This is a genomic window from Pseudomonas sp. GW821-FHT11D10, from assembly GCF_058808435.1.
Map to the genome: position 1 here is coordinate 168294 of NZ_JBXARR010000011.1, position 56142 is coordinate 224435.

General features: G+C 60.4%; 54 protein-coding genes (2 of these 54 running past the window's edge). 33 read left to right on the plus strand and 21 right to left on the minus strand.

What is annotated here, in order from left to right; translation table 11 throughout:
* A protein-coding gene (locus tag AC1RT4_RS26605; RefSeq protein ID WP_064599583.1) for an NCS2 family permease crosses the window boundary here: on the minus strand, nt 1–566 show its start. It extends 730 nt beyond the left edge of the window; only the first 566 of its 1296 coding nucleotides appear in the window; it begins with the start codon at nt 564–566; the stop codon falls past the left edge of the window.
* Between the two features lie 220 nt (nt 567–786).
* Here AC1RT4_RS26605 and AC1RT4_RS26610 point away from each other — a divergent pair, with 220 nt between their 5' ends.
* Nucleotides 787–1236 (plus strand): DUF4879 domain-containing protein, encoded by a 450-nt coding sequence (locus tag AC1RT4_RS26610; RefSeq protein WP_493089024.1) that lies wholly within the window; start codon nt 787–789, stop codon nt 1234–1236.
* A 67-nt stretch (nt 1237–1303) separates the two neighbouring features.
* Complete coding sequence (locus tag AC1RT4_RS26615) at nt 1304–1855, plus strand: DJ-1 family glyoxalase III (protein WP_493089026.1); 552 nt, start codon at nt 1304–1306, stop codon at nt 1853–1855.
* A gap of 5 nt (nt 1856–1860) precedes the next feature.
* Here AC1RT4_RS26615 and AC1RT4_RS26620 read toward each other — a convergent pair whose 3' ends face one another.
* Nucleotides 1861–3099 carry an MFS transporter gene (locus AC1RT4_RS26620; RefSeq protein ID WP_230733630.1) on the minus strand — a complete coding sequence of 413 codons (1239 nt, stop codon included), beginning with the start codon at nt 3097–3099 and terminating at the stop codon, nt 1861–1863.
* Nucleotides 3100–3499: 400 nt separating this feature from the next.
* Here AC1RT4_RS26620 and AC1RT4_RS26625 point away from each other — a divergent pair, with 400 nt between their 5' ends.
* The 3 genes from AC1RT4_RS26625 to AC1RT4_RS26635 are packed head-to-tail and all read left to right on the plus strand — an operon-like array spanning nt 3500 to nt 6172.
* Nucleotides 3500–4936, plus strand: coding sequence for a cytochrome ubiquinol oxidase subunit I (locus AC1RT4_RS26625; protein WP_262193910.1), 1437 nt, complete (start codon nt 3500–3502; stop codon nt 4934–4936).
* Between the two features lie 3 nt (nt 4937–4939).
* Nucleotides 4940–5947, plus strand: coding sequence for a cytochrome d ubiquinol oxidase subunit II (cydB, locus tag AC1RT4_RS26630; protein WP_085608716.1), 1008 nt, complete (start codon nt 4940–4942; stop codon nt 5945–5947).
* A gap of 57 nt (nt 5948–6004) precedes the next feature.
* On the plus strand, nt 6005–6172 hold the full coding sequence (locus tag AC1RT4_RS26635) for a DUF2474 domain-containing protein (RefSeq protein ID WP_007950992.1): 168 nt from the start codon (nt 6005–6007) through the stop codon (nt 6170–6172).
* A 69-nt stretch (nt 6173–6241) separates the two neighbouring features.
* Here the strand turns inward: AC1RT4_RS26635 and AC1RT4_RS26640 are convergent, their stop codons facing one another.
* Both AC1RT4_RS26640 and AC1RT4_RS26645 read right to left on the minus strand, forming a co-directional pair.
* A complete protein-coding gene (locus tag AC1RT4_RS26640) occupies nt 6242–7366 on the minus strand; it encodes a methyltransferase (protein WP_493089029.1) in 1125 nt (374 codons plus the stop codon).
* 169 nt (nt 7367–7535) lie between these two features.
* Entirely contained in the window at nt 7536–8243 is a 708-nt protein-coding gene (locus tag AC1RT4_RS26645; protein WP_493089031.1) for a LuxR C-terminal-related transcriptional regulator, read from the minus strand.
* Nucleotides 8244–8548: 305 nt separating this feature from the next.
* Here AC1RT4_RS26645 and AC1RT4_RS26650 point away from each other — a divergent pair, with 305 nt between their 5' ends.
* Nucleotides 8549–9325 carry a ferredoxin--NADP reductase gene (locus AC1RT4_RS26650; RefSeq protein WP_493089033.1) on the plus strand — a complete coding sequence of 259 codons (777 nt, stop codon included), beginning with the start codon at nt 8549–8551 and terminating at the stop codon, nt 9323–9325.
* A 32-nt stretch (nt 9326–9357) separates the two neighbouring features.
* Here AC1RT4_RS26650 and mscL read toward each other — a convergent pair whose 3' ends face one another.
* Nucleotides 9358–9771: a large-conductance mechanosensitive channel protein MscL gene (mscL, locus tag AC1RT4_RS26655; RefSeq protein ID WP_045121628.1), complete on the minus strand. Its 414-nt coding sequence runs from the start codon at nt 9769–9771 to the stop codon at nt 9358–9360.
* Nucleotides 9772–10055: 284 nt separating this feature from the next.
* Here mscL and katB point away from each other — a divergent pair, with 284 nt between their 5' ends.
* Both katB and radA read left to right on the plus strand, forming a co-directional pair.
* Nucleotides 10056–11594 (plus strand): catalase KatB, encoded by a 1539-nt coding sequence (gene katB / locus AC1RT4_RS26660; RefSeq protein WP_493089035.1) that lies wholly within the window; start codon nt 10056–10058, stop codon nt 11592–11594.
* Between the two features lie 143 nt (nt 11595–11737).
* Complete coding sequence (radA, locus tag AC1RT4_RS26665; RefSeq protein ID WP_007950985.1) at nt 11738–13105, plus strand: DNA repair protein RadA; 1368 nt, start codon at nt 11738–11740, stop codon at nt 13103–13105.
* Here the strand turns inward: radA and AC1RT4_RS26670 are convergent, their stop codons facing one another.
* Nucleotides 13106–13474 (minus strand): PilZ domain-containing protein, encoded by a 369-nt coding sequence (locus tag AC1RT4_RS26670; RefSeq protein WP_493089037.1) that lies wholly within the window; start codon nt 13472–13474, stop codon nt 13106–13108.
* 159 nt (nt 13475–13633) lie between these two features.
* Here AC1RT4_RS26670 and AC1RT4_RS26675 point away from each other — a divergent pair, with 159 nt between their 5' ends.
* The 3 genes from AC1RT4_RS26675 (at nt 13634) to yjiA (ending at nt 16973) form a co-directional block, all read left to right on the plus strand.
* Entirely contained in the window at nt 13634–15700 is a 2067-nt protein-coding gene (locus AC1RT4_RS26675; protein ID WP_007950983.1) for a carbon starvation CstA family protein, read from the plus strand.
* Between the two features lie 15 nt (nt 15701–15715).
* Nucleotides 15716–15913, plus strand: a complete 198-nt coding sequence (locus AC1RT4_RS26680) for a YbdD/YjiX family protein (RefSeq protein WP_003228401.1) — start codon at nt 15716–15718, stop codon at nt 15911–15913.
* Nucleotides 15914–16001: 88 nt separating this feature from the next.
* Nucleotides 16002–16973 carry a GTPase gene (yjiA, locus tag AC1RT4_RS26685; protein WP_493089040.1) on the plus strand — a complete coding sequence of 324 codons (972 nt, stop codon included), beginning with the start codon at nt 16002–16004 and terminating at the stop codon, nt 16971–16973.
* A gap of 13 nt (nt 16974–16986) precedes the next feature.
* On the opposite strand, the gene AC1RT4_RS26690 is transcribed toward yjiA, so the two are convergent.
* The 5 genes from AC1RT4_RS26690 to morA all read right to left on the minus strand — a co-directional run bounded on the left by AC1RT4_RS26690 (nt 16987) and on the right by morA (nt 25391).
* A complete protein-coding gene (locus tag AC1RT4_RS26690; protein ID WP_493089042.1) occupies nt 16987–17682 on the minus strand; it encodes a GntR family transcriptional regulator in 696 nt (231 codons plus the stop codon).
* Between the two features lie 24 nt (nt 17683–17706).
* On the minus strand, nt 17707–18411 hold the full coding sequence (locus AC1RT4_RS26695; RefSeq protein WP_007950980.1) for a FadR/GntR family transcriptional regulator: 705 nt from the start codon (nt 18409–18411) through the stop codon (nt 17707–17709).
* Between the two features lie 49 nt (nt 18412–18460).
* On the minus strand, nt 18461–19774 hold the full coding sequence (locus AC1RT4_RS26700) for a C4-dicarboxylate transporter DctA (RefSeq protein ID WP_085608708.1): 1314 nt from the start codon (nt 19772–19774) through the stop codon (nt 18461–18463).
* A 276-nt stretch (nt 19775–20050) separates the two neighbouring features.
* The gene (glyA, locus tag AC1RT4_RS26705) at nt 20051–21304 is read right to left on the minus strand and encodes a serine hydroxymethyltransferase (RefSeq protein WP_007950978.1); all 1254 of its coding nucleotides are present in this window, start codon (nt 21302–21304) and stop codon (nt 20051–20053) included.
* Nucleotides 21305–21542: 238 nt separating this feature from the next.
* Entirely contained in the window at nt 21543–25391 is a 3849-nt protein-coding gene (morA, locus tag AC1RT4_RS26710; RefSeq protein ID WP_493089044.1) for a cyclic di-GMP receptor MorA, read from the minus strand.
* Nucleotides 25392–25677: 286 nt separating this feature from the next.
* Here morA and ettA point away from each other — a divergent pair, with 286 nt between their 5' ends.
* Together ettA and gdhA are read left to right on the plus strand one after the other, a co-directional pair.
* On the plus strand, nt 25678–27342 hold the full coding sequence (gene ettA, locus AC1RT4_RS26715) for an energy-dependent translational throttle protein EttA (RefSeq protein ID WP_007950976.1): 1665 nt from the start codon (nt 25678–25680) through the stop codon (nt 27340–27342).
* 193 nt (nt 27343–27535) lie between these two features.
* Complete coding sequence (gene gdhA, locus AC1RT4_RS26720; RefSeq protein WP_493089047.1) at nt 27536–28873, plus strand: NADP-specific glutamate dehydrogenase; 1338 nt, start codon at nt 27536–27538, stop codon at nt 28871–28873.
* Between the two features lie 10 nt (nt 28874–28883).
* Here gdhA and AC1RT4_RS26725 read toward each other — a convergent pair whose 3' ends face one another.
* The 4 genes from AC1RT4_RS26725 to AC1RT4_RS26740 form a co-directional block, all read right to left on the minus strand.
* Nucleotides 28884–29378, minus strand: a complete 495-nt coding sequence (locus tag AC1RT4_RS26725) for a GreA/GreB family elongation factor (RefSeq protein ID WP_493089049.1) — start codon at nt 29376–29378, stop codon at nt 28884–28886.
* A gap of 70 nt (nt 29379–29448) precedes the next feature.
* Nucleotides 29449–29805: a hypothetical protein gene (locus AC1RT4_RS26730; protein ID WP_493089051.1), complete on the minus strand. Its 357-nt coding sequence runs from the start codon at nt 29803–29805 to the stop codon at nt 29449–29451.
* A gap of 84 nt (nt 29806–29889) precedes the next feature.
* On the minus strand, nt 29890–31743 hold the full coding sequence (locus AC1RT4_RS26735) for an Lnb N-terminal periplasmic domain-containing protein (protein ID WP_493089053.1): 1854 nt from the start codon (nt 31741–31743) through the stop codon (nt 29890–29892).
* Between the two features lie 92 nt (nt 31744–31835).
* Nucleotides 31836–32324 carry a DUF3015 domain-containing protein gene (locus AC1RT4_RS26740; RefSeq protein WP_007950971.1) on the minus strand — a complete coding sequence of 163 codons (489 nt, stop codon included), beginning with the start codon at nt 32322–32324 and terminating at the stop codon, nt 31836–31838.
* A gap of 416 nt (nt 32325–32740) precedes the next feature.
* Here AC1RT4_RS26740 and AC1RT4_RS26745 point away from each other — a divergent pair, with 416 nt between their 5' ends.
* A complete protein-coding gene (locus AC1RT4_RS26745) occupies nt 32741–35179 on the plus strand; it encodes a Lon protease family protein (protein ID WP_493089055.1) in 2439 nt (812 codons plus the stop codon).
* A 244-nt stretch (nt 35180–35423) separates the two neighbouring features.
* Nucleotides 35424–35753 (plus strand): PA4575 family protein, encoded by a 330-nt coding sequence (locus tag AC1RT4_RS26750; protein ID WP_007950969.1) that lies wholly within the window; start codon nt 35424–35426, stop codon nt 35751–35753.
* 21 nt (nt 35754–35774) lie between these two features.
* On the opposite strand, the gene AC1RT4_RS26755 is transcribed toward AC1RT4_RS26750, so the two are convergent.
* Nucleotides 35775–37604 (minus strand): hypothetical protein, encoded by a 1830-nt coding sequence (locus AC1RT4_RS26755; protein WP_493089058.1) that lies wholly within the window; start codon nt 37602–37604, stop codon nt 35775–35777.
* A gap of 162 nt (nt 37605–37766) precedes the next feature.
* Here AC1RT4_RS26755 and AC1RT4_RS26760 point away from each other — a divergent pair, with 162 nt between their 5' ends.
* From AC1RT4_RS26760 to bamJ, 3 genes are all read left to right on the plus strand, one after another.
* Nucleotides 37767–38255, plus strand: coding sequence for a TIGR00645 family protein (locus tag AC1RT4_RS26760; protein ID WP_007950967.1), 489 nt, complete (start codon nt 37767–37769; stop codon nt 38253–38255).
* 135 nt (nt 38256–38390) lie between these two features.
* Complete coding sequence (locus tag AC1RT4_RS26765; RefSeq protein WP_007950966.1) at nt 38391–38696, plus strand: DUF6482 family protein; 306 nt, start codon at nt 38391–38393, stop codon at nt 38694–38696.
* A gap of 126 nt (nt 38697–38822) precedes the next feature.
* The gene (bamJ, locus tag AC1RT4_RS26770; protein WP_007950965.1) at nt 38823–39440 is read left to right on the plus strand and encodes a BamJ family beta-barrel-assembly machinery protein; all 618 of its coding nucleotides are present in this window, start codon (nt 38823–38825) and stop codon (nt 39438–39440) included.
* Between the two features lie 49 nt (nt 39441–39489).
* On the opposite strand, the gene AC1RT4_RS26775 is transcribed toward bamJ, so the two are convergent.
* From AC1RT4_RS26775 to AC1RT4_RS26785, 3 genes are all read right to left on the minus strand, one after another.
* On the minus strand, nt 39490–39747 hold the full coding sequence (locus AC1RT4_RS26775) for a PA4570 family protein (protein ID WP_007950964.1): 258 nt from the start codon (nt 39745–39747) through the stop codon (nt 39490–39492).
* Between the two features lie 208 nt (nt 39748–39955).
* Entirely contained in the window at nt 39956–40297 is a 342-nt protein-coding gene (locus AC1RT4_RS26780; protein WP_493089061.1) for a zinc ribbon domain-containing protein YjdM, read from the minus strand.
* Between the two features lie 125 nt (nt 40298–40422).
* Entirely contained in the window at nt 40423–41391 is a 969-nt protein-coding gene (locus AC1RT4_RS26785; protein ID WP_007950962.1) for a polyprenyl synthetase family protein, read from the minus strand.
* A 239-nt stretch (nt 41392–41630) separates the two neighbouring features.
* Here AC1RT4_RS26785 and rplU point away from each other — a divergent pair, with 239 nt between their 5' ends.
* The 5 genes from rplU (at nt 41631) to AC1RT4_RS26810 (ending at nt 45385) form a co-directional block, all read left to right on the plus strand.
* Nucleotides 41631–41945 (plus strand): 50S ribosomal protein L21, encoded by a 315-nt coding sequence (gene rplU / locus AC1RT4_RS26790; RefSeq protein ID WP_007950961.1) that lies wholly within the window; start codon nt 41631–41633, stop codon nt 41943–41945.
* A 34-nt stretch (nt 41946–41979) separates the two neighbouring features.
* On the plus strand, nt 41980–42237 hold the full coding sequence (gene rpmA / locus AC1RT4_RS26795; protein ID WP_007950960.1) for a 50S ribosomal protein L27: 258 nt from the start codon (nt 41980–41982) through the stop codon (nt 42235–42237).
* 193 nt (nt 42238–42430) lie between these two features.
* The gene (cgtA, locus tag AC1RT4_RS26800; RefSeq protein WP_127800000.1) at nt 42431–43654 is read left to right on the plus strand and encodes an Obg family GTPase CgtA; all 1224 of its coding nucleotides are present in this window, start codon (nt 42431–42433) and stop codon (nt 43652–43654) included.
* A gap of 137 nt (nt 43655–43791) precedes the next feature.
* Nucleotides 43792–44910: a glutamate 5-kinase gene (gene proB / locus AC1RT4_RS26805; protein ID WP_045121906.1), complete on the plus strand. Its 1119-nt coding sequence runs from the start codon at nt 43792–43794 to the stop codon at nt 44908–44910.
* Between the two features lie 10 nt (nt 44911–44920).
* Nucleotides 44921–45385 (plus strand): CreA family protein, encoded by a 465-nt coding sequence (locus AC1RT4_RS26810; RefSeq protein ID WP_007959533.1) that lies wholly within the window; start codon nt 44921–44923, stop codon nt 45383–45385.
* Nucleotides 45386–45507: 122 nt separating this feature from the next.
* On the opposite strand, the gene rpsT is transcribed toward AC1RT4_RS26810, so the two are convergent.
* Nucleotides 45508–45780 carry a 30S ribosomal protein S20 gene (gene rpsT, locus AC1RT4_RS26815; RefSeq protein WP_003228351.1) on the minus strand — a complete coding sequence of 91 codons (273 nt, stop codon included), beginning with the start codon at nt 45778–45780 and terminating at the stop codon, nt 45508–45510.
* Nucleotides 45781–46032: 252 nt separating this feature from the next.
* Between rpsT and murJ the strand changes: the two genes are divergently transcribed.
* From murJ to ispH, 6 genes are all read left to right on the plus strand, one after another.
* Nucleotides 46033–47571, plus strand: a complete 1539-nt coding sequence (gene murJ / locus AC1RT4_RS26820) for a murein biosynthesis integral membrane protein MurJ (RefSeq protein WP_273897781.1) — start codon at nt 46033–46035, stop codon at nt 47569–47571.
* A 129-nt stretch (nt 47572–47700) separates the two neighbouring features.
* Nucleotides 47701–48639: a bifunctional riboflavin kinase/FAD synthetase gene (ribF, locus tag AC1RT4_RS26825; RefSeq protein WP_007959537.1), complete on the plus strand. Its 939-nt coding sequence runs from the start codon at nt 47701–47703 to the stop codon at nt 48637–48639.
* A gap of 13 nt (nt 48640–48652) precedes the next feature.
* Nucleotides 48653–51484: an isoleucine--tRNA ligase gene (ileS, locus tag AC1RT4_RS26830; protein WP_493089066.1), complete on the plus strand. Its 2832-nt coding sequence runs from the start codon at nt 48653–48655 to the stop codon at nt 51482–51484.
* Nucleotides 51477–51989, plus strand: coding sequence for a signal peptidase II (lspA, locus tag AC1RT4_RS26835; protein ID WP_074691487.1), 513 nt, complete (start codon nt 51477–51479; stop codon nt 51987–51989). Before ileS ends, lspA begins: the two co-directional genes overlap by 8 nt.
* A 7-nt stretch (nt 51990–51996) precedes the next feature.
* Nucleotides 51997–52434 carry an FKBP-type peptidyl-prolyl cis-trans isomerase gene (fkpB, locus tag AC1RT4_RS26840; RefSeq protein ID WP_170928297.1) on the plus strand — a complete coding sequence of 146 codons (438 nt, stop codon included), beginning with the start codon at nt 51997–51999 and terminating at the stop codon, nt 52432–52434.
* 75 nt (nt 52435–52509) lie between these two features.
* Nucleotides 52510–53454: a 4-hydroxy-3-methylbut-2-enyl diphosphate reductase gene (ispH, locus tag AC1RT4_RS26845; protein ID WP_007959549.1), complete on the plus strand. Its 945-nt coding sequence runs from the start codon at nt 52510–52512 to the stop codon at nt 53452–53454.
* Here the strand turns inward: ispH and AC1RT4_RS26850 are convergent.
* Nucleotides 53426–53980, minus strand: coding sequence for a GspH/FimT family pseudopilin (locus AC1RT4_RS26850; protein WP_493089070.1), 555 nt, complete (start codon nt 53978–53980; stop codon nt 53426–53428). The genes ispH and AC1RT4_RS26850 overlap by 29 nt on opposite strands.
* Nucleotides 53981–54107: 127 nt before the next feature.
* Between AC1RT4_RS26850 and AC1RT4_RS26855 the strand changes: the two genes are divergently transcribed.
* The 4 genes in view from AC1RT4_RS26855 to AC1RT4_RS26870 are tightly spaced (at most 10 nt apart) and all read left to right on the plus strand, a layout consistent with a single transcriptional unit that may run on beyond the window.
* Nucleotides 54108–54581: a GspH/FimT family pseudopilin gene (locus tag AC1RT4_RS26855; protein ID WP_192562450.1), complete on the plus strand. Its 474-nt coding sequence runs from the start codon at nt 54108–54110 to the stop codon at nt 54579–54581.
* Complete coding sequence (gene pilV / locus AC1RT4_RS26860) at nt 54578–55027, plus strand: type IV pilus modification protein PilV (protein WP_007959555.1); 450 nt, start codon at nt 54578–54580, stop codon at nt 55025–55027. The genes AC1RT4_RS26855 and pilV overlap by 4 nt, the downstream gene beginning before the upstream one ends.
* The gene (locus AC1RT4_RS26865; protein ID WP_493089073.1) at nt 55024–55737 is read left to right on the plus strand and encodes a PilW family protein; all 714 of its coding nucleotides are present in this window, start codon (nt 55024–55026) and stop codon (nt 55735–55737) included. Before pilV ends, AC1RT4_RS26865 begins: the two co-directional genes overlap by 4 nt.
* Before the next feature lie 10 nt (nt 55738–55747).
* Nucleotides 55748–56142, plus strand: the 5' portion of a protein-coding gene (locus AC1RT4_RS26870) for a pilus assembly PilX family protein (protein ID WP_085747720.1). The gene runs 85 nt beyond the window's last position; the window shows 395 of its 480 coding nt (coding positions 1–395); it begins with the start codon at nt 55748–55750; its stop codon lies off the right edge, out of view.

A 56142-nucleotide genomic window follows, 5' to 3' on the forward strand; every position in this document is an offset into this window, starting at 1 on the left:
TTCAGGGCTTCAAGGGCAACGATCAGGGCGAAACCGAGGGTGGCGAGGATCGGGGCCGGTTGCTTCAGGTCACCGAGGCCGACCATGGTCGCAGGGTTGCTGACCACGATACCGGCGTTGTGCAGGGCGATCAGCGCCAGGAACAGGCCGATACCAGCAGCAATCGCCGAGCGCAGTGGCAGCGGGATGCTGTTGATGATCCATTCACGGATGCGGAAGATCGACAGCAGGAAGAAGCACACGGCTGAAATGAACACCGCGCCCAGCGCCACTTGCCAGGTGTGGCCCATGTGCAGCACGACGGTGTAGGTAAAGAAGGCGTTCAGGCCCATGCCCGGTGCGAGAGCGATCGGGTAGTTGGCGATCAGGCCCATGACCGTGGAGCCGATGGCGGCTGCCAGACACGTGGCGACGAACACCGCGCCTTTGTCCATGCCGGTCTCGCCGAGGATGCTCGGGTTGACGAACAGAATGTAGGCCATGGCCAGGAAGGTCGTGACGCCCGCGAGAATCTCGGTCCGCACGTTGGTGTTGTGTGCCTTGAGTTGAAACAGCCTTTCCAGCATGTCTGCTCCCCGTGGCGCGCGTGGCGCCGTGAATGTATCGACCTCAACAGCAAAGCACAGACCGTCGCAAGCGCCTGGAAAATTGTGGTGGGCCGGAAAAAGCCGCGCATCATACCAGCAGCGTGAGGAAGATGGCGGATGTTGGTGTCGATCGTCGGCGAAGTTTTGCACCACGGCCAAGTACGCCATACTGCGCGCTGTTTTTTCGGGGATGGATCGCATGAACAAGGGTTGGATGAAGAGCGCTGGACTGATGGCCTTGCTGCTGGCCGGTGTACCGGCGGCACTCGCGGCGTCGGCACCGCCATTGAGCGAGGTGAAAGTCATCAAGGTTCAGTCGGCGTCCTGCGGGCTCGAAGACATTACCGATGGCCAGGTGCAGACCCGCTGCGATCACAGCGCGCCGGGCATCAAGGTGTATGTGCTGGAAATCGGCTACGGCCAGAGCCAGCCTCAGGCTGCACTGGATGGCTTTGAAGTGAACGGCACCCGGAGTCCGGTCTGTGCCTTCGATAACGGCAACCTGACCGAATGCACGCCAGGCGCGAAAACCGTCGGTTCGCTGTACACCTTCGATCTGGCGACTCGTCAGGAAGGCACCTTTACTTTCAGCAATACGTCGATCAACGCCCCGCGCAACACGATGTCGACCCAGCTTTACATCAAGTAACGGCTGTCGCCGAACAGGTCAGGGCAAAGCTGACTACGCTTTAAAGATCACCCAGCGGATGGCGCCCATGACCTTTAGAGCCCTGATTACCCTCGCCGAGGGCATCGATGATCTGCAATGCGTGACCCTGATCGACGTGCTGCGCCGCGCCGGCATCGAAGTGGTGGCGGCCAGCATTGAAGGCCGGCGCATGCTGACCTGCGCGCGAGGCACGCGACTGACCGCCGACGGCATGCTCATTGATGTGCTGGCCCAGACTTTCGATCTGATCGTCCTGCCCGGCGGCGCTGTCGGCGCACAACACCTGGCCGCGCACCAGCCCTTGCAGCAATTGCTAAAGGATCAAGCCAGCGCCGGACGACTTTTCGCCGCCATCGCCGAATCTCCGGCGGTCGCCCTCCAAAGCTTCGGTGTATTACGTCAACGCCGCATGACCTGCCTGCCCGCCACCAGCCATAACCTCTCCGGTTGCACGTTTGTCGATCAACCGGTGGTGGTCGACGGCAATTGCATCACCGCCCAGGGTTCCGGTGCCGCGCTGGCATTTGCGTTGACACTGGTCGAGCAACTGGCGGGCAAGGCCGTCAGAGCGAAGGTAGCGGGGGAGTTATTAGCCTGAGAGGGTCAAGCCTTCACCTCTTCCACCGGCACATGCATCCGGTCGCGATTGGCCAGGGTCGGGAACAGTTTGATCCAGGTTCCGGTCACCACCAGCGTGCCGATGCCGCCCATCACTACTGCCGGCACGGTGCCGAACCAGTGGGCGGTGAGACCGGATTCGAATTCACCCAACTGGTTCGAGGCGCCAATGAACAGGCCGTTCACCGCGCTGACCCGGCCGCGCATTTCGTCCGGGGTTTCCAGTTGTACGAACGAGGCGCGGATCACCATGCTGATCATGTCCGCCGCACCGAGCACCACCAGCACCGCCAGCGAGAACCAGAACGAGGTCGACAGACCGAAGGCGATAGTGGCAACACCGAATACGCCGACGGCAGTGAACATCACCCGACCGACGTTTCGCTCAACGGCAAACCGCGCCAGGAACAACGACATCATCAACGCGCCGACCGCCGGTGCCGAACGTAGCAGCCCCAGCCCCCATGGCCCGGTCAGCAGAATGTCCTTGGCGAACACTGGCAACAGCGCCGTGGCGCCGCCGAGCAATACGGCGAACAGATCCAGCGAAATCGCCCCGAGAATATCCGGGCGACTGCGAATGAAGCGAATCCCCGCCAGCAACGAGTCCAGCGTCGCCTTTCCCTTGTTCAGTGGGGTTTGCCGTGCAGGCAGGTTGAGCATCAGCGTGCAGGCGATGACATACAGAATGACCGTCGGGCCATAGACCCACACGCTGCCGAAGGCATAGAGCAGACCGCCGAGCGCCGGGGCGACGATGGTGGCCGATTGCTGCGCCGACTGCGCGGCGGCGACGGCCCGCGGGAACAGTGCGCTGGGCACGATGCTCGGCAGCAGCGCCTGGGTGGTCGGCATCTCGAAGGAGCGCGCAGCGCCCAGCAGGAACGCCAGAATAAAGATCATTTCCCGGGTGACATGCTCGGTGGCGCTGCCGATGGCCAGTGCCAGGGCGATCAAGGCCTGCAACGACTGGCAGATCGCCGCGACCTTGCGCCGGTCGTAGCGATCGGCAACGTGGCCGGTGTGCAGCATGAACAATACGCGTGGAGCGAATTCCACCAGCCCGACCAGACCCAGGTCGAGCACATTGCCGGTCAGTTGATAGAGATTCCAGCCGATCGCCACGGTGAGCATCTGAAAACCGCTGGCGGTGAAGATCCGGGCAAACCAGAACGCAAGAAAGGGGCGGTGGTGACGTAACAGCAAGGGCTCTTGGCTGGGCATTTGCGGGCCGGTCTTGATGGAGGGGAACCGCGAGATTATCACCAGTCTGTAACAGGAAGTTGCTATGACAAAAAATTTAGTTAGCCAGACATCGATTTTTTCGTACCCGGACACCGAACCCGGCCAAGGATGTATTTCAGGGCGTTGCCAAGGCTGTGAGGCAACTTGTCACGCGGCAAAAGACCACGCGGTTCCCCGTCGGAAATGGGACTACTCTTTCAACGTTGATTGATCCAGATCAAGACCCCTCCCGGAACTGATCCGTGACCCGTCGGCAGACTCCCTGCGTCGCGATGCCTGTAAAAAGAAGAACGAATCCGAGTTCGCCGCACTCCATACCCGTGGGGGCAGTGGTCCAAGGCCGCCAGTCTTGGAACCGTTATCTGATAGAGGAAAGCTTATGTTCGGTTTAGAGGCACTAGATCTCGCCCGAATTCAGTTCGCGTTCACCATCTCGTTCCACATCCTGTTCCCGGCGATCACCATCGGTCTTGCGAGTTATCTCGCGGTGCTGGAAGGCCTGTGGCTGAAAACCGGCAACGATACCTACCGTGACCTCTACCATTTCTGGTCGAAGATCTTTGCCGTCAACTTCGGCATGGGCGTGGTTTCGGGCCTGGTCATGGCCTACCAGTTCGGCACCAACTGGAGCCGCTTCTCGGACTTCGCCGGTTCAGTCACCGGCCCGTTGCTGACGTATGAAGTGCTTACGGCGTTCTTCCTCGAGGCCGGTTTCCTCGGTGTGATGCTGTTCGGCTGGAACAAGGTCGGGCGCAAGCTGCACTTTTTCTCCACGGTAATGGTGGCTATCGGCACGCTGATTTCGACCTTCTGGATTCTCGCCTCCAACAGCTGGATGCAGACGCCGCAGGGCTTCGAGATCGTCAACGGCCAAGTGATCCCGACCGACTGGCTGGCAATCATCTTCAACCCGTCGTTCCCGTATCGCCTGATGCACATGGCGACGGCGGCGTTCGTCGCGACGGCGTTCTTCGTCGGCTCCTCGGCGGCCTGGCACTTGCTGCGCGGCAAGGACAACCCGGCGATCCGCACCATGTTGTCGATGGCGATGTGGATGGCGTTGATCGTTGCGCCGATTCAGGCGGTCATCGGTGACTTCCACGGCCTCAACACCCTCAAGCATCAGCCAGCGAAAATCGCTGCGATCGAAGGCCACTGGGAAAACCATGGCGACGAAGCGACCCCGCTGATCCTGTTCGGTTGGCCGGACATGAAGGAAGAGAAAACCAAGTATGCGGTCGAGATCCCGTACCTCGGCAGCCTGATCCTGACGCACTCGCTGGACAAGCAAGTCCCGGCGCTGAAGGAATTCCCACCGGAAGACCGGCCGAATTCGACCATCGTGTTCTGGTCGTTCCGGATCATGGTCGGCCTCGGCTTCCTGATGATCTTCACCGGCCTCTGGAGCCTGTGGCTGCGCAAGCGCGACACGCTCTACACCTCACGGCCGTTCCTGTACCTGGCGCTGTGGATGGGGCCGTCCGGTCTGATCGCGATCCTGGCGGGCTGGTTCACCACTGAAATCGGTCGTCAGCCGTGGGTGGTCTACGGGCTGATGCGCACGGCGGATGCGTCGTCCAACCACAGTTTCATGCAGATGAGCATCACGCTGATCATGTTCGTGGTGGTGTATTTCGCGCTGTTCGGTGCGGGGCTGGGCTACATGATGCGCCTGGTGCGCAAAGGGCCGAAGACCGACGAAGGCAAGGAAACCAACGACGGTGGTCCTGGCCAGAAACGCACGCCGGCCCGTCCGTTGTCCGCTGCCGACGACGATGGCGCCGAACACGACCGCAGCCTGACCAAGGAGATTTGAATCATGGGTATTGATCTTCCGCTGATCTGGGCCGTGATCATCATCTTCGGGATCATGATGTACGTGGTCATGGACGGTTTCGACCTGGGGATCGGGATTCTCTTCCCGTTCATCCCCGGCAAGACCGACCGCGACGTCATGATGAACACCGTCGCCCCGGTGTGGGACGGCAATGAAACCTGGCTGGTACTGGGCGGCGCGGCTTTGTTTGGCGCGTTCCCGCTGGCCTATTCGGTGGTGCTGTCGGCGCTGTACCTGCCACTGATCTTCATGCTGATCGGGTTGATTTTCCGCGGCGTGGCGTTCGAGTTCCGTTTCAAGGCCAAGGACGACAAGCGTCACCTGTGGGACAAGGCGTTCATCGGTGGTTCGGTGGCGGCGACGTTCTTCCAGGGCGTGGCACTGGGTGCGTTCATCGACGGCTTGCCCGTGGTCAACCGGCAATACGCCGGCGGCTCACTGGACTGGCTGACGCCGTTCACGCTGTTCTGCGGTGCCGCGCTGGTGGTGGCGTATGCCTTGCTCGGCTGCACGTGGCTGATCATGAAAACCGAAGGCAAGCTTCAGGAACAGATGCATAACCTGGCGCGCCCTCTGGCCTTCGTGCTGTTGGCGGTGATCGGCGTCGTCAGTCTCTGGACGCCGCTGGCCCACCCGGAAATTGCGACGCGCTGGTTCAGCATGCCGAATCTGTTCTGGTTCATGCCGGTGCCGATTCTGGTGTTGGTGACGATGTACGGTCTGATTCGCGCAGTGGCGCGTAATGCCAACTACATGCCGTTCCTGCTGACGCTGGTGCTGATCTTCCTCGGCTACAGCGGTCTGGGCATCAGCCTGTGGCCGAACATTGTGCCGCCGTCGATCTCGATCTGGGACGCCGCCGCACCGCCGCAAAGTCAGGGCTTCATGCTGGTCGGCACGCTGTTCATCATCCCGTTCATCCTGGGTTACACCTTCTGGAGCTACTACGTGTTCCGCGGCAAGGTCACCCACGAAGACGGTTATCACTAATGGTGATCACGATGGCGCCGACCGCGGCGCCATCTCCCTCAACCGGAGGATGCAAGCATGACCGGCAAACATTCCCTGCACGACATTGAAGAAGCCGAAAAAAAGCCGCTGTGGCAGCGGCTTGGCTGGTTGGCCATGATCTGGGTCGGCAGCGTCGGTGCACTGTTCATCGTCGCCAGCCTGATGCGCATGTTCATGAATGCAGCAGGTCTGACCACGCATTGAGACTTCCCATCCCGCTGCCTTGCGGCACGGATTTTTGACCCTCCGACCGGAGGGTTTTTTTTGCCCGGGTTATTTGCGCGCCTTGAGGATCACGAACTTCGGTGTGGCCGCGACCTGCTCGACACCCCGGAACAGCCGCGCCAGTTTGCTGTGATAACCCAGGTGACGGTTGCCGACCATGTACAGCGCACCACCGACGACCAGCGCTTCGCGGGCCTGCTGGAACATGCGCCAGGCGAGGAAGTCGCCGACCACCTGTTGCTGGTGGAATGGCGGGTTGCACAGCACCACGTCCAGCGATTGCGCTTCCTGACCGGCCAGACCGTCGCCGGCGCGCACGATCACTTCACGCTCACCCAGCGCCGCGCGCCAGTTTTCAGCCGCCGATTGCACGGCCATGAACGATTCGTCCACCAGGGTGTAATGCGCGTCGGGGTTTTGCAGGGCGCTGGCGATGGCCAATACGCCGTTGCCGCAGCCAAGATCGGCGACCCGCGCAGAGCCGAGGTTTTTCGGCAGGTGCGGAAGGAAGGCGCGGGTGCCGATGTCCAGCCCTTCACGGCAGAACACGTTGGCGTGGTTGAGCAGTTCGATGGCCGGCTCGTCGAGGCGATAGCGGGTCGGGTAGGGCGAGACGGCCGGTGCCTTGGCCTCGGGCGTGGCGATCAGCAGTCGGGCCTTTTTCACCGCCAGCGAAGCCTGAACCGGGCCGATATAGCGTTCCAGCAGATCACCGGCGGCGCGGGGCAAATGCTTGACCATCGCCGCTGCTACCACTTGTGCGTCGGGCGCCAATTGGCCTTGCAGGCGAATCAGTTGATCTTCCAGCAATGCCAGAGTTTTCGGGACGCGGATCAGCACTCGGTCGAACGGCCCGACCAACGGCTCGCTGGCAGGAACACCGCGAAGAGCATCAAACGCCTGGCCATTACGCAGCAGGTTTTTTTCCAGCCCCTGAAACGCCAGGAACGAATCGCCGCTGGTGCTGACCTGCACTTTGCCTGACAGGCTGATGGCCAGCGCGCCGAAACTGTCGTTGAGCACCAGAACCCGTGTCTCGATCGGCAGATTCTGTTCGGCCAGATGATTGAGCAGGTATTCGTCGGCCGCATCGAAGGCTTGCAGCGGTTCGTTCTGCTGTTCGGGCTGACGGATCAGATCAAGCTGGGCGAAGGGGGTGTCGAGCAAAGGCATGGGGCGGGGACTCTGGCTAAGCGAAGGGTGTTCTGCGGTCTGGGGGCGGCAGAACCAACCGAGTGCACAGCGACGTGAAGGCTCACGACATCACTCTGGAAGGCTGCGAATGGTACTTTTTTTTTGTTGGCAATACTCGTCTGATTTCAGTGCTGTGATTGAGCACGGTTTAGAGGAAACCAAGCTTGGAAGCCTTGACGATGGCTGACATCTTGTTGCACGCGTTGAACTTAACCATCAGGTTTTTGATGTGATAGTTCACGGTCCGCTCGGCCACATTCAGAATCTGGCCGATTTCCCAGGCAGTCTTGCCATAGGCGCACAGCCTGACAATTTCCAGCTCTCGAGTAGACAACCGCACGGGGGGCGGTTTGGCCGGCATTGGCGGGAGTGCATGGACGAACATTTCACTCAAGTGCTGCGTGATGAAATGCATGATGCCGTATTGATCGTACAGCTCCAGTGCGAAGATTTCGCAGTGGGTACGTGCCAGGCTGATTGTGCAGCACAGGTCGTTTTCCTCACTGATATACGATTGTGACCAGCCATGTTCCCCTCCGTGATTTCGAAGTGCATTCCACATTTGCGGTGCTTTCGAGAAGGCTTTACTGCTCCAGAGAAATGGCAACATGGATTGGTGGCAGTATGATGTTATTGGGTCATCCTTACTGTAGTTGTTCTCATATTCGTCGTTCCACGCTTTAGTGAAGTTATTGATATAGAACGGTTTGAATGACGGGGACTCAGGTCGCGAGACTTGAATGCCGCAAAACTGGAAACCTATGTTATTGGCAAATGTTCTCAATATCGGGAATGCTTTTTCGATTTCCTTCGCGCCCGTCAGCTGTCTTATCTGGTACTCCTTCCACCTTTCCATTTTTAATATTCTCCGAGGAGCAATTTCGCGGGGGTGTCTAACTTGGATCCAGGATCGCAGACACGAAATCCAGTGTAGGACGCTTCCTACAAAGTGTTTAAATTTTTTTGCTCTTGAATAGGGGGTTTATAGGGAATATCCATAATCGGATTTTATATGTAAATGTTCATATAAAGATCTTTAATGCTCACGCTCATTGGTTGATTATTTCAAAGTGATGGCACTGTGAAATGTCATTACAAACTGTCGGTGTTCCCGCAAGGACTAATGCGTAACACTTGAGTCATTGTTGATGGAGTAAATCTATGACCGCCAGCAGCGAAAAATTCAGCCGCCAGACACTGCTCGATGTGCAGCCACTGACTCCGAACCTGTTCACGCTACGTACCACGCGGGATGCTGGTTTCCGCTTCCGTGCCGGACAATTTGCCCGGATCGGCGTGACGCGCGAGGATGGAAGTACGGTGTGGCGCGCCTACTCGATGGTGTCTTCGCCGTTCGACGAGTTTCTTGAATTCTTTTCCATCGTGGTGCCGGGTGGCGAATTCACCAGTGAACTGAGCCGGCTGAAAGCCGGGGATACCTTGCTGATCGAGCGCCAGGCCTTTGGTTATCTGACGCTGGATCGCTTCATCGATGGCCGCGATCTCTGGCTGTTATCCACAGGCACGGGGGTGGCACCGTTTCTGTCGATCCTTCAGGACTTCGAGGTCTGGGAGAAGTTTGAGCGGATCATCCTGGTCTACAGCGTGCGGGAGGCGCGGGAACTGGCCTATCAATCGCTGATCGCCGAGCTCACGCAGCGCGATTACCTGACTGAATATGCGCATAAATTCCAGTTTATTCCGGTGGTCACCCGTGAACTGTATGCCGGCGCCCTCAACGGTCGCATCACTACCCTGATCGAAAATGGCGAGCTGGAGAGAGTGGCAGGCGTCGAGCTGACCCCGGCGCACTCGCGGGTCATGCTCTGCGGTAATCCACAGATGATCGATGACACCCGTGCCTTGCTCAAGCAGCGGGGCATGGCTTTGAGTCTGACCCGGCGACCGGGACAGGTGGCGGTGGAAAACTACTGGTAAGAAAACGGCGCCCTCAGGCGCCGTTTCAGTCTTCAAGGCCGGTTGTTCTGGGCCTTGAGCAGATCGCGGATCTCGCCCAGCAGTTCTTCTTCCTTGGTCGGTACCGGCGGCAAGGTAGGCGCCACGGCTTCTTCGCGCTTCAAGCGGTTGATGGCTTTGACGCCCATGAAAATCGCGAAGGCGACGATCACGAAGTCAAGAATGCTCTGGATGAATTTACCGTACGCCAGCATCACCGCAGGGGCATTGCCCTCGGCGGCTTTCAGCGTAATGGCCAGGTCACTGAAATCCACCCCGCCGATCAGCAGGCCGATTGGGGGCATGATCACGTCGCCGACGAACGACGAAACGATCTTGCCGAAGGCGGCGCCGATGATGATACCGACGGCCATGTCGACCACATTGCCTTTGACCGCGAAGGCCTTGAACTCGCTGAGCACGCCCATAGTTATTTCCTTGTTACAGATGAGTTTGGTGTACGCAGTGTAAATCAGCATAACGCGTCCTGCGCGCAACACCTTCTTACAAAGCCCGTTTTTATCGACACACCAACCCGCAATTAGTTTGCAAAGTGCCACTAATCGCGCGCGGAATACGCTGCAAGCCGCTGATCCTGAAGAAAAAATATTCAATCACGGCGTTGCGATCTTTCTATTTAGGTTTGGCGAATCGAGCTTCTAGCCTCTGTCTGGCGCACCTGGATGGCCTCAAAAAAACAGAGGAACCTGAAATGAATTCCACACTTGGTTCAGGGGTTATTCCCCGTCGCACCGTTGGTGTATTGGCCGCCAGCCTGTTGACCCTTTCCGTGAACGCCGCCCCCCTGACCCGTGACAACGGTGCGGCGGTCGGCGACAACCAGAACTCGCAAACCGCCGGCGCCAGCGGCCCGGTGCTGTTGCAGGACGTGCAACTGATCCAGAAGCTGCAACGCTTCGACCGCGAACGCATTCCCGAGCGCGTCGTGCATGCTCGCGGTACCGGTGCACATGGCGTGTTCACCGCGACCAACGACCTGAGCGATCTGAGCAAGGCCAAGGTGTTCTCTGTTGGCCAGGTCACGCCGGTGTTCGTGCGTTTCTCGGCGGTGGTTCATGGCAACCATTCTCCGGAAACCCTGCGTGACCCACGGGGTTTCGCGACCAAGTTCTACACCGCCGATGGTAACTGGGATCTGGTGGGCAACAACTTCCCGACGTTCTTCATCCGCGATGCGATCAAGTTCCCGGACATGGTGCACGCCTTCAAGCCCGATCCGCGTACTAACCTTGACGATGACTCGCGCCGTTTCGACTTCTTCTCCCATGTACCGGAAGCCACCCGCACATTGACCGAGTTGTATTCCAATTCGGGAACACCGGCCAGTTATCGGGAGATGGACGGCAACAGTGTGCACGCTTACAAGTTGGTCAATGCCAAGGGGGATGTGCACTATGTGAAGTTTCACTGGAAAAGTTTGCAGGGCATCAAGAATCTCGATCCGCAACAAGTTGAGAAAGTTCAGGGTCGCGACTACAGCCACATGACTCACGACTTGGTAGCAAACATTCACAAAGGCAACTTTCCGAAGTGGGACTTGTACATTCAAGTCTTGAATTCGCAAGACTTGTCCAAGTTTGACTTCGATCCTCTTGACGCAACCAAGATCTGGCCAGGTGTTCCAGAGCGAAAAGTTGGACAAATGGTGCTGAACCGCAATCCTGCGAATGTCTTCCAGGAAACCGAGCAAGTGGCCATGGCGCCTTCTAATGTTGTACCGGGCATCGAGCCCTCGGAAGACCGTCTGCTGCAAGGCCGGATATTTGCCTATGCCGATACGCAAATGTATCGCCTGGGCGCCAACGCCCTGCAATTGCCGATCAATGCTGCCCAAACCGCCGTCAACAATGGCAATCAGGATGGCGCGATGAATGCCGGTGCGAGCACGTCGGGCGTCAACTATCAGCCAAGCCGTCTGCAACCGCGTGAGGAGACACCGGGTGCGCGATACAGCCAGACCGAGCTGCAGGGCAGCACGCAACAGGCGAAGATTCAGCGCGAGCAGAACTTCAGGCAGGCCGGTGATCTGTATCGCTCGTTCAGCAAGAAGGAACGCCAGGATCTGATCGAGAGCTTTGGCGGTTCGCTGGCGGGCGCCGACGACGAGAGCAAGCACATCATGCTGTCCTTCCTCTATAAGGCGGATCCGGAATACGGCACCGGTGTGACCAAAGTGGCCAAGGGTGACCTGGATCGGGTCAAGGCCCTGGCGGCCAAACTGGTCGACTGACAGCGACCCTTTCAAGCCCCGGCAATTGTCGGGGATTGACCGGCAGCAGCGCCGCGCGTCTGGCCAGCGGGGAAATCCGTACCGCCGCGCCGCGCTCATCGGCGATGGCTGCGTTATCATCGCGGTTTTTGCCGGGGGTTCAGATGGCCAAGGCCAAGCGCATGTACGGCTGCACCGAGTGCGGCGCAACCTTTCCCAAGTGGGCCGGGCAGTGCGGCGAATGCGGCGCCTGGAACACCCTGACCGAAACCATGGTCGAGAGCGGCGGTGCCGCCGCCCCGAGCGGGCGTACCGGCTGGGCCGGGCAACAAGCCCAGATCAAGACTCTGGCCGAAGTCAGCATCGAAGAGATTCCGCGTTTCTCCACAGCCTCCGGTGAGCTCGACCGAGTGCTCGGCGGTGGTCTGGTGGACGGTTCGGTGGTGCTGATCGGCGGCGACCCCGGCATCGGCAAATCGACGATCCTTTTGCAGACCCTGTGCAACCTCGCCAAGAGCATGCCGGCGCTGTACGTCACCGGTGAGGAATCCCAGCAACAGGTCGCCATGCGCGCACGTCGCCTGGGCCTGCCGCAGGATCAACTGCGGGTCATGACCGAAACCTGCATCGAAACCATCATCGCCACCGCCCGCCAGGAAAAACCCAAGGTGATGGTGATCGACTCGATCCAGACGATTTTCACCGAACAACTGCAATCGGCACCGGGCGGCGTGTCCCAGGTACGCGAGAGTGCGGCGTTGCTGGTGCGTTACGCCAAGCAAAGCGGTACGGCGATTTTCCTGGTCGGCCACGTGACCAAGGAAGGCGCATTGGCGGGTCCGCGCGTTCTGGAGCACATGGTCGATACCGTGCTGTATTTCGAAGGCGAGTCCGACGGTCGGTTGCGTTTGCTGCGGGCGGTGAAAAACCGTTTCGGTGCGGTCAACGAACTTGGCGTGTTCGGCATGACTGACAAGGGCCTGAAAGAAGTCTCCAACCCGTCGGCGATTTTTCTCACCCGCGCTCAGGAAGAAGTCCCGGGCAGTGTGGTGATGGCGACGTGGGAAGGCACCCGGCCGATGCTGGTGGAAGTCCAGGCGCTGGTGGATGACAGCCATCTGGCCAACCCGCGCCGGGTCACGCTGGGTCTGGATCAGAATCGTCTGGCGATGCTGTTGGCGGTGCTGCACCGTCACGGCGGCATTCCGACCCACGATCAGGACGTGTTCCTCAACGTGGTCGGCGGGGTGAAGGTGCTGGAAACCGCGTCTGACCTGGCGTTGATGGCGGCCGTCATGTCGAGCCTGCGCAACCGTCCGTTGCCCCATGATTTGCTGGTGTTCGGCGAAGTCGGCCTGTCCGGCGAAGTGCGCCCGGTGCCGAGCGGTCAGGAGCGATTGAAGGAAGCCGCCAAGCACGGCTTCAAGCGCGCGATCGTGCCCAAGGGCAACGCGCCGAAGGAAGCACCGCCAGGTTTGCAGATCATTGCGGTGACGCGTCTGGAGCAGGCGCTGGATTCACTCTTCGAGTGATCAGACGTCTATCAGCGCCCCGAGCTCGCGTTCCAGTTCGGTTTCGTCGGCCAGATTGAGTTCGATCAGGCGACGCAGGCGCTGAATCGACTCCAGGCTGATATGCCGGCACACGAAACCGAGCTGGCCGTGATCTTCATGAGCCAGTTGCACATCCATCTCGATGTGCACGTCTTCGCTCAGGTGAATGTCGACGAAAAAGTCGTGCTCGGGATTGCCCAGCCAGGGCTCGGGCCGCTCGATCAACAATCCCTTGAGCGACAGGTCGATCAGCTTCACCGGCCAGATGTACTCGCCCTGGCTCAATTCGGTTCTGGCATCGAACGCGATACGTTTGAAGCGGCGACGCTCGGACGGGTGCTCGCTCATGGCGCAATCCTCAGGAAGGTCAGCTGACTATAGACCCGACGGGCGGGGTGATGCCAACGAATGGACTGTCTAGACCAATGTCGGGGTATGGCCTTTGCCGCCAGTAGCGCTAAACTCGGGGTGGCTGTCTTTCTTGTCCACCCTGGCTGGAATAATAAAATGAAAAATAATAATAGCCTGCTACGCCACTTACCCTGGCTGCTGCTGGCAATCGTAGGAGCGTGCGCCCTTGGCGTAGTGGCATTGCGCCGAGGCGAGGCGATCAACGCTTTGTGGATTGTGGTCGCCGCCGTGGCCATTTATCTGGTTGCGTACCGTTACTACAGTCTGTTCATCGCTAACAATGTGATGCAACTCGATCCGCGTCGGGCCACCCCCGCCGTGCTCAACAACGACGGTCTGGACTACGTTCCAACCAACAAACACATTCTCTTCGGTCACCACTTCGCGGCCATCGCCGGCGCGGGACCTCTGGTCGGCCCGGTACTGGCGGCGCAGATGGGCTATCTGCCCGGTACGCTGTGGCTGATCGCCGGCGTGGTGCTGGCGGGCGCGGTGCAGGACTTCATGGTCCTGTTCATGTCGACCCGTCGCAACGGCCGTTCGCTGGGCGACATGGTGCGAGAAGAAATGGGCCGTATCCCCGGCACCATTGCCCTGTTCGGCTGCTTCCTGATCATGATCATCATCCTCGCGGTGCTGGCGCTGATCGTGGTGAAAGCCCTGGCTGAAAGCCCGTGGGGCATCTTCACCGTGATGGCGACCATCCCGATCGCGATGTTCATGGGCATCTACATGCGCTACATCCGTCCGGGGCGCATCGGCGAGATCTCGGTCGTCGGCGTGTTGCTGCTGCTGGGTTCGATCTGGCTGGGCGGGCAGATTGCCGCCGATCCGGTCTGGGCCAAGGCCTTCACCTTCACTGGCGTGCAGATTACCTGGATGCTGGTCGGTTACGGTTTCGTCGCCGCTTCGCTGCCGGTGTGGCTGATTCTGGCGCCGCGTGACTATCTCTCCACTTTCCTCAAGATCGGTACCATCGTCGCTCTGGCGATCGGCATCCTGGTGACCATGCCCGAGCTGAAAATGCCGGCACTGACCCAGTTCGTCGACGGCACCGGCCCGGTGTGGAAGGGCGGTCTGTTCCCGTTCCTGTTCATCACCATCGCTTGCGGTGCGGTATCGGGTTTCCACGCGCTGATCTCTTCCGGGACCACGCCGAAACTGCTGGATAACGAAACCAACGCCCGTTACATCGGTTACGGCGGCATGCTGATGGAATCGTTCGTGGCCATCATGGCCATGGTCGCTGCCTCGGTGATTGAGCCTGGCGTGTACTTCGCCATGAACAGCCCGGCCGCCGTGGTCGGCGGTGACGTGGTGTCCGTGGCAACTGCGGTCAGCAACTGGGGCTTTGCAATTACCCCGGAAGCCCTGCAAGCGGTGGCGCATGACATCGGCGAAACCACCATCCTGGCCCGTGCCGGTGGTGCGCCGACCCTGGCGGTCGGTATCGCGCAGATCCTGCACAGTGTCCTGCCGGGTGAAAACACCATGGCGTTCTGGTACCACTTCGCGATCCTGTTCGAAGCGCTGTTCATCCTGACCGCAGTCGATGCCGGTACCCGTGCAGGTCGCTTCATGCTGCAGGACCTGCTCGGCTCCTTCGTACCGGCGCTGAAACGCACCGAATCCTGGTCCGCCAACCTGATCGCCACCGCCGGTTGTGTGGCGATGTGGGGCTGGTTGCTGTATCAGGGCGTGGTCGATCCACTGGGCGGGATCAACACCTTGTGGCCGCTGTTCGGTATCTCCAACCAGATGCTGGCCGGTATCGCGCTGATGCTCGGCACCGTGGTCCTGATCAAGATGAAGCGTCAGCGCTACATCTGGGTCACCCTGCTGCCGGCCACCTGGCTGCTGATCTGCACCACGACCGCTGGCTTCATCAAGCTGTTCGACGCCAACCCGGCGATCGGCTTCCTGTCGCTGGCCAAGAAGTACAGTGATGCACTGGCCAACGGTCAGGTGCTGGCGCCGGCGAAAAGCGTCGAGCAGATGCAGCACGTGATCTTCAACGCCTACACCAACGCTACATTGACCGCGCTGTTCCTGTTCGTGGTATTCAGCATCCTGTTCTATGCGCTCAAGGTCGGCATCGCCGCCTGGGGCAAAAAAGAGCGTACGGACAAAGAATCGCCATTCCAGGCCCTGCCGGACGCGTAACCAGAGGATTGCAGCATGTTCAATGACCTGAGTCGCCTCGGTAAATACCTCGGTCAGGCCGCGCGCCTGATGGTCGGCATGCCCGACTACGACACCTACGTCGAGCATATGCAGACCAAACACCCGGACAAACCGGTGATGAGCTACGAGATGTTCTTTCGCGAACGTCAGGAAGCCCGTTACGGTGGCAAGGGTGGGCCGAAGTGCTGTTGACCCGCTGATCGCGGTTCAGCAGAGATAGGTGGGAGCAGGTCTTTCGGCCTGCTCCCATTTTTATTTGTGCAATTGAAGGAGATCGAGTTTGTCTTCTCCCATCCCGGTCACGGTGCTCAGCGGTTTCCTCGGCGCCGGCAAGACCACCTTGCTGCGCCATCTGTTGAAAGCCGAGCACGGCCTGAAAATCGCCGTGATCGAAAACGAATTCAGCGACGCCGGCATCGACACCCAATTGCTGGGCGACGAGCCGGTGCAAGTCATGACCCTGGCCAACGGCTGCGTCTGCTGCACCATCCACACCGATCTGACCAAAGCCCTGTACCTGCTGCTCGAACGGCTGGACAGCGGCGAAATCGCCTTCGATCGGTTGGTCATCGAATGCACTGGTCTGGCCGACCCGGCCCCGGTGGCGCAGACTTTTTTCATCGACGAAGAACTGCGCGAACGTTATCTGCTCGACGGCATCATCACCCTGGTAGACGCCGCTCACGCCGAGCTGCACCTGACCCAGACAATCGCCCAGGCGCAGATCGGTTTTGCCGACCGCTTGCTGGTGAGCAAGACCGATCTGGTGGACGAGGCCGCGTTCACCGCGCTCAGCGAACGCCTGACCCGGATCAACCGCCGTGCACCGATTCGCGTGGTGGAGCACGGCAACATCGATCTGGCTGAATTGCTCGATGTGCGCGGTTTCAATCTGAATGCCGATCTCGGCGGCGGGGTGAGCTTGCGGCCGGTGAGCAAGGCGCCGTCCATCGACCGGATTTCCAGTCTGGTGTTGCGTACCGATCAGCCGCTGGATATCGATCAGCTCAGCGAATTCATGAATGAACTGCTGGAAGAGCACGGCAAGCAACTGCTGCGCTACAAAGGCGTGTTGAACATTGCAGGCGAAGATCGACGGCTGGTGTTTCAGGGCGTGCTGAAACTCTACGGCTTCGACTGGGACACCGAGTGGGCGGAAGGCGAGGCGCGGGAAAGCGTGATCGTGTTTATCGCCGACGATTTGCCGGAAGAGAAGATCCGGACGGGGTTTGCCAAAGTAGCGGCGAACTGAGTCCGCCGCGCTTTCAGTGCGTGGAGCCGCTGAGAATCGTCTGCTCCAGATGATCCAGATGACGGTTCATCAGCGACACCGCCTCGACGGCGTCATCACGCTCGATCGCCTCGACGATCCGGGCGTGATCCTGCCAGCCGCAACAGCTGTGCGTGGTTTCAGTGCATCGTGCAATCGCCAGTGAGGTCAGCGGCACCAACGTGCCGAGAAAATGCGCCAACGGTGCATTCCGCGCCATTTTCGCTACCTGCAAATGAAACTCCCCGGACAGGCGAATGGCCGCCCCGCGCCGATCTTTATCCACAGCCAGACGCTCACGTTCGATCAACGCTCGCAGGCGCTTCAAATCTTCAGCCTGCGCATGCTGACAAGCCAGCCGCACCAGCGTGTTCTCGGCCAGACGCCGGGCGTGCAGTGCCTGACGTGTCTGCTCGGCATCCGGCGCAGCCACTCGTGGTCGATGGTTGGCCCGTAGCACGATGATCTGTTCGTGGGACAGCTGGGTCAGCACCCGACGCACATCGGCGCGGCTGACGCCGAACATCTGCTTGAGACTTTCTTCGGTGAAGCGGCTGGCGGCATCGATACGCTGTTCGAGGATCGCGTCGAACAGGCGCGGATACAGATCGTCCACCGGCGCGTGCAGGCGGGAGAAGGGCAGGGCCGCCGAGGTCGGGCGAGGGTGCGACGGCGTGGCAAGACTGTTCATGGCCGGTCTCCAGTGTGAGGCGTTTCAGTGGCTCAGGTTGTCATCCGGAATATTCAGCTCGATGCCCATCCGCTGGCCTTCACGCAAAATGTGCCGGCGCATTTCGGCGCTGGCCTGGGCGCTGTTCTTGCTGCGGATCGCGCGCACCACGGCTTCGTTTTCTTCAAGGCGTTCGGCCAGATGCTCCGGTGAATTGCGCAGCACTTCGGCGCTTTGCTTGAGGGCGTTGCTGGTCTGTTGCACCACGCTCTGGAAAATCGGGTTCGAGGTCAGGGTGAACAGCTCCTCGTGGAACGCGATGTAGGCGCTGACCCCGGCTTCGCTGTCGCCGGCTTCGAGGGCTTCGCGCATGTCCATCAGGGTCAGGCGCAGTTGCCCGACTTCCTTGCTGCTGATCGACTGCGCCACCAGACCGACGATGAACGGTTCGAGGGTGTAGCGCAGTTGCAGCACGTCTTCGAGGCTGGCACCGGCTACTGCGCTGTCGTGGCTTTGACTGTCACTGGCCTGCGCGTCGAGGACCACCACGCCTTTGCCCGGCATCGAGCGCACCAGGCCGAGGGTTTCCAGCACGATTACCGCTTCGCGCAGGCTCGGGCGGCTGATGCCGAGCTGTTCGGCCAGCTCGCGCTGACCCGGCAGCATCTCGCCGGAGCGCCACTGACCACGGGCCAGCGCGGCCCGGAGTTTTTCCACCACTGAGTTGACGACGGTTGATGTAGTAATCACGTGTTCGCTCCATGAGCCGTGCCTGCATTGGCGCAGGCACGGCGCTCATTCAGAATTCTTTGGCCGCCGCTTGAGCGACCGTTTTTCTCGGCTGAAAGTTATAGCCCTGCTCGCCGTTGAGCACCTTGTTCGCCCGCTGCACGTCGATGTCCTTTTCCCAGCGGGCGATGGCCACGGTGGCGACGCAGTTGCCGATCAGGTTGGTCAGCGCGCGGCCGATGCCCATGAACCAGTCCACCGCCAGCACCAGCACCAGACCGACCACCGGAATCGCCGGGATGGCCGTCAGCGTGGCCGCCAGAATCACCAGCGCCGAACCGGGAATGCCGTGGGCGCCTTTGGAGGTAATCAGCGACACCAACAGAATTGTCAGCAGATCGGTCATGGCCAGCGGCGTGCCCGTGGCGTTGGCGATGAACACGATGGCCAGGGTCAGGTAGATCGAAAAGCCGTCGAGGTTGAACGAGTAGCCGGTTGGAATCACCAGCCCGACGGTCGAGCTGCCGATGCCCAGATGTTCAAGCTTGCGCATGATCTGCGGCAGCACGGCATCGGAGGAGGCGGTGCCCATGACGATCAGCAGTTCTTCGCGCAGGTACTTGAGCAACGGCCACATACGCAGACCGGACAGGCGCATCACCAGACCGAGAATCAGCGCGACGAAGGCGATGCAGGTCAGGTAGAACAAGCCGACCAGGCTGCCCAGGTGTTGCAGGGAATCGAGGCCATATTTGCTGGTGGTGAAGGCGATGGCGCCGAACACGCCGATCGGCGCCAGACGCACGATCATGCCCATGATGCGGAAGATCACATGGCTCAATTCGTTGATCAGCCGCGAGATCCCGGAAGCGGCTTCGCCCACCAGATTCAGCGCGCTGCCGAACAGCACCGAGAACAGCAGGACTTGCAGAATGTTGTTGTCGGCAAAGGCGCCGAGTACCGAGGTCGGGATCAGGTCCATCAGGAACTGGGTGGTGGTGTGCATGTGCTGGCCGCGCTCGGCGATGTCGCCCATGTCGGCGGCGGACAGCTGCTCCAGATGGATATTGGCGCCACTGCCGATCCCGGTGCTGAACGCGAACACCAGACCGATCACCAGGGCGATGGTGGTCAGCACTTCGAAGTAGATCACCGACTTGAGGCCGATGCGCCCGACCTTCTTCAGGTCGCCGGCGCCGCTGATGCCGCTGACCACCACGCAGAACACGATCAGGCCGATGAGCATCTTGATCAGTTTGATGAAACCGTCGCCCAGCGGTTTGAGCTGGGCCGAGTATTCAGGAAGGGTCAGCCCGCAGACGATGCCGAGCACCAGTCCGAGAACCACTTGGAGGAAGATTGAACGCGAGCACCATCTGAGCATGGGAGGAATCCTGGTCGGTGTCCTGGCAGCCGTGCGCGGGGCGCATCAGATTCAGGACTTAATTATTGTGGTCTTACCGGTATGTCCAGTGCGGGTGCAGTCTAGGCGCTGTTTTTTACGGATCGCAAGTGAAAAATGACGAATTGGCATGACCGGTCTGACCAGTTAGGCGCGAGGCCCCGACCTTGAGCCATTCGCAGTCCGAAACTTTTTTGCGGGCGAAAAAAAACCGGCCATCACTGGCCGGTTTTTCATGCTGCGGTTTTAACGTCGCAATTAAGCGCCGTATACCGGCAGTTTCTTGCAGATGGCTTTGACTTTCTCACGAACGGCGTCGATCACCGCTTCGTTGTTCAGGTCAGCCAGGATGTCGCAGATCCAGCCGGCCAGCTCTTTGCACTCGGCCTCTTTGAAGCCGCGAGTGGTCACAGCCGGAGTGCCGAAGCGCAGGCCGGAGGTGACGAACGGGGAGCGTGGGTCGTTTGGCACGGAGTTCTTGTTCACGGTGATGAACGCTTTGCCCAGAGCGGCGTCGGCGTCTTTACCGGAGATTTCCTGCTTGATCAGCGACAGCAGGAACAGGTGGTTTTCAGTACCGCCGGAAACCACGTCGAAACCGCGTTCGATGAACACGCCGGCCATGGCCTGGGCGTTTTTCACCACTTGTTGCTGGTAAGCCTTGAACTCAGGCTGCAGTGCTTCCTTGAAGCAGATCGCTTTGGCGGCGATCACGTGCTCCAGAGGGCCACCCTGGGCGCCCGGGAATACGGCGGAGTTCAGCTTCTTCTCGATGTCAGCGTTGGCCTTGGCCAGGATCAGGCCACCACGTGGACCGCGCAGGGTCTTGTGGGTGGTGGTGGTCACGACGTCAGCGAATGGAACCGGGTTCGGGTAGACGCCAGCGGCGACCAGACCGGCCACGTGAGCCATGTCGACGAACAGGTAGGCGCCAACCTTGTCGGCGATGGCGCGGAAGCGCGGGAAGTCGAGGATCTGCGAGTAGGCAGAGAAACCGGCCACGATCATTTTCGGCTTGTGTTCAACCGCCAGACGCTCGACTTCGTCGTAGTCGATCAGGCCGTTGGCGTCGATGCCGTACTGGATGGCGTTGTACAGCTTGCCGGAGGAGGAAACGCTGGCGCCGTGGGTCAGGTGACCGCCGTGAGCCAGGCTCATGCCCAGGATGGTGTCACCGGCCGACAGCAGGGCCAGGTAGACAGCGGCGTTGGCTTGGGAGCCTGCGTGCGGCTGAACGTTGGCGTAGTCGGCGCCGAACAGTTCCTTGGCGCGGTCGATGGCCAGTTGTTCAACAACGTCTACGTACTCGCAACCACCGTAGTAGCGCTTGCCCGGGTAGCCTTCGGCGTACTTGTTGGTCAGTACCGAGCCTTGAGCTTCCATCACCGCTGGGCTGGTGTAGTTCTCCGAAGCGATCAGCTCGATGTGTTCTTCCTGGCGCTGGGCTTCTTGCTCCATGGCGGCAAAAAGATCGGCGTCGTACTTGGCAATAGTCAAATCACGGCTGAACATGGCGGTCCTCAAGGATCGGGGGCAGAAAAGGGGGGCATTCTAACCCATCGGGTTTTGGATGGCATATGAAACGACATCATGTCGCAGACAAGTGGCGTTCATGACCAGATATGTGGCGTCCGTGCCGGCCTTCGTTGACCAGCCGGTTCGCACAATAACCGAGGCCGGCCCGCGATTTTGTGATCGACATCAATCCCTGTGGAAGCGAGCTTGCTCGCGAAGATCGCGCCGCCGATCTTCAGTCGAACATGAACAGCGCATCATTGCTGAACTGCGCCTCGAACCGGCCCGCCGGCATCGGCCGCCCGAACAGATAGCCCTGAACCTCGTCGCAACCATGCTCGCGCAGGAAATCCAGTTGCTCATGGGTTTCCACTCCCTCGGCGATCACCGCCAGATTCAGGCTGTGGGCCATGGCGATGATTGCTCGGGCGATCTGCGCATCCTGCTCGCCGGACGGCAGGCCGTCGACGAAGGTGCGGTCGATCTTCAGTACGTCGATCGGGAATTGCTTGAGGTAGTTCAGCGACGAGTAACCGGTGCCGAAGTCGTCGACCGCGATGCTCAGGCCGAGGTTCTTCAGGCCGGCAAGGATCTGCATCGCCTCGCTGACTTCGCGCATCAGGATACTTTCGGTCAGCTCCAGCTCCAGACACGCCGGCGGCAGGCCGGTTTCCTTGAGGATGGTGGCGATCCGCGTGCCGAGCTGGCCGTCGGAGAACTGCCGGGCGGAAATGTTCACCGAGACCTTCGGCACGCGCACGCGGCTCTGGTGCCAGGTCTTCAGCTGACGGCAGGCCTCGCTGATCACCCAGTCGCCGACGTCCACCACCAGCCCGAGTTCTTCGAGTACCGGGATGAAGTCCCCCGGCGGCACCAGCCCGCGACGTGGATGACGCCAGCGCAGCAGGGCTTCGGCGCCGGTCAGGCGTTTGCCGTCGCCGCTGAACTGCGGCTGGTAATACAGCACGAATTCGTTCTGCTCGAGGGCGTGGCGCAGATCGCTTTCCAGCTCCAGACGCTCCAGCGCACTGGCGTTCATGTCGGCCTGGTAGAACTGGAAGTTGTTCTTGCCGCGTTCCTTGGCGTGGTACATCGCGGTGTCGGCGTTCTTCATCAACTGGCTGAGTTCGTTGCCGTCCTGCGGGCTCAGGGCGATGCCGATACTGGCGGTGACGAAGAACTCGCGACCTTCGAGCACGAACGGCCGTACGAGGCTGGCAAGAATCTGCTCGGCCACGTGGATCGCACGGTTCAGCGCCATCTCACGGCTGGAACGGTGTTGCAGCAACAGGGTGAATTCGTCGCCGCCCATCCGCGCCACGGTGTCGTCATCGTCGACGCAGGCCAGCAACCGCGTGGCCATGTCCTTGAGCATGCGGTCGCCGGCGGCGTGGCCGAGGGAGTCGTTGATCGGTTTGAAACGGTCGAGGTCGAGGAACATCAGCACCACCCACGACTTCTGCCGCTCGGCCGACTGCAGCGCGGTGTGCAGGCGATCCTGGAACAGCGTGCGGTTCGGCAGGTGGGTCAGGGCGTCGTAGTAGGCGAGGCGGTGAATCCGCTGCTCGCTGGCCTTGCGCTCGCTGATGTCGCTGAAGAAGCACACGTAACTGGCCAGATCGCCCTCGTCATCGAGCACGGCGGTGATGCCGACCCACGCCGGGTAGTGCTCGCCGTTGCGACGCTTGAGCCAGACTTCACCTTCCCAGGTGCTGTGCTGATGCAGCTGCTTGAGCACGTAGCGCAGGTGCGCGTCCTGCTGTTCGTCGACGGTGAGCATGTTCGGCAATTGGTCGAGCACTTCGCTCACCGCGTAGCCGCTGACCCGGCTGAACGCCTCGTTGGCCTGGACGATGTAGCCGGCCGGGTCGGTGATCAGGATCGCCGAGGTCGAGTGCTCGAATACCGTGGCCGCCATGCGCAGGTCTTTCTCGGCGCGGCGCTGCTGGCTGATATCGCGACCGACCCCGAGCACGCCTTCGAAGGCGCCGTGTTCGTCCCACACCAGCACCAGACGCAGTTCGATCGGGATCTTGCGACCGTCGGCGCGCAGGCAGTCGAACAGGAACATCTGGGTCTGCACCTGGCTGCGCAAAACCACCAGTTGCTCGGGTTTGCCCAAGGCTTTGCTGACCCGATCCATCAGGTGATAGATGCCGCTCAGCTGCTGCGGGTTGGCGATGGTCGACTGCCAGCCGTTCTGGAAAATCCATTCGGCGTCATAACCCAGCACCGCTTGCACCGACGGGCTGACGTAGTTCAGCGAGAGCTTGCTGTCGGTGGAGAAGATCACGTCGCTGATGCTTTCGGCGAGCATCCGGTAGCGTTGTTCGCTGTCGCGCAACGATTCGCTGGCTTCGATCTGCTCGGTGATGTCTTTGGCCACGCCGATGATCCGCGTGACCTGATCGTGCTTGTCCCGGGCCAGCGCCTGTTCGCGAATATCGAAGCGCCGCCACTTGCCATCGCGATGACGGAAGCGCAGCTGGCATTGCAACAACTGGCTGTAACCGGCGTGACGCTGCATCTGCCGCGAGCGATGGTAGTAGTCGGCGTCTTCCGGGTGCAGGAGGATTTCCCAGAAGTATTCGCCCATCTGATGCAGCTCGGTACGGTTGTAACCGAGGGTCTGGCCGAGGTGGTGGTTGCTGAAAATCATCCGCTGGCTGATCACGTCCTGCACGTACAGATGATCCGGCACGGTACGCACCACGTCCGACCAGAAACCTTCGCGCTCCAGCAGTGACAGTTCGATCAGCTTGCGGCTGGTGATGTCGTTGATGCTCAGGATCACGGCCTTGTAGTCGTGCTGTTCCTGCGGCAGGCGCAGCACCAGCCACAGGTGCTGGTCGCGGCCATTGATGTCCGGCAACTTGATTTCCAGTTCCAGCTGCTTTTGCTGCTGGAGCACGGCGTCGAGCACCTGATTGCCGATGGCGCACTGACTGTGCGGCTGGCCGTCAATCAACAGTTGCCAGGCGTGGTCGCAGGAATTGACGTTGAGCAGTTGCAGCGCGACCTGGTTGACCTCGGTGACCCGCAGTTCGTGGAGCAATTGCTGGCGCTGCGCCGGTTGGTCGAGCCAGGCCTTGAGCTGGTCGCTGGTCTGGATCTGGGCCTTTTCGAAAACCTGCTTGAGCCCCGAAAGATCCAGCACGCACAACGCCACCCCGGTGCCTTCGAAAATATCCTGATAACGCCGACGCCCTTCATGCACCTGACGCTGACGGCGACGCATGTTGAGCAACGCGATAAACGGCAGCAGCGAGAGCGCCAGGCCCAGCAGACATTTGCCGATGAACGCCGGCAGCAGTTGTTCGAGCACATGCTGACGGTCGAACAGGCCACGCAGTTGCCAGTCGCTGCTGCTCAGCGGCACGGTCAGCACGCTGTTGGCGAGATCGTCCGGGGTCAGGGTGCTGGTCTTGGTGGAAGGCAGGGCTTCGTCGCGGCTGATGATCTGATGGTTGACGCGGTTTTCCACCAGCCACAGCGGGCGAATGCCGCTGTCGCCCTGTTTGGTCAGTGCGTCGAAGAAGGTCGGTGTCAGGCGCAGCGCCCAGTAACCGCGCGTGCTGCCACTGGCCTGATGCAGCAACAGATGCACCACCGAACCGTCGTCGGCGTTGCTGAAGTAGTGGGCCTGAGCGCGACTGCGGCGAACCAGATCGCTGAGGTAATCGGCGTCGTGGCTGTCCGTGGCGCTGTCGCTGAGGATTTTGCCTGACGGGCTGAGCAGGGCCAGGCTGCGCAGGTCAGGCAGCGATTGCTGGAGCTTGCGCAGCAGCGCCTGCTGTTCGTCGGCCGACTGGGGCTGTTCGACGATCGGTAGCAGATTGAGGGCGATCTGCGCGTTCAGCGCCATGTTCAGGCTGACCTGAGCAGCGAGGTCGGCGGTGTAGTCGATGGTGTACTGACGCTGGTTTTTCTGGGTTTCGCGCAGTTGATCGAGCAGCTGCCAGAACAGCAGCGCGAGCAGCAACAGCACCAGTGTCGCCAGCGCGCCTTTCAATGTTCCGCGCAGGGACGAGCCGGGCGCCGGTTGGGTGCTGCTCACAGAGGCTGGCGGAGTGACGTTGGACAAGCTGTAATCCTGCGGTCTGGCTGGACTGGCGCGACGTGCACTATAAGCCGGACGCCCAAGGGGCGGCTAGCATGCCTTGAGTTGTGGCGAAGTGCCAGCCCCACTCGGCTGGACTGCCTTTCATCATTAAGGTAGCTTTGCCGGTTACGCGGGAGCGTTCCAGCTCCTAGAATCAGACTTTTTTCAGCGCGCACGCATTGATCACCATCAAGTGAACGACGCGCATGGTCTGGCCGGGCATCGCCTGCGCTCCAATCATTCATCTGTCACTGACCCAAGGTTCTCCATGGCTCAATACGTCTTCACCATGCATCGGCTGGGCAAAGTTGTTCCGCCGAAGCGGGAAATCCTGAAAAACATTTCGCTGTCTTTCTTCCCCGGCGCCAAGATCGGCGTACTCGGCCTCAACGGTTCGGGTAAATCCACGCTGCTGAAAATCATGGCCGGCGTCGACACCGAGTTCGAAGGCGAAGCGCGCCCGATGCCGGAACTGAACATCGGTTACCTGCCGCAAGAGCCGCAACTGGATCCGACCAAGACCGTGCGTGAAGTGGTCGAGGAAGCGGTCAGCGTGATCAAGGATGCGCAAGCGCGTCTGGACGAGGTCTACGCCGCCTACGCCGACCCGGATGCCGACTTCGACAAGCTGGCCGCCGAACAGGCCAAGCTCGAAGCGATCCTGCAGGCCAGCGACGGTCACAACCTGGAGCGTCAGCTGGAAGTCGCCGCCGATGCGCTGCGTCTACCGGCCTGGGACGCCAAGGTCGAACACCTTTCCGGTGGTGAAAAGCGTCGTGTGGCCCTGTGCCGTCTGCTGCTGTCCGCCCCGGACATGCTGCTGCTCGACGAACCGACCAACCACCTGGACGCCGACTCCGTTGCGTGGCTCGAACACTTCCTGCACGACTTCCCGGGCACTGTGGTAGCGATCACGCACGACCGTTACTTCCTGGACAACGTCGCCGGCTGGATTCTGGAACTCGACCGCGGCGCGGGCATTCCTTACGAGGGCAACTACTCGGGTTGGCTGGAAGCCAAGTCCGATCGTCTGGCCCAGGAATCCAAGCAGCAATCGGCTCACGAAAAAGCCATGAAGGAAGAACTGGAGTGGGTGCGCAAAGGCGCCAAGGCCCGCCAGTCGAAATCCAAGGCACGTCTGCAACGCTTCGAAGAAATGCAGTCGCAGGAATTCCAGAAGCGTTCGGAAACCAACGAGATCTACATCCCGGCCGGTCCGCGCTTGGGTGACAAGGTCATCGAATTCAAGAACGTCACCAAGGGCTACGGCGATCGCGTACTGATCGACAACCTGTCGTTCTCGATGCCGAAAGGCGCCATCGTCGGCGTGATCGGCGGTAACGGTGCCGGTAAGTCGACCCTGTTCCGCATGCTGATGGGCAAGGAAACCCCGGACTCCGGCAGCATCGAGATCGGCGAAACCGTGCAACTGGCCTGCGTTGACCAGAGCCGCGAAGACCTCGACGGCAGCAAGACCGTGTTCCAGCAGATCTCCGACGGTTCCGACCAGATCCGCATCGGCAACTACGAGATCCCGTCGCGTACCTACGTCGGTCGCTTCAACTTCAAGGGCGGCGATCAGCAGAAGTTCGTCAAGGATCTGTCCGGTGGTGAGCGCGGTCGTCTGCACTTGGCGCTGACCCTGAAGGAGGGTGGCAACGTCCTGCTGCTCGACGAACCGTCCAACGACCTCGACGTTGAAACCCTGCGTTCCCTGGAAGAAGCCCTGCTGGACTTCCCGGGCGCCGCTATTGTGATCTCTCACGATCGGTGGTTCCTTGACCGCGTCGCGACTCACATCCTGGCGTACGAAGACGACTCGCAAGCGGTGTTCTTCGAAGGCAACTACACCGAGTACGAAGCCGATCGCAAAAAGCGCCTCGGCGAAGCAGCGGCCCAGCCACACCGGGTACGCCACAAGAAACTGGCCTGATTTCAGGTTGGTTGCATGAAAAAGCGGAGCCTTCGGGCTCCGCTTTTTTTTGCCTGCAATGCAGACTGTTTTATAGCGTGTGTACTATTTGTTTTCATAAATGCGACATTTTTGTCTGTTGCTGTGTACATGTCGTTTGTTACAGTCCGGCTCAATCTCCTCCAACGACAACAAATTTGCCGAGACTTTTCCCATGATCGAATCCGTCGAATCCTTCCTCGCCCGTCTGAAAAAGCGCGATCCGGATCAACCCGAATTCCACCAGGCCGTCGAAGAAGTCCTGCGCAGCCTGTGGCCGTTTCTTGAAGCCAATCCGCACTATCTGACCTCGGGGATTCTCGAGCGCATCTGCGAGCCGGAGCGGGCGGTGGTGTTCCGGGTGTCGTGGGTCGACGATCAGGGCAAGGTCCAGGTCAATCGCGGTTTCCGCATCCAGATGAACAGCGCCATTGGCCCGTACAAGGGCGGCTTGCGCTTCCACCCTTCGGTGAACATGGGCGTGCTGAAATTCCTCGCCTTCGAACAGACCTTCAAGAACTCCCTGACCTCGTTGCCCATGGGCGGCGGCAAGGGCGGTTCGGACTTCGATCCGAAGGGCAAGAGCGACGCCGAAGTCATGCGTTTCTGCCAGGCGTTCATGAGCGAGCTGTACCGCCACATCGGTGCCGACGTGGACGTACCGGCCGGGGATATCGGTGTCGGCGCACGGGAGATTGGTTTCCTGTTCGGCCAGTACAAGCGCCTGAGCAACCAGTTCACCAGCGTGCTGACCGGCAAGGGCATGACCTATGGCGGCAGCCTGATCCGCCCGGAAGCCACCGGTTTCGGTTGCGTGTACTTCGCCGAGGAAATGCTCAAGCGCCGCGAGCAGACCGTCGAAGGCAAACGCGTGGCGATCTCCGGTTCCGGCAACGTTGCGCAGTACGCGGCTCGCAAAGTGATGGATCTGGGCGGCAAGGTGATTTCCCTGTCCGACTCCGAAGGCACGCTGTATTGCGAGGCGGGTCTGAGCGAAGAACAGTGGTTGGCGCTGCTGGAACTGAAGAACGTCAAGCGCGGGCGGATCAGCGAATTGGCTTCCGCCTTCGGCCTGGAGTTCCGCGCCGGTCAGCTGCCATGGTCGTTGCCGTGCGATATCGCGCTGCCATGCGCGACCCAGAACGAACTCGACGCTGAATCAGCCCGCACCTTGCTGCGCAACGGCTGCATCTGCGTGGCCGAAGGTGCGAACATGCCGACCACCCTCGAGGCTGTGGATCTCTTTATCGAAGCCGGCATTCTGTTTGCGCCGGGCAAGGCCTCGAATGCCGGCGGCGTGGCGGTCAGTGGGCTGGAGATGTCGCAGAACGCCATGCGCCTGCTGTGGACGGGCGGCGAGGTAGACAGCAAGCTGCACGGGATCATGCAGTCGATCCACCACGCCTGCGTGCATTACGGTGAGGAAAACGGCCGGATCAACTACGTCAAAGGCGCGAACATCGCCGGCTTCGTCAAAGTCGCGGACGCGATGCTGGCGCAAGGCGTGGTTTAAGCAACGGGGCTCAAGAGCGCTCGATGCGGATCACTTCAATCAGTTGATCGCCGGCCGGGCGCTGCCACAGCACTTCATCGTTGAGCCGCGCGCCAAGCAGCGCACGGCCCAGCGGTGAAGCCCAGTTGATCAGGCCGTTGGCGGCATCGGCCTGATCCTCGCCGACCAGTTGCACCCGGCGCTCGGTGTCGTGTTCGTCGGCGTAGGTCACCCAACTGCCGATTTGCACCTTGTCGTTCGACGTCGGAGCCGGTGCGACCTGAGCGCAGCCGACCCGTTGATTGAAATAACGCAAATCCCGTTCGAGATCGGCCAGCCGCTGCTTGTCGGCCTGTTCGCCCTTGGCGGACTGTTCGGCGTGCAGGGTTTGCAGTTCGGCGACTTTCGCCTGCAACTGAGCGAGCCCTTGCGGCGTGACGTAGTTGGGCTGTGGGCTGACCTGCCGTTCGACCGGCTGATCGGCTTGCGCAGCGGCGTTGTCTTCGTTGACGAAGGCGCGACTCATGATGGGCTCCTGTTACAACCGTTGGGCCATGGTCGCAGGCAAAAGGTTTCGCTGGATGTCTGGAAACGACCTACTGCGAACGATAAGCCCGAGCGGCGCCTTGATCCTTCTCTTGCTGCCAGGCGCGCTCGCGTTCGTCCCAGTGTTCGTTGCGATACTGTTCGCGATCCTTGTTTTCCAGCATCGCCTGACATTCGCGGAAGCCGTCGCTCCAGCCCTCGGCGTATTGCTTGTCCTTGAGATAGCGCGGCACGTTCTTGCGAAACTCGCCGCTGATCGAACCGGCCGCCTGACGGCCGCTGATACAACCGTCATCGAAACCGTCGGCGAACGCCGGTGGATAACCCTTGGCAATCAGATCTTCGTGGGTGCTCTGACAACCACCCAGCACCAGCAACACACCCGCAAAAACCGCACACCGCCACATCACACTCTCCCGGGCCGTTAAACGGCTGATAGGGAAAGTCTAGAAGCGGATTCGTCGATGGGGCGTGAAAGAAAGATCAAAACCTCAGTAGTGATACCACTTCACTTCCAACATCACCTCGGTCTCCGGCGTGGCCAGATGGCTGAACTCGCGCTGGGCACTCAGGCGCAGGCCGAGGTTGCGCGACAATTCCCACTGCTGATTCAGACTCAGGCTACGGCGCACTTCACCATTGAAGAAGTAATCGCCTTTGGCCTCCACGCTGAGATTGCCCAGCGGGTTTTTCCACAACACGCCGGTATTGAAACCGCCGGCGGGTGAAACGAACTCGGCGAAATCATTGTTGTGTTCAACGCGCACCGTGCCGAGGGCGAACCCCAGCACATCGTCACCCAACGCCCAGGTGCCGCCACCGCCACCGTTGACGTGGCTGACCAACGTCTCGTCATCATGCTTGCCCGGTACGCGTTCGAGACCACCGGTGACTTGCCACGACAGCGGCTGCAACAGCGCATTGCGCGGCGTCAGTGAGCGGATGGTCGCCAGGTCCAGTTGCTGGAATTGCCAGTGATTGCCTTCGTACTGGCGCAGCTTCATCTGCAGGATTTCGATTTGTGCGCCGAGGGGGAAACTCTCGGCGTTGTCGTTGAGGTCGTGATAGGCCATGCGCAAGCCGTACTCGCCGAACGCGCGGTCACCGCGCGTGCCGAGACCGGCCTGCCAGGTGCGCGATTCATGGCCGTCCTCGGGCAGGCCCGGTTGCGGAATCTGCAGCTCCGGCGCCGGATTCTTGTTGATCGCCCGCAGCAGTTCGAAACTGCGCTGGGCCCGCTGCGGATCACGTTCCTGGCCGTTGGCGCGATAGCGTTCCAGCCTATACGCCGCGTCGACGATCAGCGCTTGCCGATCCCGGGGCAGGGCCTTGAAGGCCGGGTCCTGAAGTTGCTGCTGGTCGGCACTGACTTTCAGCACCCAGTCCTGTTCTTCGCCGCTCAAGGGTTCGGCGCGGCTGAGCAGTTCGCGCTCGCGGGACGGGCGATACTCGATGTGTTCGACCAGCCCGGCTTCCTTCACCGCTTTGACGGTATCGGTGGGGATCGCGGTCAGCGGGAATTGTTCGGTCAGGCGCAGACTTGGGCGCGCCACCTGCAACAGTTCCAGCAGGCGATAGGAGCAGTTTTCATCGAAGAAGAAGTAGTCGAACTGGATCTGCTTCAACTCCCACACATGCTCGACCATTCGCGCGGTTTCGGCTTGCGTCAGATTGAGCCGGTATTCCCACAGGTCGCGGTTTTCCAGGCTGCGGTATTCCGAGAGTTTTTCCTGATAGGGCACCAGCGCGAACAGCCCCGGATAGCCGCCCATCAGGCCTTTCCAGGCGTACAGAATGCTGTTGTCCGAACCTTCGATGTAGGCGCCGAAGTTGATCGCGTAACTGAGCAGCGAAGTCTTGTCGCTTTGTACGTCGGCCTGGTCGATGCGCAGCAGGGTGTGGCCGAACATCGACGACGGGCTGTTGAGGTAGGCCGCCGGGAAAATCATCACCGCGCTGTGGGGCGAGACGTCCTTGAACCACTTCTTGAATTCGGCGCAGTCCGGGGTCGGCAGGTCGGTCAGGTTGAGTTGATCTTTCAACCAGCGGGTGCGTGCCGGGTAGACGCACTGGGCGTGTTGCTCACCGAGACGGGCGGGGGCGTACAGCGCCTGCACGGTGGCGGCCAGTTCATGGTCGGGATGTTCGTTGCCATCGGGGGCGAGGAAGAATTTTTTGTCGCTGACGTAGCTGCGCCAGCCACCGAGCTTGGCGGTTTCGTAATGACCGAGGGAAATCCAGAAGCGGTCGTTGGCCAGTTGCTGCAAACGTTGAGGGTCGACGTGAGGCGCGGCGGACAGCGGGGCGCAGACACACAGCGCCAGCCAGGCAAGGCGTTTGAGCATAAATGGCAACTTAAGTCGAAAGAAACAAAGACCCAAGAAGGGCGGGCCGAAAAAATAAAACCCGCTTCCCGAAAGAAGCGGGTGGGTCGAGCTTAAGCCTGAGTCGCGTACTTGGCCAGACGTGGGTCTGCCTTCAGAACGGCCAGGGTGTTGGTATGCACGTCTTCGGCGGTCACGTCAGCCTTGCTGAAGATCTGCTGGAAGTGCTCGTGAGTGACGGCGGCGAAGTGCGCACGGTCTTCCGGCGCCACGCCCAGTACCACGGCATAGGTCGTCAGCGCTTCGCCGTTGCCTTTTGCCATGTCTTCGGACAGCTCGTTCATCATGCCATTCATGGCAAACCAGGATTTGCCGCCGTAGGTCAGCGATGCGTTGGTGGAGCAACCGTTGGTGCCGGACGTCATGCCGAACGTGGCGTTGCCGGAGGTGCCGTTGGTGGTGGATGCCAGGAAGTGAGCCGGGGTGCCACGCTGACCTTCGAACAGCATGTTGCCCCAACCGCAATCCGGGCCGCCTGGAGCTTGCGCCATTGCGTTGATGGATACAGCGGTGAAGAGAGTACCGAGAAGAATCCGTTTCATAGCTTTTTTCTCTTTGTGTGCATACCAATGGACAGGGTTCTGGCTGGCTCTAAACGTAAGCTGCCTGCGCGACGATCATGCTGCGTTGAAAACAGGCTCGGAATGCTCATGTAGGACCCTACACTCCGCTTCCTCGCCTGTTTTCGCCTTGCCTGATCGCCGCTCGGCGAGCTTACGTTCAGAGCCAAACGAAGCCAGTGGGCCGGTATTAGTTCCAGCCGCGCAGTTTGGAGTTTAGGCACGTTCCCGGGGTTCCGTGATTTTTTAAGAAAGATTTGGCGATACCCCCGGTTTCACTGGGGCTGCGTCAAGGTTGGCCGGTTGTCTATGCTTTGTCGTATGGCGCGCCTTGCCAGTGGGGCTCGGGCAGCGCCAGAATGCCGCTATCTGCCCCGCCTGATTGTTAAGGAAGCCCGATGCCTGATCCTGTTGCTGCCAGCTTGCGTCTAGCGCCCGAAGCGCTGACCCGTCCGTTTTCCGCTGAACAGTTCAGCTTCACTACCACCAATGATCTGGAGCCCTTTCGCGGTGTGCTCGGCCAGGAACGTGCGGTCGAAGCCTTGCAGTTCGGTGTGGCCATGCCACGCCCCGGTTACAACGTATTCGTCATGGGCGAGCCCGGCACCGGCCGTTTCTCGTTCGTCAAACGCTACCTGAAGGCCGAAGGCAAACGCCTGCAGACCCCGGCGGACTGGGTCTACGTCAACAATTTCGATGAGCCGCGCGAACCCCGCGCCCTGGAACTGCCATCGGGCAGCGCCGCTGCCTTCATCGGCGACATCAACGGCCTGATCGACAACCTGCTGGCGACCTTTCCTGCGGTGTTCGAACACCCGTCCTACCAGCAGAAGAAGAGCGCCATCGACCGCGCCTTCAACCAGCGCTACGACAAGGCGCTGGACGTCATCGAACGTCTGGCCCTGGAAAAAGACGTCGCCCTGTACCGCGACAGCAGCAACATCGCCTTCACCCCGATGCTTGAAGGCAAGGCGCTGGACGAAGCCGAATTCGCCCAGTTGCCGGAGGCCGAGCGCGAGCGTTTCCACGAGGACATTTCCGGTCTCGAAGAGCGCCTGAACGAGGAGCTCGCCAGCCTGCCGCAATGGAAGCGCGAGTCGAGCAACCAGCTGCGTCAGCTCAACGAAGAAACCATCACCCTGGCCCTGCAGCCATTGCTCGCACCGCTGTCGGAAAAGTACGCGGAAAACGCCGCGGTCTGCGGTTACCTGCAAGCGATGCAGGTCTATCTGCTGAAAACCGTGGTCGAGCAACTGGTCGATGACAGCAAAACCGATGCGGTCGCGCGCAAGCTGCTGGAAGAGCAATACGCCCCGAGCCTGGTGGTCGGTCATCCGGCCAGCGGCGGTGCGCCGGTGGTGTTCGAACCGCATCCGACCTATGAAAACCTGTTCGGTCGTATCGAATACACCACCGATCAAGGCGCGCTCTACACCACCTATCGCCAGTTGCGTCCGGGTGCGTTGCACCGCGCCAATGGCGGTTTCCTGATCCTTGAAGCAGAAAAAATGCTCGGCGAGCCGTTCGTGTGGGATGCGCTCAAGCGCGCCCTGCAATCGCGCAAGCTGAAGATGGAATCGCCGCTGGGCGAGATGGGCCGTTTCGCCACCGTGACGCTCAACCCGCAGCACATTCCGTTGCAGGTCAAAGTGATCATCATCGGCGCCCGTCAGCTGTATTACACGCTGCAGGACCTCGATCCGGACTTCCAGGAGATGTTCCGCGTTCTGGTGGATTTCGACGAAGACATCCCGATGGTCGACGAAAGCCTGGAGCAGTTCGCTCAGTTGCTGAAAACCCGTACTTCGGAAGAAGGCATGGCGCCGCTGACCGCCGACGCGGTGGCGCGTCTGGCGACTTACAGCGCGCGTCTGGCCGAGCACCAGGGCCGTTTGTCGGCGCGGATCGGCGATCTGTTCCAGCTGGTCAGCGAGGCGGATTTCATCCGGCATCTGGCCAACGATGAAATGACCGACGCCGGCCACATCGAGCGTGCGCTCAAGGCCAAGGCCACTCGCACCGGTCGGGTGTCGGCGCGGATTCTCGACGACATGCTGGCGGGGATCATTCTGATCGACACCGACGGCGCGGCGGTCGGCAAATGCAACGGTTTGACCGTGCTCGAAGTCGGGGACTCGGCGTTTGGTGTGCCGGCGCGGATTTCCGCCACCGTGTACCCGGGTGGCAGCGGCATCGTCGACATCGAGCGTGAGGTCAACCTCGGTCAGCCGATCCACTCCAAGGGCGTGATGATTCTCACCGGGTATCTGGGCAGCCGTTACGCCCAGGAATTCCCGCTGGCGATTTCCGCGAGCATCGCGCTGGAGCAATCCTACGGCTACGTCGATGGCGACAGTGCGTCGCTGGGCGAGGCGTGCACGCTGATTTCGGCGTTGTCGAAAACCCCGCTCAAGCAGTGCTTCGCGATCACCGGCTCGATCAACCAGTTCGGTGAAGTGCAGGCGGTGGGCGGGGTCAACGAGAAGATCGAAGGCTTCTTCCGTCTCTGCGAAGCGCGCGGGCTGACGGGCGAGCAGGGCGCGATCATTCCGCAGGCCAACGTCGCCACCTTGATGCTCGACGAGAAGGTGCTGGCGGCGGTGCGTGCCGGGCAGTTCCACGTTTACGCGGTGCGTCAGGCCGACGAAGCGTTGAGCCTGCTGGTGGGCGAGCCGGCCGGTGAGCCGAACGAAGAGGGCGAATTCCCGGAAGGCAGCGTCAACGCGCGGGTAGTGGAGCGTCTGCGGGTGATTGCCGAGATGATCAGCGAAGAAGATCTGAAAGAGGCCGAGAAGGAACTGGCGCAGGAGGCGCTGGCCGAGGCCAAACCGGCGTAAGCCAGGCGGCAATCAAAAAAACGGGAGCCTTGTGCTCCCGTTTGTGTTTTGTCGCGAACGTCGGCAAAAGTGCCATCACTCTGGCGTCAATATTCACACAATGACCATTCGGCGCCTTCTGGTTCTGTGCGGCTTGCGCGGCGGACTTTTCTTCTATTCTCTGCTCAAGGACATCGACAGTATCACTGGATCGAAACAGCTCTTCAGCAAGGGCTGAACACCGGCTTTACCGAGGGTCGCCGCCATGTCGCGCAACCTCTGCCTCACCCGTCAATGCCTGGGTCTCGTGACCCGTATCGAATGCGCCATCAAGCCGTTGGCCGGCGATAACGGCATGTGGACGTTGCTCTTCGCCGCCGGCATGGCCGGTGAACAACCTTCCGCCATCAAAGCCCAGGGCCCGTTTCACGGGCCGATCGCCGCCGAGTCGATTCTCGACACCATCGTTGAAAGCCTGACGATGCACGGCTATGAACTGGCCAATGATCCACAGATCTGGTCGTTGCATCTGCAGGCGCAGTTGCGGCAGATCAATGGTGGACGCGGACGCAGCATCGGCACTTTCGATCACTAGAGTGCCGATCATCAGCGTCGATCAGGGCGCAGCGCCCTGGGTCTGCGCCTTGTCGAGTTTGACCTCAAAGCCGTATTGCACGGTGGCGAGGTCGGTTCGCTGGTAGGTTTCCACGTGCGTCGGACGGCCGTAGAAATAATGCACGCCGAATAACACCGGCCCTTCTGCGCTCGCGTCGTGGCTGACCGACAGAATCTGTTTCAGATAATGACCGCTGTCGTCCTTGACGAAGAATCGCCATTCGTTGGCCGGGTATCGCTTCAAATCCACCACCAACGCGTTGTTCCTGATTTCGAGACCTTTAGGCAGGGCTTTGGCTTCATAAGCCTGTTTGTCCACCGTCGCCAGGAACAACGGCATCGAGCCGACGGCAATCGCCGGGGTTTCCGGGAACAGGTTCAGGTCGTAGGTGATCGTCGCCTGTAGCGGATCGACCTGATACGCCTCGGGTGGCAGCTCGATTGGCTCGTCGAGTTTGCCGTTGTGCTTTTCAGTGAAGAACGTCACCGGGCTTTCGCCGGGGCTGAAGTCGTCGCCGAGCATTTCATCATTGAAAGTTTTGCGGTGGTCGAACTCGATGCGCGCGGCGCTCGGCTCTTCAACCGACTGGCGGATATGAACGCCGCTTTTCAGCTGTTCTTCAGTCAGGGAAGCTCCCTTGAGCCAGTCGGGCGCCTGGTCGTCGTAGACAGTGATCGGCAGGTCGAGCGGCTGCACGGTTTTTTCCGTGGTGTGCGGATCGAACTCGCGCACGGGCAGATCCAGCGCCTTGCGGGTGACGGTCGCTTCGGAAAAATCCAGCAGGCTGACTTCGAGGGTGTCGATCGGGCCGTTGAAGTACACCTTGTTGTAGTGGTGCGGGTGCTGCTGTTCAAAGGCCTGCTGTTCATCGTCCAGCTTCTTTTCCAGCGCCTCGCTCCAGGACTTTTGCTGTTGCAGGTACGCCAGCTGTTTTTGATAGAACGCCACCTGCTCGGGGTTTTCGTTGATGGCGCCGGCACGCACCAGATACTGGCCCGTTGAATCGCGGGCCTGAACGATCAACGAATTGAGCCGGGTATTGGCGACTTCGGGGGCGAGCGGCAGCTGGTTGCTGAACTCGAGTTCGGCGTAGTGCGTGTCCAGTTTCAGCAGGGTCACGCTGAGGTTGCCGTCGGAGCGGGTCTGGCCGACGTCCTTTTTATCCAGATTGAAACTGTGCAGGCGTTTCGGGGTGATGACTTCCACCTGGCCTTGCAGGCTGACCGGGCGCGGCAGGTTTTTCTTGTCGACATTCAGCCCTTCGATGAACGGGTAGGTGACGGTCAGGTCATCGGGGTTGGTGACGTTGGAGCTGGACGGACTCAGCTGAATGCCCGGATCGGTTTCCGACCATTCCGGCTGATAGGCGATGACCCGCTTGTTGCTCAGGGTCACCGATTGCCATTCCACACCATGGGGGAACAGAAAACCGCCGGGGATGTTGAGCACGAAAGGAAACACCGGTTGCAGATCGGTGAGGTAATCGGAGCTGGAATCCTTGTGCAGCACAAACAGGCCATTGATGAAGGTGTCGACCAGCGCCTGGGGTGTCGGGTAATGCCTGAGTACGCCGAGGGCGTCTTCGCCGTATTCGGTCCGGGGCGGTTTGTTGTCGAGCTTCTGTTGCGCGCGTTCGAGCAACAGCAGCGAGCCGCCGAGTTCGGTCACGGCGTCCTTGAGTTTCGGATCGGTGATGGCGTCCAGCGATTGCTCGAACTGTGCGGTCTTTTCTTCGAGGCTGACCGCGGTTTTTTCATCGCCGGGCGAACACGCGCCCAGCAACAGGGCGAAGCAAATTCCGGCGGTCGTTATCGGCAATCGCACATCCATTTCCAGTCGTCCTGTCCACTGTCACTGGGCTGTCAATAGTTTGGACACTAGCAGAAAAACTTTGACACACACACGCAGGTGGCGGATTTCCGGGCGGTTTCTGGCTGTCATGGGCGGCTGGTATACTCGCCGCCGATTTCAACCCTTCTTGTGTGAGAGTCAATGGAACGCTTTATCGAAAATGCAATGTACGCCACGCGCTGGCTGCTGGCGCCGATCTACATCGGGCTGTCCCTCGGGCTGCTGGCGCTGGCATTGAAATTCTTCCAGGAAGTGTTTCATGTCATTCCCAACGTCTTCTCCATGGCTGAGTCCGAGCTGATTCTGGTGCTGCTGTCGCTGATCGACATGGCGCTGGTCGGCGGCTTGCTGGTGATGGTGATGATTTCCGGCTACGAGAATTTCGTGTCCGAGCTGAACATCGATGAAGGCAAAGAGAAGCTCAGCTGGCTGGGCACCATGGACTCCTCGTCGCTGAAGATGAAAGTGGCGGCGTCGATCGTGGCGATCTCCTCGATCCACCTGCTGCGGATCTTCATGGATGCCAAGAACGTCGATCCCGAGCACCTGATGTGGTACGTGATCATCCACATGACCTTCGTGATTTCGGCGTTCGCCATGGGTTATCTGGACAAGCTCACCAAGCACTGATGAGCTGACGATTGCTGTAACAAAACCGCCCGTCTGTTGCGAAACAGACGGGCGGTGTCGTTTGTGGCTTGTACTTTGATCGGCCGAGGCATATCCCTGTAGATCTCAAGGCTCGCCACCGCGTGAGGTGCGTTCATGAACCTGCAAGAGTTGAATGCGTTTGCCGTCGCCAGAAAGGTCGACGAACTGAACCTGATCTCCATGGAAGGCGGGATCTATCTGCTGGAGGCCCGGATGCATGGTGCGGCGTATCCGCTGAGCGATCCGCAGGGGAAAATGCTGACGCTGCGTTCGGTCGAGCATGCCCGGGATGTGCTGCATAACTTTCCGGTGCTGCCATTCAACCTGGTGCACACTTCGGTGCACGATGAAATGTGCGGTCTTGGCGCCAGTGGCGAAGAGAGCCTGAAGGTGCCGCTGGCCTGGCGATCCGCGCTGTAGGCCCGCGGGCCTGATCAATGCCGGAACATCTGTGCTAGTCTGCTCGCCCTTTTGGTTCCGGGCGCGCCGGGACGCGCTGTGTACGCACGGCATGTCCTGAGGCCGTCCGCACAGCGGAGCAGTGTCATGTCCGAAGTAAATCTGTCCACCGACGAAACCCGCGTCAGCTACGGCATCGGCCGTCAGCTGGGTGACCAGCTGCGCGACAACCCGCCACCGGGTGTCAGCCTGGACGCCATCCTGGCCGGCCTGACCGACGCATTCGCCGGTAAGGAAAGCCGTGTAAGCCAGGAAGCCATGTCCGCCAGCTTCAAGGTGATCCGCGAGATCATGCAAGCCGAAGCCGCTGCCAAAGCTGAAGCCGCTGCTGGCGAAGGCCTGGCATTCCTGGCTGAAAACGCCAAGAAAGAAGGCATCACCACCCTGGCTTCCGGCCTGCAGTTCGAAGTGCTGACTCAAGGTGAAGGCGCCAAGCCATCCCGTGAAGACACCGTGCGTACTCACTACCACGGCACGCTGATCGACGGCACCGTGTTCGACAGCTCCTACGAGCGTGGCCAGCCGGCTGAATTCCCGGTTGGCGGCGTTATCGCTGGCTGGACCGAAGCCCTGCAACTGATGAATGCCGGTAGCAAATGGCGTCTGTACGTGCCGAGCGAACTGGCTTACGGCGCTCAAGGCGTTGGCAGCATCCCGCCGCACAGCGTTCTGGTGTTCGACGTCGAGCTGCTCGACGTTCTGTAATCCCGTTACCCTGCACAAGCGTGGCTTGTGCAGGGTTTCTCCGCCGTTCTCATACTTCGATCTTGTTGTGCAGTTCACTGGTCGGGCGCAAGGCCCGGGCATAGCAGAACAGGAACAGATTGCGCACCAGCTCCTTGAGCACCAATGGCTCGCTGGAACTCAGGCCGCTGACGTCCAGATCCCCTTGATCCTGCAACTCGTGCAGGGCTTCTTCTTCCAGTACGGCGCAGACTTCTCCGGTTTCCCGATGCAGGATCCTGAGGTACGGGTGCGGGCGATCCAGCCAGGCGTCGATCAAATAAGTCATGGGTCTCATCTCCATTGAAAAGGGTTTCAATGAGAATAATTCTTATTCGTCAAATAGCAAGCGCCTATTGGCGGTTTGTGATTTTTTGCGGGTAAAGATTGCGTAAGGTCAAAACGGCTGGCGTTCGGCTATTGCGAGGATTTGTTGGGGAATGCGGGGGAGGGCGAAGCTCCATCCCACGGCGGGCGCGGGATGGAAGACAGCAGAATCAGACTTTTCTGACGAACTCGGATTTGAGTTTCATCGGGCCGATGCCGTCGATCTTGCAGTCGATGTCGTGATCGCCATCGCACAGGCGGATGTTCTTGACCTTGGTGCCGACCTTGACCACCAGCGAGGTGCCCTTGACCTTCAGGTCCTTGATCACGGTGATGGTGTCGCCGTCCTGCAGGACGTTACCGACCGAATCTTTCTTCACGGCGTCATCGGACACCACTTCGGCTTCACCGCCGGCAGTCCACTCGTGGGCGCACTCCGGGCACACCAGTTGGGTACCGTCTTCGTAGGTGTATTCGGAATTGCATTTCGGGCAGGGTGGCAACGTGCTCACTAAGGCTCCTTGGAGAGGGGATCGCTAAAAGTCGCACATTGTATAGGGTTTTAGCCGCTGATGGCAGGCAACAAAAAACCGCAGGCTCCAATGGAGGCTGCGGTTTTTTGATGATGTGGCGTTGATCAGTGCGTGCGGGCGACCGCGAACTCGCTCAGCTCAACCAGTGCATCGCGGTATTCGCTGGCCGGCAGCGCGTCGAGGCACTTGATCGCACGGGCCACATAGTCACGGGCCAGTTGCGCGGTGTATTCCAGCGAACCGGACGCTTCCACGGCAATGCGGATGCTTTCCAGGTCTTCGATCCCGCCTTTCTGGATCGCCTGGCGTACTAGTGCGGCTTGTTCTGGCGTGCCTTCGCGCATGGTATAGATCAGCGGCAGGGTCGGCTTGCCTTCGGCCAGATCGTCACCGACGTTCTTGCCCAGGGTTTCGGCGTCGCCTTTGTAGTCGAGCAGGTCGTCGACCAGTTGGAACGCCACGCCCAGGTGATCGCCGAAGGTACGCAGGGCTTCGCTCTGCTCGGCGGTGGCGCCGGCCAGCGCCGCGGCGCTGTGGGTCGAAGCTTCGAAAAGCATCGCGGTCTTGCCGCGGATGACTTCCATATAGGTTTCTTCGGTGGTGCTGGCGTCGCGAACCTTGGACAGCTGCAGCACTTCGCCTTCGGCGATGATGCGCGTGGCCTGGGACAGGATCTTCATCACCGGCATCGAGCCCAGTTCGACCATCATCTCGAACGAGCGCGAGTACAGGAAGTCACCGACCAGTACGCTCGGGGCGTTGCCCCACATGGCGTTGGCGGTCGAACGGCCACGGCGCATGCCGGACATGTCGACCACGTCGTCATGCAGCAGGGTCGCGGTGTGCAGGAATTCGATGGTGGCGGCCAGCAGGCGCATGTCGTCGCCTTCGCGACCCAGGGCCTTGCCACACAGCAGCACCAATAAAGGACGCAGGCGTTTGCCGCCGGCCGACGTGATGTAATCGCCGATTTTCGATACCAGCGGCACTCGGGAAGTCAGCTGCTTCTTGATGATGCCGTCGACGGCGCTAAAATCGTCCGCCACCGCGCGGTAGAAAGCTTGGGGTTGCATCAGCGACAGGTGCTCCAGAAGGGTTGCGCGGCATGCTAGGACCCACGTCCGGGCCTGTCAAGGCGCGATGGACGGCCCCTTGCATGACTTCGAAGGCTTGCGTACAATCGCGCACCCTGAACTTCCTGGGCAGCACCTGCCTTACGCAATTGCAAACGGGCCTCCAGCCCATTGCAGCCATGCCAGCCAATACCTCTTCTTATAAAGAGCTGGGTGAGCAGGATTATCGGAGAAATACCATGTCTTATGCAGTAATCGTTACTGGTGGCAAGCAGTACAAAGTTGCACCAGGTGAATACCTGAAGATCGAAAAACTGGAAGTCGCTACTGGCGAATCCGTAACTTTTGATCGCGTTCTGTTGGTTGCCAATGGCGACGACGTGAATATCGGCGCTCCAGTTGTTGCTGGCGCTACCGTTGTGGCTGAAGTGATCTCCCAAGGTCGTCACGATAAAGTCCGCATCATCAAGTTCCGTCGTCGTAAGCACCACATGAAGCGTATGGGCCACCGCCAGTGGTACACCGAGATCAAAATCACCGGTATTCAGGCTTAATTTCAGCCTAATTCCTCACTAGGAGAATTGACTCATGGCACACAAAAAAGCTGGTGGTAGTACCCGTAACGGTCGCGACTCAGAAGCCAAACGCCTTGGCGTGAAGATGTATGGCGGCCAGGTCATCAAGGCCGGCAACATCATCGTGCGTCAGCGCGGCACCCAATTCCACGCTGGCTACGGCGTTGGCATGGGTAAAGATCACACTCTCTTCGCGAAAATCGAAGGCGTGATCAAGTTCGAAGTAAAGGGCGCTTTCAACCGCCGTTACGTGAGCGTAGTCGCGGCTTAATCGCGAGTATGCTGGAGAAGCCCTGTCTTGCGACGGGGCTTTTTCGTTTGTGGGGTGAGTCTCTTGCAAAGCTGTTTGTATGGGCTGTCGGCGTGCGATGCAGGTCGTGAGTTGGGGTCGCTGCGCTCATTTTTGCAAGAGTCTTATGTCTTGATTGTTTTTCGGCTCGTCCGTACGGCGAGAGGCGTTGGTTATGAAGTTTGTTGATGAAGTATCGATCCGCGTAAAGGCTGGTGACGGCGGCAATGGCTGCATGAGTTTCCGTCGGGAAAAATTCATTGAAAACGGCGGCCCGAACGGTGGTGACGGCGGTGACGGCGGTTCCATCTTCATGATGGCCGACGAAAACCTCAACACCCTGGTGGACTACCGTTACACCCGGCACTTCGATGCCGAGCGTGGCTCCAACGGCGGCAGCACCGACTGCACCGGCAAGAAGGGTGAAGACCTGATCCTGCGCGTGCCGGTCGGCACCACCGTGATCGACTCCGCCACCCAGGAAGTCATTGGCGACCTGACCAAGGCCGGTCAGAAGCTGATGGTGGTTCAGGGTGGCTGGCACGGTCTGGGCAACACCCGTTTCAAATCCAGTACCAACCGTGCGCCGCGTCAGACCACCCCGGGCAAGCCGGGCGAGCAGCGCGACCTGAAACTGGAAATGAAGGTTCTGGCCGACGTTGGTCTGCTGGGTCTGCCGAATGCCGGTAAAAGCACCTTTATCCGTTCGGTCTCGGCTGCCAAGCCGAAAGTCGCCGACTACCCGTTCACTACCCTGGTGCCGAACCTGGGTGTGGTCAGCGTCGATCGCTGGAAAAGCTTCGTCATCGCCGACATTCCAGGCCTGATCGAAGGTGCTTCCGACGGTGCCGGTCTGGGGATTCGTTTCCTCAAGCACCTGGCGCGTACCCGTCTGTTGCTGCACCTCGTGGACATGGCGCCGCTGGACGACAGCAGTGCGCCGGACGCCGCTGAAGTGATCGTCAACGAGCTGATCAAGTTCAGTCCGTCGCTGGCCGAGCGTGATCGCTGGCTGGTACTGAACAAGTGTGACCAGATCCTCGAAGAAGAGCACGAGGAGCGGGTCAAGGAAGTAGTCGAGCGTCTGCAGTGGGAAGGTCCGGTCTACGTGATCTCGGCCATTGCCAAAGACGGCACCGAGCGCCTGACGCGCGACATCATGCGTTATCTGGAGGATCGCGCCGATCGCCTGGCCAATGACCCGGCCTACAAGGAAGAGCTGGCCGATCTCGATCAGCGCATCGAAGACGAAGCCCGTGCTCAGTTGCAGGCGCTGGATGACAAGCGTGCCCTGCGTCGCAGCGGCGTGAAGTCGGTCCACGACATCGGCGACGATGACTGGGACGAAGAAGATGTGGATGACGAAGACGGTCCGGAAATCATTTACGTGCGTGACTGATTCGTTGCAGTAAACTTAAGCGCCGCTCAATCGAGCGGCGTTTTAGTATCTGGAAATCGATTGTTGGTCACGAAGAACCACGAATAACGTCACGGGCAGTGCCAGGTCGCGCTGCCCTCAAGCTAAGGTTGAAGATGATGCGGAGCAAGGTGACAGGTGCGCAGCGTTGGGTCGTGAAGATCGGCAGCGCTTTGCTGACAGCGGATGGCAAAGGGCTGGATCGCGCGGCAATGGGTGTCTGGGTCGAGCAGATGGTGGCTTTGCATGAGGCCGGCGTCGAGCTGGTGCTGGTGTCCTCCGGGGCAGTGGCGGCGGGCATGAGTCGCCTGGGCTGGACTGCGCGACCCAGTGCGATGCACGAGCTCCAGGCCGCTGCAGCAATCGGTCAGATGGGCTTGGTGCAGGCTTGGGAATCGAGCTTTGCCGAGCATGGCCGGCACACTGCGCAGATTCTCCTGACCCACGACGACCTGTCCGACCGCAAGCGCTACCTGAACGCCCGCAGCACCTTGCGTGCGCTGGTCGAGCTGAAAGTCATCCCGGTAATCAACGAAAACGACACCGTGGTCACCGACGAAATCCGCTTCGGCGACAACGACACGCTCGCGGCATTGGTGGCCAACCTGGTCGAGGCCGATCTGCTGGTGATCCTGACGGATCGCGACGGCATGTTCGACGCCGATCCGCGCAATAACCCTGACGCCCAGCTGATTTACGAAGCGCGCGCCGATGATCCGACGCTGGATGCGGTGGCGGGCGGTACTGGCGGTGCGTTGGGTCGTGGCGGCATGCAGACCAAGCTGCGCGCGGCGCGTCTGGCGGCGCGTTCCGGGGCGCACACCATCATTGTCGGCGGGCGTCTGGAGCGCGTGCTCGATCGTCTGAAGGCGGGGGAGCGCATCGGTACGCTGCTGTCGCCTGAGCGCGGCATGTTGGCGGCGCGTAAGCAGTGGCTGGCCGGACATCTGCAAACCCGTGGCACGCTGGTGCTGGATGATGGTGCGGTTTCCGCGTTGTCCCAAGGTAACAAAAGCCTGCTGCCGGTCGGTGTCAAACTGGTTCAGGGCAGTTTCCGTCGCGGCGAAATGGTGGTTTGCGTGGCGCCGGACGGTCGTGAGATCGCCCGTGGCCTGGCCAACTACAGCGCGCTGGAAGCACAAAAAATCATCGGTCAGTCGTCGGATGCGATTGTCGGTTTGCTGGGTTACATGGCTGAGCCGGAACTGGTTCACCGTGACAACCTGATTCTGGTGTAAGGAAAACGCGATGCGCATGGCGAAAGGATTGTTGGGCTTGCTGATGGCGTTGCCATTGCTGGCCTCGGCCGAGGAAATCGGTCAGGTGTCGACGGTGTTCAAGTTTGTCGGGCCGAACGACCGGATCGTGGTCGAGGCATTCGATGATCCGAAGGTTGAGGGTGTGACTTGCTACCTGTCGCGCGCCAAGACTGGCGGTGTGAAGGGTGGGTTGGGTCTGGCCGAGGATCGTGCCGAGGCATCCATTGCCTGCCGCCAGGTCGGTCCGATCAACTTCAAGGGTGAGTTGAAGGATGGCGAAGAGGTGTTCAAGGAGCGCACCTCGCTGGTGTTCAAGACCATGCAGGTGGTGCGCTTCCTCGACAAGAAGCGCAACACACTGGTGTATCTGGTCTACAGCGATCGCCTGATTGAGGGTAGCCCGCAGAATGCGGTGACGGCGATCCCGATTTTGCCGTGGGCGTCGGCTCATTAATCGCGCGTAAAAAAAGAGGAGCCGGTGGCTCCTCTTTTTTTGCCTGCGATTTTCTGAAATCAGGGCAAATCACAGGCAATAAAAAACCGACCCTGAGGTCGGTTTTTTAATGACTACGTCGCTTAGGCAGCTTCTTTCAGTGCCTTGACGTGGCCATTCAGACGGCTCTTATGACGAGCAGCCTTGTTCTTGTGGATGATGCCTTTATCGGCCATGCGGTCGATAACTGGCACAGCCAGAACGTATGCAGCTTGAGCTTTTTCAGCGTCTTTTGCGTCGATGGCTTTAACTACATTCTTGATGTAGGTACGAACCATGGAACGCAGGCTGGCGTTGTGGCTGCGACGCTTCTCAGCCTGTTTTGCACGTTTTTTGGCGGAAGGTGAGTTGGCCACCGTCGAGCTCCTCGAAAGACTTTTTAGGAAATAGCAAACAAAATAGGCCGCGAATCATGCCGATGAAGAGATGTCTTGTCAAGGGCGCTTGAGACGTTCCGCTAAGTGGTAGGTATAAAGAGGCGGGATATTTATTTCCGGCGCTTGACCTGTAAACTCGCGAGCTTTGGCTCTGTGCTGTTGCGGCGCGGAGTATCGCACAAGTGGGCGCGTTATTCGCCTGCTGTTTATCGACAGGCACACATTCCTTCAATGAATCTGCTCAAATCGTTGGCCGCCGTCAGCTCTATCACGATGCTTTCCCGGATTCTCGGGTTTGTTCGCGACACGCTCATCGCCCGCACTTTCGGCGCCGGAATGGCGACCGACGCCTTCTTTATCGCCTTCAAACTGCCCAATCTGCTGCGCAGGATCTTCGCCGAGGGGGCGTTCTCCCAGGCTTTTGTGCCGATCCTGGCCGAATACAAAAGCCAGAAGGGCGAAGAGGCGACCCGCACCTTTATTGCCTACGTTTCCGGCCTGCTGACGCTGGTACTGGCGCTGGTCACCGCGCTCGGCATGATCGCCGCGCCCTGGGTGATCTGGGCCACGGCGCCGGGTTTCACCGATACGCCGGAAAAATTCCAGCTGACCTCCGACCTGCTGCGAGTGACCTTCCCCTATATATTGCTGATCTCCCTCTCCTCGCTGGCCGGTGCGATCCTCAATACCTGGAACCGTTTCTCGGTTCCGGCATTCGTGCCGACCCTGCTCAACGTCAGCATGATCGTGTTTTCGCTGTTCCTGACGCCGTACTTCGATCCACCGGTCATGGCCCTGGGCTGGGCAGTGCTGGTCGGTGGCCTCGCGCAGTTGCTCTATCAACTGCCGCACCTGAAAAAGATCGGCATGCTGGTGCTGCCGCGCCTGAATCTGCGCGATACCGGCGTCTGGCGGGTGATGAAACAGATGTTGCCGGCGATCATCGGCGTCTCGGTCAGCCAGATTTCGCTGATCATCAACACCATTTTTGCCTCGTTTCTGGTGGCGGGCTCGGTGTCGTGGATGTATTACGCCGACCGTTTGATGGAGCTGCCGTCCGGTGTGCTCGGTGTGGCGCTGGGCACGATCCTGCTGCCGACATTGGCCAAGACCTACGCCAGCAAGGATCGCCACGAATATTCGCGGATTCTCGACTGGGGCCTGCGCCTGTGCTTCGTGCTGGTGCTGCCGTGCGCGCTGGCGCTGGGGATCCTGGCCGAGCCGTTGACCGTTTCGCTGTTCCAGTACGGCCAGTTCAGCGGGTTTGACGCGGAGATGACTCAGCGGGCGTTGATTGCCTATTCTGTCGGTCTGCTCGGGATCATCGTGATCAAAGTGCTGGCGCCAGGCTTCTATGCGCAACAAAACATCCGTACGCCGGTAAAAATCGCAATCTTCACCCTGGTGGTCACGCAGCTGTTCAACCTGGTGTTGATCGGCCCTCTGGCGCATGCCGGTCTGGCACTGGCGATCAGCGCCGGTGCCTGCCTGAACGCCGGGCTGCTGTTCTATCAACTGCGCAAACAGCAGATGTATCAACCGCAACCGGGCTGGCTGAAGTTCGGTTTCAAGCTGGTGGTTGCGGTGGCGGTGATGTCGGCGGTGCTGTTGATCGGCATGCATTTCATGCCCGCGTGGGACCAGGGCCACATGCTTGAGCGCTTCCTGCGTCTGGGTGCGTTGGTGGTTGCCGGTGTGGTCGCTTATTTCGGCATGTTGCTGTTGCTCGGTTTCCGCCTGCGCGACTTCAACCGCAAGGCGTTGAGCTGAGGTTTCATCCTTGAAAGACGGGCGCGAGCCGGCAGTTTTGTCGGCTCGATCACTTTGGGTTACGGTGTTGCCTGTCGTCGGCCGTCGGGTGTGGTTATAATCGGCCACTTTATGAGCAAGAAGCGCGTTATGCAGCTGGTTCGAGGCCTCCACAATCTGCGCCCCCAGCATCGGGGCTGCGTCGCCACTATTGGCAACTTTGACGGTGTTCACCGTGGTCACCAGGCCATTCTGGCCCGACTGCGTGAGCGTGCGCTCGAGTTGGGCGTACCCAGCTGCGTGGTGATTTTCGAGCCGCAGCCACGGGAATTCTTTGCCCCGGAGACCGCGCCGGCACGTCTGGCCCGGTTGCGCGACAAACTGCAACTGCTGGCCGCCGAAGGCGTCGACCGGGTTCTGTGCCTGGCCTTCAACCAGCGCTTGAGCAAGCTCAGCGCCAGCGAATTCGTCGATACCATCCTGGTCGATGGCCTCGGCGTGCAGCATCTGGAGGTCGGTGACGATTTCCGCTTCGGTTGCGACCGTCTCGGCGATTTCGATTTCCTGTTGCAGGCCGGGCAGGTCCACGGTTTTACCGTGGAAGCTGCGCAAACCGTCGAGCTGGACGGCATCCGCGTCAGCAGCACTCAGGTGCGCAACGCGTTGGCCGCTGCCGATTTCGCGTTGGCTGAACGTCTGCTGGGTCGCCCGTACCGGATCGCCGGACGCGTGCTGCATGGCCAGAAACTGGCCCGCCAACTGGGTACGCCCACGGCGAACATTCAACTGAAACGCCGTCGCGTGCCGTTCACCGGGGTTTACCTGGTCGACGTCGACATCGACGGCAAGACCTGGCCCGGCGTCGCCAATATCGGCGTGCGGCCCACGGTGCAAGGTGATGGCAAGGCCCACCTTGAAGTCCATCTTTTAGATTTTGCCGGCGATCTGTATGACCGGCGTTTGACGGTGGTTTTCCACCAGAAGCTGCGTGAAGAGCAGCGTTTCGCCTCCCTGGAGGCATTGAAAACGGCGATCAGCGCGGATGTCGCCGCCGCCCGTGCACTAGCCGCACCTAGCGCCCATCGCTAATGAAGAGCCTTAAATGACCGACTATAAAGCCACGCTAAACCTTCCGGACACCGCCTTCCCAATGAAGGCCGGCCTGCCACAGCGCGAACCGCAGATCCTGCAGCGCTGGGACAGTATTGGCCTGTACGGAAAGTTGCGCGAGATTGGCAAGGATCGTCCGAAGTTCGTCCTGCACGACGGCCCTCCGTACGCCAACGGTACGATCCACATCGGTCACGCACTGAACAAGATTCTCAAGGACATGATCATCCGCTCGAAGACCCTGTCGGGCTTCGACGCGCCGTATGTCCCGGGCTGGGATTGTCACGGCCTGCCGATCGAGCACAAGGTTGAAGTGACCCACGGCAAGAACCTGGGCGCGGACAAGACCCGCGAACTGTGCCGTGCCTACGCCACCGAGCAGATCGAAGGGCAGAAGTCCGAATTCATCCGTCTCGGCGTGCTGGGTGACTTCGCCAACCCGTACAAGACCATGGACTTCAAGAACGAGGCCGGCGAAATCCGCGCCCTCGCCGAAATCGTCAAGGGCGGTTTCGTGTTCAAGGGCCTGAAGCCTGTGAACTGGTGCTTCGATTGCGGTTCGGCCCTGGCCGAAGCGGAAGTCGAGTACGAGAACAAGAAGTCCTCGACCATCGACGTAGCGTTCCCGATCGCTGACGAGGCCAAACTGGCCGCCGCGTTCGGTCTGCCGTCGCTGAGCAAACCTGCCTCGATCGTGATCTGGACCACCACCCCGTGGACCATCCCGGCCAACCAGGCGCTGAACGTTCACCCGGAATTCACCTACGCCCTGGTCGACATCGGCGACAAGCTGCTGGTGCTGGCTGAAGAGCTGGTCGAATCCTGCCTGACCCGTTACGGCGTCGAAGGCTCCGTGTTGGCCACCGCACCGGGTTCGGCGCTGGAACTGATCAATTTCCGTCACCCGTTCTACGACCGTCTGTCGCCAGTGTACCTGGCCGACTACGTCGAACTGGGCGCCGGCACCGGCGTGGTTCACTCCGCCCCGGCCTACGGCGTGGACGACTTCGTGACCTGCAAGAAATACGGCATGGTCAACGACGACATCCTCAACCCGGTGCAGAGCAACGGCGTCTACGTGCCGTCGCTGGAGTTCTTCGGCGGCCAGTTCATCTGGAAGGCCAACCCGGCCATCGTCGAAAAACTCACCGAAGTCGGTGCGCTGCTGCACACCACCGTCATCGAACACAGCTACATGCACTGCTGGCGCCACAAGACCCCGCTGATCTACCGCGCCACCGCGCAGTGGTTCATCGGCATGGACAAAGAGCCAGTCAGCGGCGACACCCTGCGCGTACGCTCGCTCAAAGCCATCGAAGACACCAAGTTCGTCCCGGCCTGGGGCCAGGCGCGCCTGCACTCGATGATCGCCAACCGTCCGGACTGGTGCATCTCCCGTCAGCGCAACTGGGGCGTGCCGATCCCGTTCTTCCTGAACAAGGAAAGCGGCGAGTTGCACCCACGCACCGTCGAGCTGATGGAAGAAGTCGCCAAGCGCGTTGAAGTCGAAGGCATCGAAGCCTGGTTCAAACTCGACGCTGCCGAACTTCTGGGCGATGAAGCGCCGCAGTACGACAAGATCAGCGACACCCTCGACGTCTGGTTCGACTCGGGCACCACGCACTGGCACGTCCTGCGCGGTTCGCACCCGATGGGCCACGAGGCCGGCCCGCGCGCCGACCTGTACCTGGAAGGTTCGGACCAGCACCGTGGCTGGTTCCACTCGTCCTTGCTGACCGGTTGCGCCATCGACAACCACGCGCCGTATCGCGAGCTGCTGACCCACGGTTTCACCGTGGACGAGTCCGGCCGCAAGATGTCCAAGTCCCTGGGCAACGTGATCGCGCCGCAGAAAGTCAACGACACCCTGGGCGCCGACATCATGCGTCTGTGGGTCGCTTCGACCGACTACTCCGGCGAAATGGCCGTGTCCGAGCAGATCCTGCAGCGCAGTGCGGACGCCTATCGTCGTATCCGTAACACCGCACGCTTCCTGCTTTCCAACCTGACCGGTTTCAACCCGGCCACCGACCTGCTGCCGGCCGAAGACATGCTGGCGCTGGATCGCTGGGCGGTGGATCGCACCCTGCTGCTGCAACGCGAGCTGCAAGAACACTACGGCGAATACCGTTTCTGGAACGTCTACTCGAAGATCCACAACTTCTGCGTGCAGGAGCTGGGTGGTTTCTATCTGGACATCATCAAGGATCGCCAGTACACCACCGGCGCCGACAGCAAGGCCCGTCGTTCGTGCCAGACCGCGCTGTTCCACATCTCCGAAGCGCTGGTGCGCTGGATCGCGCCGATCCTGGCGTTCACCGCCGACGAGCTGTGGCAATACCTGCCGGGCGAGCGCAACGAATCGGTGATGCTCAACACCTGGTACGAAGGCCTGACCGAGTTGCCGGAAGGCTTCGAACTGGGTCGCGAGTACTGGGATCGCATCATGGAAGTGAAGGTTGCGGTCAACAAAGAAATGGAAATCCAGCGCGCGGCCAAGGCCGTCGGTGGCAACCTGCAAGCCGAAGTGACGCTGTTCGCCGAAGACGCGCTGACCGCCGACCTGGCCAAATTGAGCAACGAGCTGCGCTTTGTCCTGATCACTTCGACTGCCACTGTTGCGCCGTTCGTGCAGGCCCCGGCCGATGCTGTGGCCACCGAAGTCAGCGGTCTGAAGCTGAAGATCGTCAAGTCCGCCTTCGCGAAATGTGCCCGTTGCTGGCACTGCCGTGAAGACGTCGGCGTGAACCCGGAACATCCGGAAATCTGCGGCCGTTGCGTGGACAACATCGATGGCGCTGGCGAGGTTCGTCACTATGCCTAATGCCGTTGGCCGTTTCGGACGGCTGAGCTGGCTCTGGTTGAGCTTGCTGGTTCTGGTCATCGACCAGGCCAGCAAGTTCTACTTCGAAGGCAAGCTCGAGATGTTCCAGCAGATCGTGATCATCCCTGATTACTTCAGCTGGACCCTGGCCTACAACACCGGCGCTGCCTTCAGCTTCCTCGCGGACAGCTCAGGCTGGCAGCGCTGGCTGTTCGCCCTGATCGCGATTGCGGTCAGTGCGGTGCTGGTAGTCTGGCTCAAGCGCCTGGGCCGCAATGAAACCTGGCTGGCCATTGCGCTGGCGCTGGTTCTTGGCGGCGCACTGGGCAATCTGTATGACCGCATTGCCCTGGGCCATGTGATCGACTTCATTCTGGTGCACTGGCAGAACCGCTGGTACTTCCCGGCGTTCAACTTCGCCGACAGCGCCATCACCGTTGGCGCGGTGATGCTGGCACTGGACATGTTCAAAACCAAGAAATCCGGAGAAACCGTTCATGACTGAACAGGTATTGGCTGAGCAACGCATCGGCCAGAACACGGAAGTCACCTTGCACTTTGCATTGCGCCTGGAGAACGGCGACACGGTCGACAGCACTTTCGACAAGGCCCCGGCGACCTTCAAGGTCGGCGACGGCAACCTGCTGCCGGGCTTCGAGGCGGCGCTGTTCGGTTTCAAGGCCGGCGACAAGCGTACGCTGACCGTCGAGCCGGAAAACGCCTTCGGCCAGCCGAACCCGCAAAACGTACAGATCATCCCGCGTTCGCAGTTTGCGGACATGGAGCTGTCGCCGGGTCTGCTGGTGATCTTCAACGATGCGGCCAATACTGAGCTGCCGGGTGTGGTGAAAGAGTTCGACGACGCGCAAGTGACTGTCGACTTCAACCACCCGCTGGCCGGCAAGACGCTGACCTTTGACGTGGAAATCTTCTCCGTCAAAGCGCTGTAATCGCTGTTCTGCAGGAGCCGGCTGACCGGCTCCTGTAATGATCCAATCTTTCGCGCGCAAGACACGAGGCACCGCATGCAAATCAAACTCGCCAACCCCCGTGGCTTCTGCGCCGGCGTGGACCGGGCGATCGAAATCGTCAACCGCGCCCTGGAGGTCTTCGGGCCGCCGATCTATGTGCGTCACGAAGTGGTGCACAACAAGTTCGTGGTCGAAGACCTGCGCAGTCGTGGCGCGATCTTCGTCGAAGAACTCGATCAGGTGCCGGACGACGTGATCGTGATCTTCAGTGCCCACGGCGTCTCGCAAGCCGTGCGTACCGAAGCCGCCGGCCGTGGCCTGAAAGTATTCGACGCCACCTGCCCGCTGGTGACCAAGGTGCACATCGAAGTCGCGAAATACAGCCGCGACGGCCGTGAGTGCATCCTGATCGGCCACGCCGGTCACCCGGAGGTCGAAGGCACCATGGGCCAGTACGACGCCAGCAATGGCGGCGCGATCTACCTCGTCGAAGACGAGAAGGATGTCGCCGAGTTGCAGGTACATAACCCGGACAAGCTGGCCTTCGTCACCCAGACCACGCTGTCCATGGATGACACCAGCCGTGTCATCGATGCGCTGCGTACGCGTTTCCCGGCCATTGGCGGGCCGCGCAAGGACGATATCTGCTACGCCACCCAGAACCGTCAGGACGCGGTCAAGCAACTGGCCGACGAATGCGACGTGGTGTTGGTGGTGGGCAGCCCGAACAGCTCCAACTCCAACCGCCTGCGTGAGCTGGCCGAACGCATGGCCACGCCGGCCTACCTGATCGATGGCGCCGAAGACCTGCAAAAAAGCTGGTTCGACGGTGTCGAGCGTATCGGCATCACCGCCGGCGCCTCCGCTCCGGAAGTCCTGGTGCGTGGCGTGATCCAGCAGTTGCAGGCCTGGGGCGCCACCGGTGCCGACGAACTGGCCGGGCGTGAGGAGAACATCACGTTCTCGATGCCTAAAGAGCTGCGCGTTCGCTCGATCTGATCGCTTTATCCTTTCGGCACAGCGCCTGTTCAGCCTTTTGGCTGGTCAGGCGTACGCGGCCGGTCGCCGCCAGTACAACTTGAAGCTGGCTGACCGGCTCGCGAGCCGAGCATAGATGTAACGTCCCCGCCTGAAACTTCCGGTCCGGCACCAATGGCTGGCCCAGGCTGCTGAAGCGTATGTACCGGCTCACCAGCCAGTTGCCGACAATCGGTATCTTTCCATCACTCGCCTGCTCGCTCAGCAATGGATTATCGGCATCCCCCGGTCCCTTTCCGCTGATATCCAGAATGATCCGCCAGCCCTGGCCCCAATCACCGTTGATCCCATGAATCACCACGCTCTGGTTGCGCGTGATGGCCATGGTCCGGGCATTACGAATCCCGTCGAGCAAAGACTGCGCGGCCTGCTGCCGTCGGTTTGATTCGGTGAAGTCCGCCAGCGCCGGGCTGACCAGCGACAGAACAATTGCGCCGATCGCCAGTCCCATAAGCAGTTCGACCAGACTGAAACCCTGTTGCGGCATGTGCGCGTCCTCCCTGGATTGTGCACAGCGGCGCAATCCGTGCGCCGTTCGCGGTAAATCAACCGGCGCATGCCAGTCGAATGTTCTAGGTTTGTACAGGTATAGCCGACGGCAACGGAGGGCATCGATGGATCATCGTACAAAAGGTTTCACGCTGATCGAGCTGCTGGTGGCGGTCGCGGTGTTTGTGATCCTGATCACGATGGCAGTGCCGGCGTTCACTCGTTCGGTGCAGGGCAGCAAGGCCGACACCGAGGTCGGCGACCTGCAACGGGCCCTCAATTACGCAAGGCTCGAGGCGATCAACCGGGGCATCACCACTCGTCTACGGCCGAGTGCCGGCGGCAGTGTCTGGACCGGCGAACTGTCGGTCTACGACAGTACTGGCACTCCGGCCAATGTATTGCGGGTTGTTCCAGCGATGAGCAGCGGCGCGACTCTGACGCTACCCTCTGGAGTGACCGCACTGGATTTCAACAACCTGGGCGGGCTGGCGGCACCGTCCACGGCGGTGGTCATCAGTTACACGCTGGGAACGCAAAGCAGGACGCTGAACGTGTGTCTGAACGGACGAATTCAATTGGGTGGAAATTGCGGATGAGGGCAGGGAGCAAGCACGCACAGGAGGGCATGACGCTGATTGAAGTGCTGGTCGCGTTACTGATTCTGACAGTCGGGTTGCTGGGCGCGGCAGCGGTTCAGCTCAATGCGCTGAAGTACACCGACAGCTCGCGCATGACCAGCCAGGCGAGTTTCATCGCCTACGACATGATGGACCGGATTCGCGCCAACTCGGGCGCCGACTACACCGTCACACCGCCGACCACGGGCAATCTGAGTGTCGCCCGGGATCAGGATCTCTACGACTTCACCACCAACATCGTCAATTTCGGCGGACCCACTGCCACCGGCAGCATCACCCTCAATCAGCGCGTATACACCATCACCATCACCTGGAGTGACGCGCGGGCCGCCAATACGAGCAGTGCGCCCCGCAGCTTTGTCCTGACCAGCCGCGCTGCGGTCGATCCGGTGGCCACGCCATGAAGCGCCAGAATCTGGGCTTCGGCCTGATCGAAATGCTGGTCGCCCTGGCGCTGGGGCTGATCGTGGTGCTCGGCGTAGTGCAGATTTTCCTGGCGGCGAAAAACACCTACGTCAGCCAGAACAGCGCCGCCGCCATGCAGGAAGATGCGCGGTTCGTGCTGAGCAAGATGATTCAGGAACTGCGCATGGTGGGCATGTTCGGCTGCCTGGGCACGATTACCGATTCCAGCTCGGCGGGAGATTTCAATGCGGCCCAGATCACGCCGATCAGTTGGGACAACGCCAACCTCAAACTGACCCTGGTCACCGCCGATGTCGGCAGTGCGGGCGGGACGCCGACCTGGACTGTGGTCTCCGATTGCCGCAACAGCGCCACCGCTTATACCGGCGCGCGAGTGGCGGCGACGGGACAGATCGCGTTCCCGATCCGTCGGCTGGTCTACAGCTTCAGCAACAACCAGATTCTGATGGGCACCGGCAGCGGTAACCCGGCCCAGCAGGTGCTGGTGAACAACGTCAGTGCGTTCACCGTGATGTTTGGTCTGGCGAGTTCCGCGACCGACGTCGCGGCGTCCACCTACAGCGCCAACCCCGGTGATCCGGCGCGGATCCGTAGCGTACGCCTGAGCCTGACCCTCACTGACCCGAACAATCGGGTCCGCAATCAAACCTTCAACGTGGTTGCCGCCTTGCGCAACCGCTTGCAGTGAGGGGCGAACGATGAACGTTTCTCTCCATCGGCGACGGTCCCAGGGCGGCATGGTGTTGCTGGTCAGCCTGGTGTTTCTGCTGCTCCTGACGGTGATCGGCCTGTCATCGATGCAAAGCGCCAACCTGCAGGAAAAAATGGCCGGCAGCGTGAGCCTGCGCAATCAATCGTTTCAGACTGCCGAGGCGGCGCTGCGCATCGGCGAAAGCGCGGTGCAACTGGACGGCTACGCGCTGGCGGTGTGCGCCAGCACCACTCAATGTGCGCCGCCGGCGGAATCCTCGGTGGTCAGCGCGGCGGGGCTCAACTCCACGTCGGGCGTGACCTGGATCGCCGCCGGCAGCGGGTTTTACGGAGTACAGAACATCGGCACGACCCTGACGGCGGTGAACGTGCCGAGCAACAC

Excerpts from the sequence above, each read along its gene's own strand:
- AC1RT4_RS26610 (WP_493089024.1), top strand. The coding sequence starts at position 787 with ATGAACAAGGGTTGGATGAAGAGCGCTGGACTGATGGCCTTGCTGCTG.
- AC1RT4_RS26615 (WP_493089026.1), top strand. The coding sequence starts at position 1,304 with ATGACCTTTAGAGCCCTGATTACCCTCGCCGAGGGCATCGATGATCTG.
- AC1RT4_RS26620 (WP_230733630.1), bottom strand. The coding sequence starts at position 3,099 with ATGCCCAGCCAAGAGCCCTTGCTGTTACGTCACCACCGCCCCTTTCTT.
- AC1RT4_RS26625 (WP_262193910.1), top strand. The coding sequence starts at position 3,500 with ATGTTCGGTTTAGAGGCACTAGATCTCGCCCGAATTCAGTTCGCGTTC.
- cydB (WP_085608716.1), top strand. The coding sequence starts at position 4,940 with ATGGGTATTGATCTTCCGCTGATCTGGGCCGTGATCATCATCTTCGGG.
- AC1RT4_RS26635 (WP_007950992.1), top strand. The coding sequence starts at position 6,005 with ATGACCGGCAAACATTCCCTGCACGACATTGAAGAAGCCGAAAAAAAG.
- AC1RT4_RS26640 (WP_493089029.1), bottom strand. The coding sequence starts at position 7,366 with ATGCCTTTGCTCGACACCCCCTTCGCCCAGCTTGATCTGATCCGTCAG.
- AC1RT4_RS26645 (WP_493089031.1), bottom strand. The coding sequence starts at position 8,243 with ATGGAAAGGTGGAAGGAGTACCAGATAAGACAGCTGACGGGCGCGAAG.
- AC1RT4_RS26650 (WP_493089033.1), top strand. The coding sequence starts at position 8,549 with ATGACCGCCAGCAGCGAAAAATTCAGCCGCCAGACACTGCTCGATGTG.
- mscL (WP_045121628.1), bottom strand. The coding sequence starts at position 9,771 with ATGGGCGTGCTCAGCGAGTTCAAGGCCTTCGCGGTCAAAGGCAATGTG.
- katB (WP_493089035.1), top strand. The coding sequence starts at position 10,056 with ATGAATTCCACACTTGGTTCAGGGGTTATTCCCCGTCGCACCGTTGGT.
- radA (WP_007950985.1), top strand. The coding sequence starts at position 11,738 with ATGGCCAAGGCCAAGCGCATGTACGGCTGCACCGAGTGCGGCGCAACC.
- AC1RT4_RS26670 (WP_493089037.1), bottom strand. The coding sequence starts at position 13,474 with ATGAGCGAGCACCCGTCCGAGCGTCGCCGCTTCAAACGTATCGCGTTC.
- AC1RT4_RS26675 (WP_007950983.1), top strand. The coding sequence starts at position 13,634 with ATGAAAAATAATAATAGCCTGCTACGCCACTTACCCTGGCTGCTGCTG.
- AC1RT4_RS26680 (WP_003228401.1), top strand. The coding sequence starts at position 15,716 with ATGTTCAATGACCTGAGTCGCCTCGGTAAATACCTCGGTCAGGCCGCG.
- AC1RT4_RS26690 (WP_493089042.1), bottom strand. The coding sequence starts at position 17,682 with ATGAACAGTCTTGCCACGCCGTCGCACCCTCGCCCGACCTCGGCGGCC.
- AC1RT4_RS26700 (WP_085608708.1), bottom strand. The coding sequence starts at position 19,774 with ATGCTCAGATGGTGCTCGCGTTCAATCTTCCTCCAAGTGGTTCTCGGA.
- glyA (WP_007950978.1), bottom strand. The coding sequence starts at position 21,304 with ATGTTCAGCCGTGATTTGACTATTGCCAAGTACGACGCCGATCTTTTT.
- ettA (WP_007950976.1), top strand. The coding sequence starts at position 25,678 with ATGGCTCAATACGTCTTCACCATGCATCGGCTGGGCAAAGTTGTTCCG.
- gdhA (WP_493089047.1), top strand. The coding sequence starts at position 27,536 with ATGATCGAATCCGTCGAATCCTTCCTCGCCCGTCTGAAAAAGCGCGAT.
- AC1RT4_RS26725 (WP_493089049.1), bottom strand. The coding sequence starts at position 29,378 with ATGAGTCGCGCCTTCGTCAACGAAGACAACGCCGCTGCGCAAGCCGAT.
- AC1RT4_RS26730 (WP_493089051.1), bottom strand. The coding sequence starts at position 29,805 with ATGTGGCGGTGTGCGGTTTTTGCGGGTGTGTTGCTGGTGCTGGGTGGT.
- AC1RT4_RS26735 (WP_493089053.1), bottom strand. The coding sequence starts at position 31,743 with ATGCTCAAACGCCTTGCCTGGCTGGCGCTGTGTGTCTGCGCCCCGCTG.
- AC1RT4_RS26740 (WP_007950971.1), bottom strand. The coding sequence starts at position 32,324 with ATGAAACGGATTCTTCTCGGTACTCTCTTCACCGCTGTATCCATCAAC.
- AC1RT4_RS26745 (WP_493089055.1), top strand. The coding sequence starts at position 32,741 with ATGCCTGATCCTGTTGCTGCCAGCTTGCGTCTAGCGCCCGAAGCGCTG.
- AC1RT4_RS26750 (WP_007950969.1), top strand. The coding sequence starts at position 35,424 with ATGTCGCGCAACCTCTGCCTCACCCGTCAATGCCTGGGTCTCGTGACC.
- AC1RT4_RS26755 (WP_493089058.1), bottom strand. The coding sequence starts at position 37,604 with ATGGATGTGCGATTGCCGATAACGACCGCCGGAATTTGCTTCGCCCTG.
- AC1RT4_RS26760 (WP_007950967.1), top strand. The coding sequence starts at position 37,767 with ATGGAACGCTTTATCGAAAATGCAATGTACGCCACGCGCTGGCTGCTG.
- AC1RT4_RS26765 (WP_007950966.1), top strand. The coding sequence starts at position 38,391 with ATGAACCTGCAAGAGTTGAATGCGTTTGCCGTCGCCAGAAAGGTCGAC.
- bamJ (WP_007950965.1), top strand. The coding sequence starts at position 38,823 with ATGTCCGAAGTAAATCTGTCCACCGACGAAACCCGCGTCAGCTACGGC.
- AC1RT4_RS26775 (WP_007950964.1), bottom strand. The coding sequence starts at position 39,747 with ATGACTTATTTGATCGACGCCTGGCTGGATCGCCCGCACCCGTACCTC.
- AC1RT4_RS26785 (WP_007950962.1), bottom strand. The coding sequence starts at position 41,391 with ATGCAACCCCAAGCTTTCTACCGCGCGGTGGCGGACGATTTTAGCGCC.
- rplU (WP_007950961.1), top strand. The coding sequence starts at position 41,631 with ATGTCTTATGCAGTAATCGTTACTGGTGGCAAGCAGTACAAAGTTGCA.
- rpmA (WP_007950960.1), top strand. The coding sequence starts at position 41,980 with ATGGCACACAAAAAAGCTGGTGGTAGTACCCGTAACGGTCGCGACTCA.
- cgtA (WP_127800000.1), top strand. The coding sequence starts at position 42,431 with ATGAAGTTTGTTGATGAAGTATCGATCCGCGTAAAGGCTGGTGACGGC.
- proB (WP_045121906.1), top strand. The coding sequence starts at position 43,792 with ATGCGGAGCAAGGTGACAGGTGCGCAGCGTTGGGTCGTGAAGATCGGC.
- AC1RT4_RS26810 (WP_007959533.1), top strand. The coding sequence starts at position 44,921 with ATGCGCATGGCGAAAGGATTGTTGGGCTTGCTGATGGCGTTGCCATTG.
- murJ (WP_273897781.1), top strand. The coding sequence starts at position 46,033 with ATGAATCTGCTCAAATCGTTGGCCGCCGTCAGCTCTATCACGATGCTT.
- ribF (WP_007959537.1), top strand. The coding sequence starts at position 47,701 with ATGCAGCTGGTTCGAGGCCTCCACAATCTGCGCCCCCAGCATCGGGGC.
- ileS (WP_493089066.1), top strand. The coding sequence starts at position 48,653 with ATGACCGACTATAAAGCCACGCTAAACCTTCCGGACACCGCCTTCCCA.
- lspA (WP_074691487.1), top strand. The coding sequence starts at position 51,477 with ATGCCTAATGCCGTTGGCCGTTTCGGACGGCTGAGCTGGCTCTGGTTG.
- ispH (WP_007959549.1), top strand. The coding sequence starts at position 52,510 with ATGCAAATCAAACTCGCCAACCCCCGTGGCTTCTGCGCCGGCGTGGAC.
- AC1RT4_RS26850 (WP_493089070.1), bottom strand. The coding sequence starts at position 53,980 with ATGCCGCAACAGGGTTTCAGTCTGGTCGAACTGCTTATGGGACTGGCG.
- AC1RT4_RS26855 (WP_192562450.1), top strand. The coding sequence starts at position 54,108 with ATGGATCATCGTACAAAAGGTTTCACGCTGATCGAGCTGCTGGTGGCG.
- pilV (WP_007959555.1), top strand. The coding sequence starts at position 54,578 with ATGAGGGCAGGGAGCAAGCACGCACAGGAGGGCATGACGCTGATTGAA.
- AC1RT4_RS26865 (WP_493089073.1), top strand. The coding sequence starts at position 55,024 with ATGAAGCGCCAGAATCTGGGCTTCGGCCTGATCGAAATGCTGGTCGCC.